Genomic DNA, 44463 nt, shown 5'->3' on the forward strand with positions numbered 1-44463 from the left:
TTTGGCGCTCGCCTCGTCGGCAGCTTCAGCACGAAGCTTGGTGACGATGCGCTCGCAGCCCGCCACGATGGCGGACCCCGAGGAGTTGGAGAGGGCAACAAGCCCGGCGAGCTCCGCGCCACCTGGGACGCTATGGAGCTCTGACCAGGCGCGCTCGGGGCTCACCCCGAGCGCCGTCAGCGCAGAGACGGTATGCCAAGGACTCGCGCGCGCGTTGCCTCCGCCGGTGTCGCCGTAAGTTTCAGCTACAGCGGCGGCGGCGCCGGCGAGCGGGAGTCCGGCCTCGCAGCATGCCGCGAAGAGCGTGATGTCGGCTGCGCTGCGGTGGGCGTCGATACCCGGCGCTTCCCCGCGGGGACCATCCCGCGGGGTCTTCGAACCCGCGCTGGGAGTAACGCGCAGCCGCTGCGCGGGCTGGACCCGAGGCAGGGCGAGCGCGGCCGCGAGGAACAGTGATGCGAGAAGCAGGATCATTGCGCCGCCCTTTCTATAATCACCCGGGACACGACGGTGCCCGCGCACACCAGGGCGGTACCGACGACGAGGAGCACCCCGCCTATGCCGCCGGAGGTCAGCAGCCCGACGGGGTTCGCCCCCATCGCGGCGCCCATGAGCATCCCGGCGAGCGGCAACGCGGCGAGCACCATAGCCGTGGTGCGCGGCCCGGCCAGCGCCGCGGTTGTCGCGGCTCGGTGCTGCTCGGCGTGGTCGAGCTCGTCGCGCGCGGCGCGCAGAAGCTGGGCGACGGGGATCCCGCGCCCGGTTGCAAGCCGCCACAGCGTGACCATGCGTGCCAGCTCCGGCTGCGCCGTAGGTACCTCGATCTGCGCTGCGGAGTGCCCGAGCCGAATATGGTGGGCCAGCCGGTGGATGTCGCGCGCGAGTGGGGCCGGCGCGTTGTCGGGCAGGCGCTCGGCGGCAGTCACGCAGGCGCGCGGCAGCGGGGCTCCAGCGTCCAGGTTGGCCACCACGTGGCCGAGAAAGTCGGCGGTCACGGCCGCGCCTTTGGCGCGTTGCTGCTGCTCCCGGCGCCGGACGATGAGGTCGACGACGGTCGCCCCGACCATGACTGCCGCGAGGACCACGCTGACCCGTTTGGCGGCGACCAGGCCGAGCGCGAGCACGATGCCGGCGATGAAGAGTGTGTGGTGGAGGCGTGGCGTCGAGAAGCGTTGCACGTTGCGCGTGAGTGCGCCGAGGCGGGCAGAGGGAGCGGGGGCGGTGAGCGCAGTGGCCGCGGCGGCGATGAGCAATGGGTTCATGATGCCAGCTCCTTGTAGCCCGCGGCGGGACCGCGCTCGCTGTCCCACACCACGCGTGCGGTGACCGGCTGGCCTTCCAGCACGCCGATCTGGTGCACGTAGCGGGTGCCATCGGTGCCGCGGCGGACCACCACCACGGCGTCCACGGCTGCGGCGAGCTGTGAGTGCAGCCCGGCGCGGTCCAGACCGCCGAGGGCCGCGAGCGCCTCCAGCCGGGCGGGGACCTCGTGGATGGAATTGGCGTGGAGGGTGCCCGCACCGCCGTCGTGGCCCGTGTTGAGCGCGGCGAGGAGATCGACGACCTCGGCACCGCGGATCTCGCCAACCACGATGCGGTCCGGCCGCATGCGCAGGGCCTGGCGGACCAGGTCCGCGATGGTGATCTCACCGGCGCCCTCGGCGTTGGCGGCACGCGTGGTCAGGTTAAGCACGTGCGGGTGGTGCGGGGTCAGCTCAAGCGTGTCCTCGATGGCGATGATGCGCTCGGTGGGGGCGGCCTCTGCAAGCAGGGCAGACAGGAGCGTCGTTTTGCCGGAGCCGGTGCCGCCCACCACCAGGATCGCCTTACGCTGCACTACCAGCGCGCGCAGCAGGTCGGCGCGCTCCTGATCAAGGGAGCCGCCCGCCACCAGGTCCGCGAGCGAGGCGGTGGCGGTGCGCAGCACGCGCAGCGACAAGCAGGTGCCCACCTGGGCCGTTGGGGCGAGGATCGCGTGGAAGCGCAAGAGCGTGCCGTCGTCGCGGGTGAGGTGCCCGTCGCAGTATGGCTGTGCGTCGTCGAGCCTGCGCCCGCAGCTCAGCGCGAGGCGCGTGGCCAGGGCGCGCACGTCCGCCTCCGAGTCGAAGGTGGTCTCCGCCAGCTCGAGGCCGCGGCCGCGGTCGATGTAGACCTCGGACGGGCCGTTGACGCAAATGTCCGTCACATCGCCGGCCGCCAGCAGCGGTTCGAGCGGGCCGGCGCCGATGGTGTCGTCGCGGAGCTTGCGCATGAGCGCGAGCACGTCGAGGTCGCTAATCACCACCGCCTCGTCGCGGATGATGTCCACCAACCGTGCTGGCGACGGGGGCGCAGGCTCGTCCGCAAGGCGACGCTGCACGCGCGCGAGTACGTCGTTGGCATCCATCACGCCACCTCCGCGAGCACCGCGTCGGCCGCCTTGCGCAGGGGCTTGGGCAGGCGCGCCGGGAGCCCAGCGCTCTCGATCGAGCGCGGCAGCCGGTGCAGCGTGGGCAGGCGGTGGCAGATCCGCGAGCGGGTCACTGCGACAACGCCGTCGTCGTCGATGCCCTGCCAGGGGGAGTCGCGGAGGACCAGCACGTGCTCCACGCCGGCGGCGTTGCACTCTAGCGCGATCGTCTGCGCCGCGCAGACGGAGCGCACCGTCGGCGTCACGACGATGACGGCCAGGTCGCACGCCGCCGGGAGCAGGTCGATGGGAACGTCGAGGACGGTCAGGCCCTCGCCGCCCACAGCGCGGCAGAGCCTCTCCAGCTCCGCCGTGGTGACCCGGAACGGGTCCGCGACGGTGCTGCGCGCAAACGTGAGGACCGCGGTGCCGGAAGCGGTGGAGGGCAGGGCGCGGCGCACGTCGGTGCGCGCTACGGCACCATCGCCCAGCACGATCTCGCCCCAGCGCGCGCCCGGCCGCTCCTCGACGCCGAGGAGGAGATCGAGTCCGCCGGAGAGCCGGTGTGCGTCGATAAGCGTGGCGTTCCCGCCCACCTCGGCGAGCGCACAGGCGAGGACGGATGCGCCGACGCCACCGCCCGCGCCGAGCACGGCGATCGTGCGCCCGCCGCCGCTGTGCTGGCTCGCCTGTGCGCAACGGCCGAGCGCGACGAGGAGGTCGCCGGCCTGCGCCGGCAGGACGAAGGCGTCCGGGGACGCGGAGGCGTCGGCGAGGCTGCCGCTGACAATGAACACGTTGTCGGCTCGGGGTGGAGGGAGGTGTGGGGCCCAGGTGGCGTCGACAAGCACTGCGAACGCACGCGCCACGTATTGCGGCAGCGTGGTGGGGTCGGCAACGTCCACGATGGCGTGGCCAGCGGCTGCGGCGAGGTGGGTGACCTCCGGGTGGAGGAGCGGGTCGTCCACCGCGACGATGATGGGGCGGCCGGCGCGAGAATTCGGTACTTTTGTTTGTGTCATGCCGCAAGCATTGCAGGCGCAACATCAACGTGCAAGGGGTTGGATACATCTGTGGATAACCCAGGCCGCGATCGCATCCAAAATAAACAATCTGTGGATAACCCAGCCCCATCACTCACACGCGCCTCAGCATTTACACGCCGGGCGCTGAGGTTGGCTCGTTAGAATGAGGCACATGGCAACTCGCGCGCCGGTGGCGGCATTCTTCGACCTGGACAAGACGATCATCGCGACCTCGTCTGCCTACGCCTTTGGCAAAGAGTTCCTCAACAACGGCCTGATCACCCGCCAGGAGGCGCTCGACCTCTACCTGTCCAAGGCCTCCTACATGCTCGTCGGCCACTCCAGCGAGCAGATGGACGCCTCGCGCGACCAACTCGCACAGCTGGTCAAGGGCTGGGATGTGGACGAAGTGCGGCGCATCACCACCGAAACGATGCACAACGTGGTCACACCCGCGATCTACCGCGAGGCGCGCGAGCTGATCGAGCAGCACCGCGCGGCGGGCCACGACGTCATCATCATCTCCGCGTCCGCGGACATCCTCGTCGAACCGATCGCCGCCGAGCTCGGCGTGGACACCGTCGTGGCCACCGAGGTGGAGGTGGAAGACGGCAAGCTCACCGGCACAATCACCCAGTACCTCAAGGGCGAGGCCAAGGCGGCGGCCGTGGAAACATTCGCCCGCGAGCACGGCTACGAACTCGCGCGCTGCTACGCCTACTCCGATTCCGCCACGGACATCCCGATGCTCGCGGCCGTGGGCAACCCCGTGGCCGTCAACCCGGACCGCGCCCTGCGCAAGCACGCCATGTCGTCTGGCTGGGAGATCCGCACGTTCAAGAACCCGGAGCCGCTCATCCAGATGCCCAACGCGCGCGAGGTGGGCATCGGCGCGGGCGTCATCGCCGGGATCACGGCGCTCGCGGTCGTCGGTACGCTGGTCACCCGCGCGATCATGCGCGACGGCCGCTCCGCCTAGCCCCCGCCCGAGGAGCTCGAGTAGCTACTGCCTCCCGTGCCACTGGTCGAGGCGCTCCAGCAACACGGCCCGCGAGTCCTCGTACGCGGCGCGGTTACCCTCCGGAGTACCCCCGAGCATGATCTGCCAGCCGTCCGGCAGCTCCTCCGCGTGCGCAAAGAAGACGTGCCCGGCGTCCGGGTACACGTGGGTCTCCACCCGCTCGCCCTGCGCCTCGAGCTCGCGCGCCGCGTCCGCGGACTGCCACATCTGGTCGTCCTCGCCGGCGAAGAGCAGGACGTTCCCGCCGAAGTGCGTAAGGTCAATGCGCGCCTCCTCCGGCGCCGCTTCCGCCGCCGACTCGTAGGTCGCGCGGTACGACACCGGGTAGCCGGTCACCATGTCCCACATCTGCTTCGCCCCGGCCGCCATGGACCCTGCGCGGAAGGACGCGAACGGCACCGCCTCACCCTTGTAGGTAAACGACGGCAACTCCCCCGCCTGCCGGAACACCAGCCCCGGGTAGGAATAGCTCGCGGGCACGAACGCGACCACGTTGTCCACCCGGAAGCCCTTTGCCGCCAGCAGCTCCACAAACTCCGCGCCCTTCGACGTCCCCACCACCGTCACCGGCCCGTCGCCGTCCACGGTGGCGTCGATAAGCGTGCTGACCTCATCAAACTGCTCCAGCGGCACCTCCGCGAGCCCCTGCTGCTGCCCCTCCTGCCCGAAGAAGTACATACTGAGCACCTCGTAACCCTCGCCGGCGAGCCACTCGGCACGAGAGCGGTCCGCCCCGCCCTCGGAGCCGCCGTACACGACCACCACGCCCGGGTGCGTCTTCCGCTCGGGCGTGATGTGGAACCCTTCGATCTGGTCCCCACGGATCGGGGCAACGCTTAACGACGCCCCACCATCCCCCTCCCCCGCAACAGAAGACGACCCCACGCTCCCGAACGGGTAGGTGTGCTGGTTGTAAGCGCGCAACCCAACAATCACCGCCGCGAGGAGCACAAGCACAACCAGGAGCGCGACCAGCGCCTTGCCAAGGATCTTAAGGACCTTCACCGCATTCCTTCCCACGCAGCGCTCACACCCGTGAAAGAATCTGCGCATTTTGGACCATTTGCAGGATGTTTTAGGCTTACATCCTAACTTGCGCGGCAGCGGTTTCGCCGACCTTCCGGCCCCAATACAGGCACGAAGGCTGGACTATAGCTAAAGTCGTGGAGGACAATGCATCACACGTGTACGTATACGCGCGAGAGCAGCAGTAGCCACACGCCTTGTAGGCGACTCGCAGGAAGGTTTGAAAAACAGTGAGCAAAGACGGTCTGTACACCAGCGGTTCCACGGCAGTGTCTGCCAAGGTGGACTCCATCCCGCTGCGCGACGCCGACACCACCCAGCCGGGTAAGGATTCCATTGGCACGCTGGTCTCCAACGCGACGGAGCAGATTTCCACCCTGGTCCGCGGCGAGATCGAGCTGGCCAAGACCGAGGTCATCGGCGAGGTCAAGAAGGGCGCCATGGGCGGCGGCCTCTTCGCCGTGGCCGGCGTCATCGCACTGTACTCCAGCTTCTTCGCCTTCTTCGCCCTGGCGGAGATGCTCGCGTCCTGGATGCACCGCGGCTGGGCATTCCTCATCGTCTTCCTCATCATGATCGCCCTCGCCGGCATCCTGGCCTTCATGGGCCTGCAGAAGGTGAAGAAGATCAAGGCGCCGGAGAAGACCATCGAGTCCGTCGGCGAGCTGAAGCACCTGCGCCCGGGCCAGGCCCAGCAGAACCTGTCCAAGGATTCCAGCGGCCTGTACTCCTCCGCCGCGCACACCACCGGCTCCACGGCAGTGACCAAGTAGTCGCTTTTCGCCTCCAGGGCCGCTCCGGGCATGCCCCGCCTGACCCCGACGTCACCCTCGGTCGTTGACCTGCCGGGGGAGTTTGCGCACCGCATGCTGCACACCCGCGGCGTGCGCCTGCACGCCGCCGTGGCCGGCGACCCCGCCGACCCCCTGGTCCTGCTCATCCACGGCGCGTACGGCGGCTGGTTCGACTTCCGCTACGCCCTCGCCCCGCTGGCCAGCCGCGGCTACCACGTTGCCGCACTGGACCAGCGGGGCTTCGGCATGTCTGACAAGCCCGCCCACCGCGGCGGCAACCTGCTGCGCATCCTGCGCGGCGACCTCGGCGGGGTGATCCACACCCTAGGACACGCGAACGCCGCCCTCGTCGCCGCCGATACCGGCGCCGTGATCGCCCGCGCCCTCGAGCAGGCCCAGCCCCAGCTCGTCCGCAGCATGCTCACGCTCCCCAACGAGCCGCATCTCCCCGCTTGGCTCAGCCGCCTCCCCGTCCCCGTCGCGGCCGCCACCGCCACACGCCTGCCCGGCGCGCTGGACCGCGCGTGGCGCAGCGCGTTTCACGCCACCCTCGCGCGAGCAGCGGCCGACAGCGCCGCCAAACACCCCGAACACCCCGAACACCCAGCGGAAACGCTCGCGACCCGGCTTGCGGCGCTGCGCATCGATAACGCGCTGCCCCACATCCTCGCCACGCATCGCCTGCGGCGGCACGCGCCAGCAGACAGCGCCAACCACGTCCTCCACGCCCTGCCCTACGCGGGGGATCCGGGGGCGTTTGTGCGGGGCGTCGAGAAGCACTTGGCGTCATAGCACTCCTGGTGCTTTAGACCGCGCAGGTTTGCGTATCCACCGGGTCGGTGAGGCGCTCGACGTCGCCAATCACCTCGCGGAGCTGCGTGCCGGTCAGGGCGTAGCCGGTGTCCGCGACGTCCACGTCCGTGCCGAAAATCATGCCCGCGACCTGCCCCTCCGGGGTGAACATGGGCCCGCCGGAGTTGCCCTGGCGGATGTCGCCGCGGATCGTGTACGCGCCGCGCTCCACCCGGCCAGTGGCGTAAATGTCCGGGCCGCTGAGCTCCAACTGGGTCCGCACGCGTACCGCGTCTGCCTCAAAGGGGCCGGATTCGGGGAAGCCCATCACCACGGCGTCATCGCCGGACTTTAGCTCGCGCGGCGCCCACGTCAGCTCCGGCAGGCCCAGCTCGGGGGCGTGAAGGACGGCGATGTCCACCTCCGGGTCGTAGAGCACGACGTCCGCGTGCTTCACGCCCAGCACGGTGTCCAGGTTGACCAGCTGGGTGCCCGCCACCACGTGGGCGTTGGTCAGCACGTAGCCGTCCGCGATGACGAAGCCGCTGCCCATCAGGCGGTGGTGGCAGGTCTCCGAGTCGCCCACGACGTGGACGACGCTCGGGCGAACGCGGTCGACCAGGTCGCCGGTCACCACCGACTCGTCCGGCGCGTCCACCTCACGCTTCGCATCGGCGCTCAACGGCGATACCAGCGGCGGCAGGCCCGTGTCGTGCAGCAATGCGGCCGCCTTGGCGGGCAGCTGCGCCCATGCGTCCGGTGTTGCGGCGTCAATCCCGCGCAGCACCCGCGAGTCCCGCAGCGCGGCGCTCTGCTGCTCCGGGAGCGCGCTGACCAGCGGGATAGACACCAGCCACAGCGCCAGGGACATGGCCAGCGCCTGCAGTAGCGCGCCCGCGACGGAATCCAGCGCGCGCATCGGGCGCCACCGCTGGGCGCCGCGCAGGGCGTCGCCAATTGCGGAGCCCGCCAAGTTCCCCAGCCCGACGAAGAACACCACGACCGCCAGGAAAATGATGACGCGCAGCCCGCGGCCGGAGAACAAGTCGAGCGTGTACGCGGCAGCAAGCAGCCCCACAATCAGGCCGGCCACGCTGCCCACCGCGATGAACACAGACGCCAGCACGCCCCGTCGCCACCCCGCCGCGAAGCTGCCCACCACCAGAATCGCCGCGACGAGGTCCACGATGGCTGATCCGGTCACTGTTTTGCTGTCTCCTGGTTCGTGTTGTGGGGCATCATCGGGGCCGGTCCGCGGGGTTACCGCGTGTACCGCGGCTCCCCGTTGGCGGAGTTGGCGAGTACCTCGTCCAAATCGCGCAAAGTGCGGTCCCAGTCGCGGGCCCACGCGGCTTGCTCCAAAAGTATTGAGAGCAGAATAGCCGTAAAGCCCCACACAACGTAGCACCCGGCGCGGAAGGCTGGTCCGGCAAAATTGGCCAGCCCCACCTGCAGCCTGTTCGCGGGGTCCACCAGGTCGCGCACGGCGATGAAGAAGACGTCGTCCGTTTCAAACGGGCTGGCCACGTAGGTCTCGCCCGGCTGCTCCGCGTACGCAATCACCGGCCGCACCCGGAGTCCGCTGCCGCCCGTGGTCACGGTGCGCAGCGTGGCCAGCGGCGTCACGCGCGAACGCTCGAGGCCGGTCTCCTCCCAGGCCTCGCGCAGCGCCGCGTCGACGGGCCCGCGGTCCCCGGCGTCGATATGCCCGCCGGGAAACGCCATCTGCCCCGAGTGGCTCCGCATCCGCGGCGTGCGGTGGGTGATAAGCACGTGCGCGTCGTCCGGGATGGTCGCCGACGCCGCGTTCCCGGTAAACAGGATCAGCACCGCGGCCTCGTCCGCCGCGTCCTCCGGCACGGTGCGCCCGTGCAGGAGGGGCCGCGCCGCCTCGCGGTAGGTGCCGCGTTGAATCCGGTCGATCAGCGGCGCGAGCCAGCGGGGCGCCTTGTGGGGCTGCAGTGGGACGTCGAGAAGCTGCCCTTCCTTGCGCTCGCTCATCGCCGGAGCACCCCGTCGATGGCGCTGGCCAGTGCCTCTTCGGACTCGAAGGCCTGCGCGAGCGTGCCCACCTGCTCGCCGTCGCGGAACACCACCGTGATGGGCACGACGCCGGGCAGACCCAGCTGCCCCGCGAAACTATTGTCGGAGTCCTGGTAGCTGGACAGTTCCACGCCGAGCTCGTTGAGCAGATCGGCCCCAGCCGCCGCCTGGCGGTCCGCGTGCACGCCCACGACCTCCACGTCCGGATGGTCTGCGGCGTAGCGCTCGAGCACGGGCAGCTCAGTGCGGCACGGCTCGCACCACCAGGCCCACACGTTGACTACCGTCACACCCGCGCGCTCTCCGGGCACATCGGCGCCGCCCAGGCACGGCAGCTCCACGCCACCGACCCCACCGGCCACGCAGTCGGGCCGCTGGGCCACGGGCGCTTCCTCGCTTATCGACGCCCCTGTCTCCCCCTCCCCACGCACCTCATCACCCGATCCGCCGCCGCGCAGCAGCGCTACGGCGCCGGCGACGACGAAGCAGGTGACCACCAGCGCGCCCACCACGCTGGCCACGACCGCGGTCTTGCCCGACCTCACTGCGCATCACCCAGCATGCCCAGGATGTGCTCGCGCTCTTCCCCGGTGACCAGAGCCGCCGCCTCCTCCGGGTCGGTTGGCCCCGCGCCGAAGTCGGGGCAATCGAACGCGATGGGGCACGCGCCGCACGCCGGCTTCTTCGCGTGGCAGACGCGCCGGCCGTGGAAGATGAGCCGGTGCGAGAACATCGTCCACTCGCTCGCGGGGATGATCTGGGCAATCTCCCGCTCGATCTTCACAGGGTCGCGCTGCACACTCAGCGCTAGGCGCGCGACGAGCCGCTGGAAGTGCGTATCCACGGTGAGCCCCGGCTTACCAAAGACGTTGCCCCGCACCACGTGCGCGGTCTTGCGCCCCACTCCAGGGAGCGTGACCAGGTCCTCGAGCGCGACCGGGACCTCGCCGCCGAAGTCCGTGACCAGCTTCTGGCCCAGCCCGATCAGGTTGGCGGCCTTGGCGCGGTAGAACCCGGTGGGGCGGATCAGCGCCTCTACCTCCGCCTGGTTTGCCGCCGCGTAATCCTGCGCCGTACGGTAGGTGGCAAACAGGGCCGGGGTGACCTGGTTGACGCGGACGTCGGTCGTCTGCGCCGAGAGCACCGTGGCAACGAGCAGCTCGAGCGGGTTGGAAAAGTCCAGCTCCGCGTGGGCGTCCGGGAACGCCGCCGCCAGGGTGCGGTTGATCCGCCGGGCGCGGCGGGTACGGCCCAGCTCCGTCTCCTTCCCCTTCGCCGCCGGGTGGGATCCCGGTGCGCGGCGCCGCGGCGGCGTAAGCTTGCCGGCCGGCGGTTTCCCGGCGTCCGGCGCAGGGGGAAGCAAGGCGTTGGACATGCTGCAATGCTATCGCACACGTACCATGACCCCTATGACGGTAATTTTAGTTGCGATCCTGCCCCTCTTCCTCGGCCTGTTCACCCTGGGCATGGAACGCCTCGAAGCAGCATCAGTTGAGGCCCATTAACACGCACTATTGTTACTAACTGAACGTTTGCTGAACCTAAAATTGCCGGTAGGGAAACTTTTCCGGGATATGGTACCCATCACAACATGAACTGGTAGCATCTGCCATTGTGACCACGCCGTAAAAGCGACACTTAGGTGACCAAAACCACGCAGAGGATAACAGTCACCGCCGTTCCGAGGAGGTTCAATGGAAGGCATTCAGGACACGCTGGCCAAGGCCGGCATTTTCCAGGGCGTCGACGCCGACGCGGTGGCCGCTCTGATCAAAGAGATGGAGACGCTGACGTTCTCCCGCGGTACCACCATTTTTGATGAGGGCGAACCGGGCGACCGGCTCTACATCATCGTAGACGGCAAGGTAAAGCTGGCTCGCCACGCCCCCGACGGACGCGAGAACCTGCTCTCCGTGATGGGCCCGTCCGACATGTTCGGTGAGTTGTCCATCTTTGACCCGGGCCCGCGCACCTCCTCCGCCGTCTGCGTCACCGAGGTGACCGCGGCGACGATGGACTCACAGATGCTCAAGCAGTGGATCACGGACCACCCGGAAATCTCCCAGCAGCTGCTGCGCGTGCTGGCCCGCCGCCTGCGCCGCACCAACGCGTCGCTGGCAGACCTCATCTTCACCGACGTGCCCGGCCGCGTGGCCAAGACGCTGCTGCAGCTGGCCAACCGCTTCGGTACCCAGGAGGGCGGCGCGCTGCGCGTCAACCACGACCTCACGCAGGAAGAGATCGCCCAGCTGGTCGGCGCCTCCCGCGAGACCGTGAACAAGGCGCTCGCTACGTTTATGCACCGCGGCTGGATCAAGCTGGAGGGCAAGTCCGTCCTCATCGTGGACACCGAGCACCTGGCTCGCCGCGCCCGCTAGCCCGCGAGCACCCCGAAAAACGAACACTGCCCCGGCACCTTGCCGGGGCAGTCACAGTTGTACGGGGCGTTACTTCTGGTTGCGCAGGTAGCGCAGGCCCACGCGGGTGGACTGCTCGGCGGCGCCGCGGAGGACCGGATCGACATCGTCATAAATCGCGTCGACGAGGGTGTTGATGTCTGCGTCCTCGCCGTGCTCCTTGAGCGCCTGCTGGATCTGCTCGAGGCGCTGGTTGCGGCGGTCAATGTACTTACGCGCGTACTTGGACAGGTCCCCGCCCTCGGGGCCGTGGCCCGGCAGCAGCATGATGTTTTCGCCGCGAGCCTCCAGCATCTCCAGGCTGTCCAGGTACTCGCCCACATCACCATCAGTCTCGGAGATCATGGTGGTGTGGCGCCCCGCAATGGTATCGCCGGTGATGATGCCCTCCAGCTGATCGTCCTCCACCTCGTGGGTGTAGACGAAGAAGCAGACGGAGTCCCGGGTGTGGCCGGGGGTGTGCGCGACCTGCAGCTTCGGCGTCACGCCGTCGATGGAAATGATCTCTCCATCCTGCAGCGCCTCCGCGTTGTGGCAGTACTGCGGGTCAAACGAACGAATCGGCGCGCCGGTGAGCTGGCGGAACCGCTCGGCACCATCCGCATGGTCGTGGTGGCGGTGGGTGATGAGGATGAGGGCGACCTTGCCTGCCTTAGCCTGCAGCACGTTGAGGTGGCCTTCATCCGCCGGGCCCGGGTCTACGACGATGCTGTACTCATCTTCCGGGTCGCGGATGACCCACGAGTTCGTGCCTTCCAGCGCCGCATAGCTCGGGTTGGGCGCCAATACGACAGCGGCGGAGGTCGTCACAGGGCGCAACTGACTGTAAGCGGGGTGCTTCATGCCTCCAACCCTACCGCGTCCTGCACCATCAGCGCAGCACGGGGCATGCGCTTATCGACGCCCCTCCGCCCCTTCTGCAACCTCAACCACGAGCTCAACTTCGACGGGTGCGTCCAGCGGCAGGACAGCAACGCCGACCGCGGAACGGGCGTGCTCACCAGCCTCGCCGAAGACCTCCTTCATCAGGTCGGAGGCGCCGTTGATCACGGCCGGCTGGCTGGTGAAGGACGGGTCCGAGGCGACGAAGCCGACGACCTTGGAGATGCGGGTGACATTGTCCAGGCCCACGAGCGCGTCCACGGCGGCGAGCGCGTTCAGCGCGGCCTGGCGGGCGTACGTGTAGGCATCCTCCGCGTTGACCTCTGCGCCGACTTTGCCGGTGGCCGGCAGTGTGCCGTCGATAAGCGGCAACTGCCCCGACGTCCAAACCTGGTTGCCGACGCGGTTCGCGGGGACGTACGCCGCGACGGGCGCGGCGACCTGCGGGAGCTCAATGCCGAGCTCGTCGAGTGCTGCGGTCCACGATCCCGCCATGGCTTACTCCACCTCTCGCTTGAGATACGCGACAACGTTATCCGGGTTGGGGCCCGGGGTGACGGAGACGAGCTCCCACCCGTCCTCGCCCCAGGTATCCAGGATCTGCTTCGTGGCGTGAGTAAGTAGCGGCACAGTGGCGTATTCCCATTTCTTCATGGCGACCACCCTACCGTGCCGCGCCACGCGACAGCGGGGCTTCTATTCTCGTGTCGGCTCAGGCACGACGAAGCGGTACCCCAGCCCCGGCTCAGTGAGGAGAAACTGCGGGTTCGTCGGGTCATCTTCCAGCTTGCGCCGCAGCTGGGAGGCATACACACGCAGGTAGTGACCCTGCCCTTCAAAACCCGGACCCCAGATCTCCTCTAGCAAATCCTCCTTGCGCACGAGTCCGCCGTGCGCGCGGAGCAGCGTGGTGAGCACACCCCACTCCGTCGGGGTCAGGTGGAGGACCTCACCGGCTTTGGTCACGCTGTGCTGCGGAATATCAATGCGCAGATCCCCCGCGCGAATGACCCCGGTGTTCTGGTGCACCGGGGACTGCTGCGGCGCACCGTGCCGCAACGCGACGCGGACACGGGCAAGCAACTCTTCCATGGAAAAGGGCTTGGTCACGTAATCATCGGCACCTTGGTCCAGCGCCGCGGCGCTTAAGAAGGGATCAGCGCGGGCCGTCAGGATCACCACGGGTACCGCGGACCAGCCGCGGATCCCGTCCAGCACCACGGAGCCGTCCATGTCGGGCAAGCCCATATCCAAGATGACCACGTCGGGCTCGTTGCGCGAGACGACCTGCAGCCCCTTTGCGCCAGTGCCCGCGACAAAGACCTCGTAGCCGCGCGCTTTAAAGTTGATCCGCAGCGCGTTGAGCAGACGCGGGTCATCGTCCACGATCGCAATACGCACTTTCCTATTCGTCATCGCTTTCTCCTTCCCGCCGCGGGAAACTTAGGGTAAACGTTGCCCCCGGGGTGGCTTCGACGGTGATCGTACCGCGCATTGCCTCGACAAACCCGCGAACTACTGACAAACCAAGACCTACGCCACTGTCGTTGTTGGTATCGCCGAGACGCTGGAACGCCACGAACATGTCCTTTTGTTTCTCGGGCGGAATCCCCGGCCCCTCGTCCGACAAAGTCAGCTCTACTCGATCGTCCACAACTGCCGCGCTCAGGAGAATCTCCCCCGTTGGCGCGTAGCGCAGCGCGTTATCGAACAGGTTCGCCAGCACCCGCTCGAGCAGGGCGGCATCGGCGCAGCAGGTCATGCCCCGCAAGCTTTCATCGAGCACAAAGCGCTGCGTCTGCGCGCGCGAATGTCCAAACGCGCAAGAAGCAATCGCGCGGTGCGCCACCTCGTAGAGCTCCACCGCTTCACGACGAGCCGTCACCGCACCGGCACTCAGACGCGAGTGGTCCAACAGGTTCGTCACCAGAAGCGTGAGCTGGTCAATACTCGCAGCGGTTTCCGCCAACAGCTCCTCCCTATCCTCCGGGCTGAATTCCACCTCCGAGTTACGCAGCGAAGAGACCGCGAGCTTCGCCGTAGCCAGTGGGGTGCGTAGATCGTGGCTCACGCTCGACAACAGCGCGCGGCGCAGCTCATCTGCCGCCGCCACCGCGTTCACGCGCGCCGCCTCCTGGCTCAGCTGTTCCTCGCGCACCACACCCGCGAGATACCCAGCGACGACTGCGACTAGGGTCCGGTCGCGCGCCGACAACGCCGGGCCTTCCAGAGCCAGCTCGACAGTCTGGTCCTCACTGTAAACGACCGTCTCGATGTTTTTACCCGGGGCCGAACGCGGAATAGGGAGACGAGTGTGTTTTCGCTCCCCGCTGCCAGTGCTCTGAGATCCCCGTGCCGCAGACGAGGAGTACCACACAGCGAGGCTGTCGCCTGAGGCGTCAACAAGTTCGGCGCGGTGGCATCCAAACGCTTCGCCGACTTTCCGCATCACCGCGTCGATTGGTGCCACGTCGGCGTTGCGGTTGAGCACTGCGCGGGAGAAGACGGTGAGGAGCTCCGCGTCGCGGGCAGCTACGAGCGCATTGTGGCGCTCCCCCTTGGTCCTCCGAACCAAGATCCCCACGGCCAACGCGGTGGCAACCATGACAGCGGCGATCACCGCGTTCGCCGGATCAGCAATGTCAAAAGTATGTATGGGAGGGGTGAAGTACCAGTTCACCGCCAGTCCCGACGCCACCGCCACCAGCACTGCGGAGAGCAAGTCTGCAGCGAGGCTGACCAGGAGGATGAGTGCAAAATAGAACGCGGCGCAGGTGCCGGTGCCCAACGCCTGGCCATCTGCCGCGACAAGAAGCGCGGTCAACGCGACGAAGGCAAGAGCCGCCACCACCAACGACACCGCGCGGCGCGGAACCGAGCGCAGTGGGCGAAAGAGCTGAGTGACCCTGCGCGTTCGTTTGGGAGGCAGGTTCACAATGTGGCAGTCAATCTTGCCGGACTGGCGCACCACCGCATCCACCACAGAGCTGGGGCCGTGCAGCTCAAACCGTCCCCTGGAGGAGACCCCCAGCACCAGCTGCGTTGCATTGACACTCCGTGCAAAATTCAGCAAGGCTTCTGGCACCGAGTCGCCGGTGACCTGGTGCAATCGCGCGCCGACGTCCTGGGCCAGCGTTTGCAGCTTTGCCAGTTGCTGCGCCGACCCCGCTACGGACGAGGTACCGGATGCGAAAGAGTCCCCAAAGACCACGTGCACCACGTGTAGCTCCGCGGAAGACTTCGTGGCAATGCGACGCCCGCGCCGGATGAGCAGCTCGGCGTGCGCAACATTCTGCACAGCCACGACAACCCGCTCCCGCGCCTCCCACGTCTCCGTGATCTCCTGCTCGGCACGGTAGGCCGCCAGGGCTTCGTCGACCTGATCTGCCAGCCAAAGCAGGGCGAGCTCGCGGAGCGCGGTGAGGTTACCGACGCGAAAGTAGTTATTTAGCGCCGGTGCGATGCGCGCCTCGTGGTAGACCTGGCCGTCGCTCAAGCGCGTGCGCAACAGTTGCGGGGAGACGTCAATCAGCTCGATCTCGTCGGCGGCACGAACCACCTCATCGGGCACCGTTTCCTGCGGCGCGATGCCTGTGATCTGCGTGATGACGTCGTTGAGGCTTTCTACGTGCTGGATGTTCAAGGTGGAAATCACGTCGATTCCCGCATCCAAGATCTCCTCTACATCCTCCCAGCGCTTCGCGTGCGTTTCGCCGCGAGGATTGGAGTGCGCGAACTCGTCGATAAGCACGATGCTCGGTCGCCTCCTAAGCACTGCCTCGGTATCCAACTCACCGGCGGCGATCGCGCCAACGTGCCGCCGCGGAATGACCTCGAGGCCCTCGCACAGCGACTTCGTGTAGGCACGGCCGTGATCTTCAACAATGCCGACGACTACATCAGTGCCACCCCGCAGCAGTGTGTGCGCCTCACTCAGCATTGCGCAGGTCTTGCCCGAGCCGGGCGCAGCGCCAAGATAGATTTTGAGCCGACCCCGCTTAGGAGTCTGGGGTGTGGAGTGCGTGGACATAAGTCAATTCTCTTATGCGCAGGGCGGTGGCGTGGGCAACGCCATGTTCAGCGTGGTCACATTGACAGCGTCCTGGCCAAGAATCCCCAGGCTAGCGAGGTCAGTGTGGGTGGCAATCAGCTCCTCGATCTCCGCGACACTCATACCCTGCTCCCGCGCGACTCGAGGTGCTTGGAGTGCGGCGTACGCGGGGCTGATCCCAGGGTCGACGCCGGAACCAGAGCCGGTCACCGCGTCGCTCGGTACCTCGCCCTCCGCGACCCCTTCCCGCTGAGCAATTGCTTGCCGACGCTTGCCTATCTCCTCCTGCAGCACCGCACTACTCGCACCGTAGTTGCTCATGCCCTCGGCGCGAGGGAAGAAGTACGGGCCTTCGCTCACGCCATCTTGAATTTTGGCTGAGCCCGCCAGACATTCACCCTGGTAGAGCAGGCTCCCCTCCGCCGAATCCACCTTGATGCGGGAAATTCCCCACACCGCCGCCGGGTACGCCAAACCGAGGGCGAAGGTACACAGCAGTACTGCCACAAAACCGGCGATGAGGTTACGCATATAGATACGCATGACTATTCCTTTCCTACTGCAATCCCGGGAGGAGTGCGACGACCTGGTCAATGAGCCAGATCCCGATGAATGGTGTGAGCACGCCGCCCAGCCCCCAGATTCCGAGGTTGCGGCGAAGTAACGAGGACGCTGAAGCGGGGGTGTACGACACACCCTTCAAGGCGAGCGGGATCAGCGCGACGATAATCAGCGCGTTAAACACCACTGCAGAAACGATGGCCGACTGCGGTGAATGCAGGTGCATCACGTTGAGCTGTTCGAGGTGCGGCAGCTGCGCGGAGAACAACGCAGGCAGAATGGCGAAGTACTTCGCCAGGTCGTTGGCCAGAGAGAAGGTGGTCAGCGCGCCGCGGGTGATAAGCAGCTGCTTGCCGATACGCACGACGTCGATGAGCTTTGTCGGGTCCGAATCCAGATCGACCATGTTCGCGGCCTCCTTGGCCGCGGAGGTGCCAGTATTCATCGCCACGCCGACATCGGCCTGCGCGAGCGCCGGTGCGTCGTTCGTGCCATCGCCGGTCATCGCGACCATGCGCCCTTGTGCCTGCTCTTCCCGAATGCGGGCGAGTTTATCCTCTGGGGTAGCCTCGGCAATGTAGTCGTCCACGCCGGCCTCTTGTGCGATCGCGGCAGCCGTGAGCGGGTTATCGCCGGTGACCATCACCGTTTTAATGCCCATTGCGCGCAGTTCCGCGAAGCGCTCCGCCATGCCCGGCTTCACGACGTCGCTCAAGCGCACCACTGCCAGCACCCGCCGAGTCTCGTCCGCCTCTTCCACGGCAACAGGCAGCGGGGTCCCGCCTTCCTGCGCGATCTGGGTGATTGCCGCCTCAATCTCTTGCGGCCACTGGCCACCGGCCTCGGTGACCCAGCGGCGCACCGCGTCTCCTGCGCCCTTGCGCAGTTTGCGCCCGGCAAGGTCCAGGCCGGACATGCGAGTCGAAGCACTGAACGGGATGACCTCGGCGGTGCGTTCTTCCTCGCCTGCCCCGGAGGACAGGTCGTAGTGCTCGATCAGCCATGCGACAATCGAGCGCCCCTCGGGCGTTTCATCTGCGACCGAAGCCACGCGCGCGACGTTCGCTGCCTCGAGTTCATCGACGCCTTGCGCCACGATCAGGTCCGTTGCCTGACGGTTTCCGTAGGTGATGGTGCCCGTCTTATCTAGCAGCAGGGTCGCCACGTCACCGGCGGCTTCCACCGCGCGGCCCGAGGTGGCGAGCACGTTGTGGCGAACCAGGCGGTTCATCCCTGCGATGCCCACCGCAGAAAGCAGTGCCGCAATCGTCGTGGGGATCAGGCACACCAGCAGCGCGATCAGTGAGAGTGGGGACAGTTCAGCGCCAGTAAAAACACCCATTGGGGCAAGGGCGGTGACGGCGATGAGGAAAAGGATCGTCAGCGTAGACAACAGGATGCTCAACGCGATCTCGTTGGGTGTTTTCCTGCGCTCAGCCCCCTCCACCAGCGCGATCATGGTATCCACGAAGGTCGAGCCGGGCTCGGAGGTGATCGTGACAACGATGGAGTCGGACAACACGACGGTGCCGCCCGTCACTGCACAGCGATCGCCGCCCGCCTCGCGCACAACCGGGGCAGACTCACCAGTGATCGCAGATTCATCGACAGTGGCCGCGCCCTCGATCACATCACCGTCGCCGGGGATGGTCTCCCCCGCTTCAACCCGGACAATCGCGCCTCTTGTTAGCTCCGACGCCGGGACGACTTCGATGCCGTTGTCGGTCACGAGGTTCGCGGTGGCGTCGTCACGCACCGAGCGCAAACTGTCAGCCTGGGCCTTGCCGCGCCCCTCAGCGTAGGCTTCCGCAAACGCCGCGAACGCGATGGTAAACCACAGCCAAATCGTGATCACCCAGCCGTAGACACTCGGCGCAGCGATGGACCACATCGTGGTCAGCGCAGCGCCGACCCAGACGACGAACATCACAGGGTTCCGGGACTGCTCCAGCGGCGACATCTTCCGGGGCAGCGCCTGCAGCGCCGGGCCCACGAGACTGCTGTTGTCGTTGCGCTGCTTCTTTTGGGGTGTCAAAGTTTGGGTAGTCATGAGAGTGCCTCCGAAATGGGACCCAGGGTAAGAACGGGGAAGAACGTCAGTGCTGCGACCAGCACGATGACGCCAACCGTGAGCAAGGCGAAGGTGATGCCAGCCGTGGGCAAGCTCCCCGCGGTGGTTGCTTGGGCACGCTGCCCCGCAAGGCTGCCGGCCAGCGACAGCGCGAACACGATGGGCAAGAACCGGCCAAGCAGCATGACCACGCCAAGCGAGATCTGCCACCACGGTTCGGTCACCGTCAGCCCTGCGAAGGCGGAGCCGTTGTTGTTTGCCGCCGAGGTGAAGGCGTACAGCACTTCAGAGAGCGCGTGGGCGTTGTCAGGCGTGCCCGGCGCGCCAAAGTTCGTCGCGGACGCTTCAACCAGCGCACGCTGCGCAACCGACGCACCGACGCCGACCAGCACCAGTACCGGCATCGTCAGGATGTACAAGCTCACCGCGGAAATCTCCTGGCGGCCAATCTTGTTGCCCATGAACTCTGGAGTGCGACCGACCAGTAGCCCGCCGATGAACACTGCGAGCACAGCGACAATCACCAGGCCGTATAGACCGGTACCGACGCCACCCGGCGCGATTTCTCCCAACAGCATGTTGAGGATGAGCAGGCCGCCGCCGAGCGGCGAGTAACTGTCATGCATCGAGTCGACTGCACCCGTGGACGTCCCTGTCGTCGAGACCGCAAAGAGCGCGGACGCATCGATGCCGAGGCGCTGCTCAATGCCCTCCATGTTGCTTCCGGCCGCAGTGGCGGCACCTCCCACCACGGTGTGCTGCGCCCACGCCACCAGCATGACCATCACTGCCCACAGACCACCGGCCACCCCAAGGAGGGTATAGGCGTGCTTGTGGGATTTGAGCATGACACCGTAGGCGCGGATGAAGCTGAAGGAGATCACGAGCAGTGCGAAGATCTCCACCATGTTGGTAAAGCCCGTGGGGTTTTCAAACGGGTGCGCAGAGTTCGCACCAAAGATACCGCCGCCGTTAGTGCCGAGAAGCTTGATTGCTTCCTGGCTTGCCACCGGCGCACGCGAAATATCGACGCCGGACGCGCTCACCAGATTGGACCCGAAGGTTTGCATCGTGCCGCCCAGGATGAGCACAGTGGAAATGACCAGTGATAGCGGCAGCAGGATGCGGACAAGGCTGCGCGTTAAATCCACCCAGAAGTTTCCGATCAGCTGCTGGCCGGACTGCTCAGCCACCGTGTCGCGGCTATACCCGAGGTGGCCAATGCCGCGGATGAGCGCGGCAGCCACAGACATGCCAACGGCTGCGGAGGCGAAGTTCTGTACCGTCAGGCCAAGCATCTGCGTTGCGTTGGTCAGCGTGTCTTCGCCGGAGTAGGACTGCCAGTTCGTGTTTGACACAAACGACGCCGCGGTGTTGAAGGCCATCCACGGCTCGACCGCCGTGTCGCGAGCGTTGCCGAAACTCGGCAGCACCGTTTGCAACCGCTGGACTAAGTAGAGCGCGAGCACGGAAGCGAGGCTGAATCCGAGGAGTGCACGCGCATAGTTTTTACTGCTGTGCCCCCGGCTGGGGTCGACGCGCAGGATTGCGTAAATACCGCGCTCTACCGCCCAATCCCGCTCGGATGTGTAGCTGCGCGCCATCCAACTGCCCAGGGGAACGTACGCGAGCACCAGCAGCGCTATAAGGACGAGGAATTGCGGCAGTACCGCCGCTATTGCGTGCATCATGCGAATCGCTCCGGATCAATGAGCGAAATGACAAGGTAGACCACGAGGAGTGCGACAACGATGAGCCCGACTGTCGCGGTTACGGTACTCATCATTTTCCTCTCCTGATCTCATTAACCAGGGAGGGGCAGCCGAGCGTAAGGAACACGACCACAATGACGAAAAGGTCCAGCATCAGGAAGAGTCCTCCATGTGAACATGTGTTGAAGCGATTGCCCGATACGTGCTGCGAATCAGGCGCCGGTGCGATTGCACCTGCCACAACTCACGTTATGGCTAGTCAGCGTCGCTTCCGCATGTTCTTTGCGCGATATTTACACCCCACCTGCCAAACTTTTACGTTTTCTTTACGCGCCCACTTCCACCCGTCGGGAGAAGCCGTGAAAAGAGTGCGGCCCCGCTCAGAAAGTTGAGCGGGGCCGCAAGACGTACGTGTGTTAGAGCCCTTCGATTTCCTTTCCGGAGGACAGGTACTCGGCCCAGTCGGTCACATCGGGGTTCTTGCGCAGCACGGCGCGACGCTGGCGCTCGGTAAGGCCGCCCCAGACGCCGAACTCCACCTTGTTGTCCAGCGCATCCGCGCAGCATTCCATCTGCACCGGGCAGCGGCGGCAGATGGCCGCAGCCTTGCGCTGTTCCGCACCGCGGACAAACAGCGCGTCCGGATCGCCGTTGCGGCAATGCGCCCTGGTCACCCATTCCCCGCGATCAAACATGAGGTTGCCGTCTGCGTCACACTTTCGCGCGGTGGTAGAGGCTGCGCGCAGTCCGGCGTGCAGTTCGTTGCGTCCGAGTGTTGTGGTCATGGCGGGCTCCTTTCGGGAGGGCGTTCGTGCATAATTCACACCTTGACGCAATTTATACTACGTCAAGCCTGTGCGGCACCCACATCGGCCTACCGTTACCTTGCTGCAGGTTCCCAATCGCGGCCCCGCAACCTGGCAAATAAGCTTCAGGAATGCTGTATGCATTTTGCGCCTGTAAGTGTATTCACATACCCCAACCCCTGTCGAATGGGTCACATTTTTGGGGGGAGATATGTATTCACCCGCGGCACGCCGATCATTTAAGGTAAAGGCGTGTCTGCACTGAGTTCCTTAGGAAAACTTCTCGCCGCGCTCCTCGCCGCCGGCGTCGCTATCGCGCTCTGCCTGGCCCCCGTCGCGGGCATCGGCGGCATGGCTATTGCCCGCACCGACGAGACGATGCAGTCAAACCTCTCCGACATGTCGGGCGGCGAGGTGCCCGGCGTGACCACGGTGACGGACGTCAACGGCACCCCCATCGCCTGGATCTACAACCAGCGCCGCTACGAGGTGCCCAGCGAGAAGATCTCGCAGTATGCAAAGGACGCCCTGGTCTCTACCGAGGATCGCCGCTTCTACCAGCACGAGGGCGTGGACATGCAGGGCTTTGCCCGCGCGATGGTCACCAACGTGCTCGCCGGCGGCGTGGAGCAGGGTGCCTCCACGATTAACCAGCAGTACGTGAAGAACTACCTCTGGCTCGTGGACGCAAAGGACGACGAGGAAGCGCAGGCCGCGACTGAGCAGTCGATCCCCCGCAAACTGCGCGAGATGCGCATGGCCTCGGACCTAGACAAGACGCTGAGCAAGGACGAGATCCTCACGCGCTACCTCAACCTCGTCTCCTTTGGTAACCACGCGTTTGGCATCGAGGCCGCCGCGCGCACCTACTTCGACACCTCGGCGAAGGAACTCACCCCGGACCAGGCCGCGCTGCTCATCGGCCTGCTCCAGTCCGTGGAATACCTCAACCCCTACACCAACCCAGACGGGGCGACCGAGCGCCGCAACGTGGTGCTGAACAACATGGCCGCGCAGGGCTTCCTGGACCAGCACGAGGCCGACGTGCTGGCGGGCAAGCCGCTGGGCATCGTGGATACGCCGCGCACCCTCCCCCAGGGCTGCCTCACCGCGGGCGACAGCGGCTTCATGTGCGACTACGCGCTGCGCTACCTCGCCGACAAGGGCCTGCCCCTGGAGGAGCTTGAGCGCGGTTCCTACACCATCACCACCACCCTGGACCCGCAGGTGCAGGAGTCCACGGTGCAGGCGGCGCGCAACAACGTCAGCCCGTACACCAACGGCGTGGCCGAGGTGGTCAACGTGATCAAGCCGGGCGCGGATTCCCGTGACATCCTGGCCATGGCCTCGTCGCGCTACTACGGCCTGGACCTGGAGCAGAGCCAGACCATCATGCCGCAGCCGACCTCCCTGGTGGGCAACGGCGCCGGCTCCGTGTTCAAGATCTTCACCGCCGCTGCCGCGCTGGAGCAGGGCTACGGCCTGGACACCATGCTGGAGACGCCCACCCGCGCCGTCGTCTACGGCATGGGCAAGGGCGGCGCCGCCAACTGCCCGCCCGACGCGTACTGCGTGGAGAACGCGGGCACCTACAAGCCGCGCCTTTCGCTTCGCGACGCCCTCGCGCAGTCCCCCAACACCACCTTCATCCAGCTCGTGCAGCAGGTCGGTGTCGCGCGCACCGTGGACATTGCCGTGCGCCTGGGGCTCCGCTCCTACCTGGACGAGGGCTCATTTGGCGACGACCGCTCCGTCGCCCAGGCCGCCAAGGACGAGAACATGGGCGCCTTCGTCCTCGGCCCCACCGCCGTGAACGCGCTGGAGCTGTCCAACGTGGGCGCCTCGCTGGCCTCCAACGGCCGCTGGTGCGAGCCGAACCCGATCAGGTCCGTGCGCGACAAGCACGGCCAGGAGGTCTTCATCGACCGCCCCGCCTGCGAGCAGGCGATCGAGCCCGACATCGCGAATGCGCTGGCGCAGGGCATGTCGGGCGACGCCGTGAACGGCACCGCGAAGGACGCCGCCGCCGCGGCCGGGTGGAACGCCCCGGTCGCCGCCAAGACCGGCACGACCGAGTCCCACCAGTCCTCCGCGTTCCTCGGGTTCACCCGCGGGATGGCGGCAGCGACCTACATCTTCAACGACGGCACCCAGACCACCCCGCTGTGCACCGGCCCGGTCCGCCAGTGCTCCTACGGCGACCTGTACGGCGGCAACGAGGCCGCCCGCACCTGGTTCCAAACCGCCTACGGCGTGCCCGGCGCGGCAGCGGCCGGCATCCCGGCCGCCAGCGGCGCCTTTGACAAGGGCACGAGGCGCGGACCGATTGATCAGGTCGTCGGCTTGGACGCGAACACCGCGCGCGCCCGGCTCCAGGGCCTGGGCTACACGGTGACCGTCAACATGGTCGCCGGCGGCGGCGCGCCGTTCAACAGCGTCGTCTCCGCCGTCCCCGCGGATCCGAACCTTGCCCCCGGCAGCCTGGTCACCATCAACGCCTCCGACGGCTCGGGCGGCTCCGGCGCCGGAGCGGGTGGCGCTGGCTCCCCCAATGCGTCGGCCCCGGCGAACCCGTCGCCGGCCGCCCCCTCCGCCCCCGCGCCGCCGGGCCCGGCGGCGCCCCAGGCGCCGGAGGCACCGGTCAACCTGGATGATATTGGCCGCCAGCTTGGCGACGCCGCCGACAACATCGGCAACATTCTCGGCGGTAACGGCCAGCAGTAGGCGCGGTCGGCGCTTACTGGGAGAGGCGCGCCTTGACTGCCTCAGAGATGCGCTTGCCGTCGGCGCGGCCAGCGGCCTTGGCGGTCGCCTCCTTCATCACCTGGCCCATCTGGGCCATGGAGGTGGCGCCGGTGGCGGACACGGCGGCGTCGACAAGCTCCTTGAGCTCCGCATCATCCAGCTGCTTCGGCTGGTAGCCCTGCAGAATCTCCGCCTCGGCGAGCTCGGAATCCGCGAGATCCTCGCGGCCGTTCTGCGAGTAGATCTCCGCCGACTCGCGGCGCTTCTTCACCTCGCGGGCGATGATCTTCTGGATGTCCTCGTCGGTGACCTCGCGCTTGGAGCCCTCGGTCTCCGCGGCCTGGATGGAGGCCAGCAGCATGCGGATCGTGCCGGTGCGCTCCTTCTCCTTCGCCTTCATGGCTTCCTTGAGGTCTGCGCGGATCTGATCTTTCAATGCACTCATAGGGCAAACGATACGCGACGCACCCCCACGACGGCGGGGGCACACTAAGGTTGGGCGGGTGAGCAAGCTGAAAACTATCGCAACGACCATCGGCGGCCTCGGCGCAGCCGGCATGGGCGCGCTGGCGTACGGCGCGAGCCAGACCTCCAACTTCCAGCTCAAGGAATACGAGCTGCCGCTGCTCGCGCCCGGCACGCTGCGCGGGAAGGACTCCTTCGACGTCCTCCACATCGCGGACCTGCACATGATCCCGGGGGCGAAGCGCAAAGTGGAGTTCGTCTCCTCCCTCGACGCGCTCGAGCCCGACCTGGTGATCAACACCGGCGACAACCTGTCGGACCTACGCGGCGTGCCGTGGGTCCTCGACGCGCTCGGGCCGCTGCTCGACCGCCCCGGGGCGTTCGTCTTTGGCACCAACGACTACTGGGCGCCGAAACCCGTGAACCCGTTCAAGTACCTGCTGGACCAGAAGCGCGAGCCGTCGTACGTGGACCTGCCGTGGGAGGGGATGCGCGCCGCGTTCATCGAGCGCGGCTGGCGCGACGCCACCCACCACCGCCTCGAGTTCAAGGTCGGCGACGTCCGACTCGCGCTCGCCGGTGTGGACGACCCGCACCACGACCTGGACCGTTACGAGGAGATCGCGGGAGCACCCAATGCGGACGCGGACCTGTCGATCGGCCTGTTGCACGCACCTTATCGACGCGTCCTCGACCAATTCGAAACAGACGGCTACGACCTCGCGCTCGCCGGACACACGCACGGCGGGCAGATCTGCTTGCCGGGCGAGCGCGCCATCGTCACGAATGCGGACATCGACCGCGAGCGCGCCTCCGGCCTGCACCGCTACGGGAAGATGTGGATGGAGGTCTCCAACGGGCTCGGCACCTCCAAGTACGCGCCGGTGCGACTGTTCTGCCCGCCGTCGGCAGCGCTGCTGCGCATCACCGAACGAGCCGAGTAGGCACTTGACCTGCCGTTTTGGCCAAACAGCGACGCTAGACTAAAGTATCCCAGGTACCGCTCAGCAGAGCAGTTACAACCGGGATATGGCGCAGCTTGGTAGCGCGCCTCGTTCGGGACGAGGAGGTCGCAGGTTCAAATCCTGTTATCCCGACAGTTACTGAAACCCCGCCCTTTCGGGCGGGGTTTTTGCTGTGCCTTGTTGGGGCCCATTTTCAAGCTCCGCGGCTCGACAGCACCACACGATCGGCCTCTTTCAGCTTCGCATGAACCCGGGTGGGATTGAAGAATCATCGTCTTCAATCTCTGCATTGATGATTTCGGCAAGCTCGGTCGGACGGGAGTACCAAGCGCTGTGGCCACTATCTAAGGTGAAGTGACGCGTCCGCTTGGGGAGCGAGTTCATGTATTCTTCTTGCGTTCGCGGTCGGATAGCTCGATCGCGGGTCGTGAGAACATAGCTGACTCCGATATTCTCTGGAATCTTGTAGTGCAGTTCAGTATCGAGTATCTTTACTGGTTCAGGAACAAGACGATCAAGCAATCGGTCTTGGTCCTCGCGCGACAAGTCATTGCAGAACACTGCTCGAGCCATCCAGCGGGGCATTATCGATGTTCTATCTCCGCTAAGAAGGAACCTGCCGAACCACCGCAGAGGCGCAGGCAGCATATCCCAGAAGCACGAGCCCGATGGCGGAACTACTGCAGAAACGAAGATGGTCTTCCTGATCTTCCCCGGAGCCCGTTCGGCGGCCGCCAATGCGACTATCCCGGCCAGTGAATGGGCAACGATAACAGCGTCTCCTGGTTCATCGTTGATGGCGTCGACGACGGTTTCGGCAAATCCGTCTAGTGTCGGTGGTTGCTTTCCGGCCCCGGGTCGGCCAGGCAAGTCGATGGCAATCGTCCGATGCCGCAGATGTGGGATCACCCTCTCCCAGCACCAAGCCCCGTGCATGCCGCCGTGAAGGAGCAGAGCGAAACTACTCGTCATGTCTGGCCGTCTTCCCTGTGAGATGGTCTAAGACGAGTCCAAATTCGTCTGGTTCGATTGGGATGTCTGCTGCGAGGGTTTGATCTCGGACCAGGAGCATTCTGGTGCAGGCCTTCCGGATGAATTCCGGGTCGTGAGTGATCACCAGGATCGTTTTATCGCGCTCGGCCTGTTCGGTGATGCAGTCGACGACGCGGCGGAGATTTCTTCCGTCGAGTCCCGAAGTCGGCTCATCGAGCATGATGAGCGGTCGGTCTTGCATGAGTGCGACAGCAATGCTCAGACGCTGCTTTTGCCCACCGGACAGCGAGCCCGGGTGACGGTCCCGGTGCGCCCACAGCCCGAGCTGGGTGAGAACGCGTTGCGCTTGGGCCATCGAGTCGGGGGTGGACTTGGTGCCGTGCGTCATTTCTCCGAGCACGCTGTCGGAGAACAACTGGCTGTCGGCGTCCTGCATGACGAACCACGTGTTCAGGGACCGTTTGGCTCGGCGCGTTGGGGCGCCGCGCAGGGAGATTGTGCCTCTGCCTGCGCGCTCGAGGCCGCACAGGGTGCGGGCGAGCGTGGTCTTCCCGGCGCCGTTAGGTCCGGCGAGTGCGACGACTTCACCCGGTTGCAAGGTGAACGCCAGGCTCGTCAACAGTGATGCGCCGCGTCGTTTCCTGCGGACAGTGAGGTTTGCGACTTCGACGGCAGGGGCGCCGCCGATTGTGGTACGGGAGGCATGTTGTGCTCCTGGTTCTATGGTGCGGAGAGCCGGGTCACGCAGGCCGAGTTCATCGAGTGTGCCCTGCGACAGGTTCTGCAGCTGTGCAGGGGTGAATTCTTGTCGGACGGCCCCGTCGTCCATGTAGACGATCCGGTCGGCGAGGTCCATGAGGTAGGTGAGGCGGTGCTCGGCGATCACGATGGTGCTGCCGGACTCCTTGAGCGTCGTCAGCACTCCTGCGAGTTCTCGGGTGGCGTCGAGATCGAGGTTGGCGGAGGGTTCGTCCATTACGTAGATGGGAGGCCTTGTGCCTGCCGCAGCGGCGACCGCGACCTTCTGCTTTTCGCCGCTTGAGAGGGTGAGGAGTGCCCGGTCGAGGAGATGGCTGACGCCCAGCCGGTGTGAGAGGTCCTCGATGCGTGTCTGGATGTCCTCGGGTGGGATGCCGTAGTTTTCACATCCGAATGCCAGTTCGTCGCGCACGACTGGTGCGAAGAACTGGGTTTTCGGATCTTGGAACACGCTGCCGACGAGCCGCCCGTACTCCCACGGTTGCAGTTCGTGGGCGTTCGTCCCGTCGATCTGCACGTTGCCTTCGAGTTCCCCACCGTAGAACCCGGGGGCGAGCCCGTTGAGGACTCGGGTGAGGGTGGTCTTGCCGCAGCCGCTGGGCCCGGTGAGGACGACGAACTCGCCGGAGTTGACTTGGAAGGACACGTGACGCAGTTGCGTTGTCCCGGCCGTGTACGAGAAGGTGACGTCGTTGAGGTGGATCATATCGCTGTGCCTGTCACGAGCTGGTCGGCCAGCACCCATCCGAGCGCCATGATCGCGCATGCCGCGGCGATCACGTCGACTGGTCGGAAGCGAAGCTGCCGCAGAGATGTTCGGGGGCCGGGGTTGTCGGCCCCGCGGGTGGCCGCGGAGACCGACAGGTCGTCGGATACCTTCATGCTCCGCATCAGCAGGGGCACGTAGATCGATTCGATGACCATCACCGGGTGTACCGCAGTCCGCCACGACAGCGCGGACAGGCCTCGCAGTTTCATCCCGTCGCGGATCGATGCGAACTCCGACCCGATGGTCGGCAGGAAGCGCAGAATGACCGCGCAGGGAAGCACGAGCGCACGAGGCGCTCGGAGTCGCTGCAACGCCGCGATGAGCTCACCTGGTGGTGTCCCGGCAAGGCATTGCACCAGCATCGCGACGGGCATGATACGTGCTGCGAAGAACACCATGAAGCCGAGCATCAGCACAGTCCCGGTCGCATACTTAACGATTGCGTACTGCACCAGATACAGCAGTAGGAACACGCAGACGCCAGTCACGGCCTGCCGCCACATGCCCGTGAGCAGTAGATAGGCCGATGCTCCGGCGACGAGACAGAGCAGGCCCGTTTGGTCTACGAGGAGCGTGAGCATGCTGCACAACGGGAGCAGGAGCATCGTTGTGCGCGGGTCGAACCGCAGCCAGCCTGGTCTCATGCGGCGGTGATGATCCCGGCCTTGACGAAGTGCTTCGACAGCAGTTTCCGCCCCATCCAGTGCCCGAGCAGGGCAAGGACGGCACCGGCGATCACGGACACTGCCACTGCACCCGGGGAGGTCGCGAAACGTAGGAACAGTTCGGCCGAGGCGCCCATGCTCTCGAACTGGTCATAGTAGGTGTCGCCGAAGAGGTAGATGGGCAGGTAGGAGCCGATCGAGAACATGATTCCGAAGATCATGTAGGTCACAGCGTTGAGCATGCCGTTGCGGTACGCTCCCGGGCGCCACAAGATCGCCTCGCAGATCAGGCCGGCGGCCAGGTAGAAGGGGATCATGTAGAAGAAGCCAGGCAGCGCGGAGATGATCGCGATGATCAGGTAGAACAGCACAGCGGTTCCGCGCTTGGCGACCCGATAGCTCATCAGCACGTACACCGGGGCTGAGAATAGCGCGCACACGCCTCCGACGACGGGGTAAGCGAAACCATAGATCGGGGTGAGGATCATGCCGATCACTGTGTTGATCACCATCGCGAGGACGCCGCAGATGCCAATGGTGACGAGGTCTTTGACCCCCAGACGCCTTCGCGACAAGGAGGGATTGTCCTGGGTTGGAGTGTTCATAGCGGTCCTTTCAAGCAGTGTTTATGTAGGAAGTCACCAGTGGGCCTTGCGCGCGAGACTGCGCCATCGAGATGGTGCGTATCCGCTCGCGGTCTTCGAGAGCCGTGAGGAGTCAGGCTCATATGGAAGGTGGAGTCGAAAGCGGTGATCTGCTCCGATCGTGCCCCCAGTGTTCCTGGTTCGGACACGCGTCGACGCAGGCTCGAGGCCCCTGGTGAGGCCGCTCACGACGTTTGTCTCAACAGTCATGGCCGGCGTCCTGCGTTGGCACGTCCGAGTTCGTCGCGTCGCCTTCGGGCGGCATCGGGATGCGTCGGAATCGGGGGTGGAGCAGAACGAACAGGGTCACGATCGCCATGATGGCCGCGCCGATGATGATCGGCAGAGGGGTCCAAGCCCCGTATAGGACGGTTCCGGCGGTGGGTGCGACAACGAAGGTGAGACCCATGTTGGCGGCGATGAGGCCGGCCAGGCCTCCTTGTTCCTCTCGGGAGACCAGCAGTGTTGGCCCGGCGGTGTAACCAGGCATGGCGGTACCCAATCCGAGGCCGATGAGGGTGATCGATCCGAAGAGGGCGACCGGCCCGGCATCGGGGATCAGCACGAGGAATCCGAGCAGCGCAACCACGCCGCCCACACGCAGCAGGGTGGCTGGGCTCCACCCGGTCTTGGGAACAACGACTGTCTGGGCGAGGATCATGCCGATACCTGCGGCCAGGAGGGCCGCGCCGGTGAGCACTCCGGCTGTCTTCGCGTCCAGGTGGAGTCGGTCTTGGACAATGAAGCCCGTGATGATCTGGATGAACCCCAGGGCGGTGAACATGCCGAACCCGGCGAGCAGGAACGGCCACACCCGCGAGTCTGTCGGCCGGACGCTCACTGGCTTCTCGATCAAGGTGGCGCGTGCCTCGGGGCGCAACCGAAGGGCGACCAGCACGAGGCCGAGGGCGAGGAGCACCGGGACGGAGAGGATCGGGGCCATCAGCCCGAACGCGGCGAGTAGACCACCGACAACGGAACCGGCGATCTGAGCCACGCCCTGGACCGCACCCACACCGGCCATGCCCTTGATCCGTGTGGTCTCATCGGTGGTGACGTCAGCGATGTAGGCCTGCGCGGTCGGTTGAATAGCGGCGATGGCGGTGCCGAACCCGATACCGCGCAGCACGACGAACAGCGCGAACAGAACGGTGCCGCTGAGAACGCCGATCATGCCGAGCTGGGAGATCAGCGCGAAAGCTGCCGTCGCGATCGCACCGAGGGTCAGCGCCGCGACGAGAACACGTTTGCGTCCCAGCGACTGCGACCGCCGCCCCCACATCTGAGCCGTGAGCACCACCATGATCGCTGCCGTGCTGATGGTCACCCCGACCTGCCATTCGGCCAGCCCGACCTCGCGTGAGAGCGGGGCAATGATCGGGTTCAGCGTCATCTGCGCCAGGTAGGCCAGGAACACCGCCGTCAGCACCAGCTTGATCTGCGCGGTGGGCGCGGGGTTGCTTGTCGTCATCCTTGGGGGCCCTTCAGTGCGTCCGGGTCGGTCACGACGGCGGCGTCGCATGTGTGCGCACACCGCGCTGTTTTCGCGTGTGGTTTCATGAGGCATCGGTGGGGTCGGTGACGCGCCAGCCCCGGGCGCGTTCGCGTTCGACCCAGAAGTCGGCGTACAGACCTGTGCCGGCGATGAGATCGGTGTGGGTGCCGTGCTCTACGATCGCGCCGTCGCCGAGGACGAGGATCTGGTCGGCTCCGGCGATCGTGGTCAGGTCGTGGCTGACGATCAGCATGGTTCGGCCTTCGGACAGTGCCGCCAGCCCGGCGTGGACGGCGATCGCGTTCTCGGGATCGAGCGATGCGGTGATCTCGTCGAGAAGCACGATGGGCGAGTCCTTGAGGAAGGCTCGTGCGATGGATACGCGCTGACGCTCACCGCCGGAGAGCGCGACTCCAGCCTCGCCGACTTGCGTGTCGAGGCCGTGGGGCATCCGGTCGATGATCTCGTCGACGCGGGACAGACGGATCGCCTCGCGCAGTTCGTCGTCGGTGGCCTCCGGGTTTCCGAAGCGGATGTTGGCCTCGATCGTGTCGTCGAGCAGATAGACGTTCTGCTGGACCACCGAGAGCTGCTCCATCACGGTCTGTACCGGCAGCAGCCTGGCATCGACACCGCCAATGCGCACAGTGCCTGCGTCGGGGTCGAAGAACCTGGCAGCCAGCTGCAGGATCGTGCTCTTGCCCGATCCTGACGGCCCTACCAGAGCGGTAGTGGTTCCCGGGTGCGCCGAGAAAGTCACCTCGTGCAGCACTTGCCGGCCCCCGGGATATGCGAAGTCGACGTGGTCGAAGGCGAGTTCTCCGGCCTGGTCGATGCTGTCTGTGCCCTCGGGCTGCGCGGGTTCGTCGAGGACATCGGCGATGCGATCCAGGTCGTGACCGGCGAGCCGGAGCGCGGAGCCGAGGTCGGCGGCGTCGATGAGCGGACCGGTGAAGCGCGCGGCGGCGAACAGCACCACGGCGGCGGTCGCCGCGCTCGCCGCGCCGGTGAGGGACTGCCACACGCCGATGACGATGACGGCGGCGAACACCAACTGCACGGCGGTCGCGAAGCCGATCAGGCCGGGCAGGCTGGTGCGCAGCGAGCGGCGGGAGGCCTCCTGTTGGGCGCGGTGTGCTCTCTCCAGCATGCCGTTGCCGGCCTGATCGGCCCGGAAGGCCCTCAGCACCGGCTGGGCGCGAGTGAACTCCACGACGCGTCCGGCCGCCTCAACCGCCGCCTGGTCGATCTGATCGGCGGAGCGCTCCGCGAGCGCAGCCGCCCACCGGTACACCAGGTACAGGAGCGGGGCGGCGATCAGCATCGTCAGCGCCACCGGCCAGTCGATGAACAGCAGTCCTATCGCGATGGTCATGGGCGTGACGACGGCGGTCACCAGCGGCTGGATCAGGGTCGAGGCGGCCGTCCACACGGCGGTCGTGCCCTGGGAGACTGATTGCGAGAGTCTTCCGGTGCGATCGGAGGAGAACCAGCCCACCGGCAGCACGCCGAGGTGGTCGATGATGCTGCGGTGCAGGCGGCGCATCAGGGCGAGCCCGATCCGGGATCCCAGCACGCTCTGGATCGAGAACGCGATGCCCGCGATGACAGCGGCACCGATCACCGAGAGGATCCACGGCCAGCTCGCAGAAGCTTCACCGGCGAGCAGGTGGCGTAGTGCGGGGATTGCCAGCAGCAGCGCGACGCCCTGGAGGATCCCGTAGGCGACGCAGACGGTGAGGAAGACGCGCATCCTCGCCCGGTCGTCCGATGCGAGGATCGGCAGCAGCTTCCGGATCATGCGGTCGCTCCTTCCTGGGCGTTCCACAGGGCGGCGTAGAGCCGGCCATGGTCCAGCAGTTCGTCATGGCGGCCGTTCTCGACGATCCGACCGCCCTCGAGAACCACGATCTGGTCCGCGTCGGTGATCGTGCGCAGCCGGTGCGCGATGACGAGGACCGTACGGCCAGCGATCAGGGTTGACAGGGCGTCCTGGACGGCTGCTTCTGATTCGGGATCTGCGAAGGCGGTGGCTTCGTCCAGCACCACGATGGGAGCGTCGGCGAGCATGGCCCGTGCGATGCACAGCCGCTGGGTCTCACCGCCGGACGGCGTCACTTGCTCGTGCACGATCGTGTCGTAGCCCTGCGGCATAGAGATGATCACATCGTGGATCTGTGCCGCTCGCGCTGCCGCCTCCACGGTCTCGTCGTCGGCGTCCGGGGCCGCTAGGCGCAGGTTGTCGCGCACGCTCATGCGCAGCAGCACGTTGTCCTGGAACACGAATGCGACTCGCCGGTAGATCTCTTCGGGAGCCGCGTGCCGCAGGTCGACTCCGCCGATCCGGATCGCACCGTCGGTGACGTCCCAGAACCGGGGCAGCAGCCGCGCCAGCGTGGACTTGCCGGAGCCCGATGGGCCCACCAGTGCTGTGACGGTGCCGGGTCGCAGTACGAGGTCGATGTCCGAGAGCACGTCGGTCTGCCCATCGTAGGAGAATCGCACGCCGTCGTACTCCACCACGGCACCCTCCGGGGTGCGTGGATGCGCGACCTGCGGTAGTACCGGGGTGCGGAGCAGGGCGCCCAGCCGCGCCGCTGCCGCGGTGGCGGTGCGCATTGCCTGCGCCCCGATCCCCATGTTCAGCACCGGTGCACCCAGTCCAACCCCGATCATCAACGCCAGCAGCACCTCGGCCGGAGCCGCCCACTCTGAATGGACGAACCAGGCCCCTGTCGCGAGCACCAGGGCGATCACCGTCGGCGGTGCCAGTACCGCACTCGCCAGCGCGTTGACGCGTAGCAGTGGTCCCATCCAGCGTTCGAAGAACACGGCCAGCTCGTCACCGACTGCGTGGTAGCGCTCCTGCGTGCTGCGTGTCCGGCCGAACGTCTTCACGACCGCGATGCCCTGCACGAACTCCACGATCCGGGAGTTCACCCGGCCCAATGCCTCGTCCCAGCGTGCCGCGTTCTCCGTATTTCCGCGCATCATCACGCTCAGTCCGACGAAGTACAGCAGTACCGGCACCAGGCACACCAGGCCCAATCGCCAGTTGACGACGAACAGCAGTACGAATCCCGCGAGCGGGGCCACTATCGCTCCCACCAGGTCGTTGATCGCGTGTGCCACCAGATGATGCACGTCGTGCACGTCATCTTGCAGGCGGCGCTTCACCTGACCAGAGGAGCGTTCTCCGAACCAGCCCAGCGGCACCCGCCACAGCCGATCGGTCAATCGCCGCCGAAGCGCCTGGCCAACCGTTCCGTCCGCTCCGTGAGTGATGGTGTATGCCGCCCCTGTCGCGGCAGTGCGCACCAACACGCCGATCACGGCGATGACCGCCCACGCCCACACCACGTTCCCGCTCGCGGCTGCCGGCTGCAACAGCTCCTCGACGATCCGATAGATCGCGACATACGGCACCAGGGACGTCAGCGCGCCAAGCGCTTGGAACGCCCCCGCCAGGATCAGCCGCCCACGCACCGGAGCGAGCAGCGAGCCGAGGCTCTTGCCACTACCAGCGGCTCTCGTCTCGGGCTCAAGCGTGTCCGGGGCCGACTCGGATTCAGCGTCGGGCAACACAGCCTGAGTAGCGGTCGCATCATCGGGCATGAGCCATCCTTTCAAGCATCCACTCATCGGCGATCTGCACGGTCCCCGATCGCGAGCCCTGTGCAGTGCACAAATCTTTGAAGTGAGTGTACCCTTACCCGGCGCGTTTGTCCAACGGACAACCACGCCGGGTATCGTGGTGGCACGACACTCCGCGGATGGGAGCCGAGCATGACAAAGCCGAAGGCAAAGAAGAGCAAACGCCAGCGCGGACCGCGCACCGCCGCGGACGAAGCCCCCTTGACTACAGAGCAGATCATCGAAGCCGGAGTCCGCCTCACAGCCGCCCGCGGCCTAGCCGGGTGGTCCACTCGGGACCTCGCGAAAGAGGTCGGCTGCTGGCCGACGGCGATCGTGCACCGCGTCGGCCCACGCCACGAGGTCGACCGCGTCATCGTCGACGCCGTCATGCGCTCAGTCGACTTACCGTCACCAGAACTCTCGTGGCGACCGTGGTATCAGCAGCTCCTCACCTCGCTGCACGACACACTGTCCGCACACCCCGGCGTCGCCCGCTGGCTCGGCATGGCCGCCACGACCGTCCCTGCGGCGGTACTGATGATCGATACCGGGGTCAGCAAGCTCGCTGAAGCCGGCTTGGGCGACGAGGCGCCCGCCGCACACATCATGCTATTGAACACCGCCGTGCACCTGATCGCCTCCGAAGACGAGCGAGATGTCGACCCCAAGCTTCAGGACGCGATCCTCGCAAGCCTCGGCGTCTTGTCCGAGGACAGTCAGCATCCAGGGGCGGCAATGTTCGCGGACACGCTCGCCCATGCCTTTGACCTCGACAGGCTCTACAACTACGCAGTCGAACGTGCACTCGACGGCGTCGCAGCCCGCATCGCGACGAGACAGCCGATGAAACCATAGGCAACATCTCATTAGGGTAGCCTCGCCTAAGAGCATCGGGTACACTGGCACCGATCGATAATTTGTGCACTGCACACCTGGCATCGGATTGTCGGTCCTTCCCGGCGCGGACACCCTTCCGAGGCGGATCTCCGGTCACCCGCGCTTGCCGAGCCCATCGGAGGTGATTGCCTTGTCCGCGACAGACAGCACTGACGCCTGGCCGCCGGACTCCGATGAGTCCCTCCGGTCAACTCGCAGAGCGTCGCCGCCAGCGCACAACGATCTCGACGTGTCACTGATGGACGCAGACCCCCAGCTGCACACCCTCGTGTCGGAGGAAATGTCACGTCAGCGGCAGACGTTGGAGATGATCGCATCGGAAAACTTCGCGCCGATCTCCGTGCTTCAGGCGCAGGGTTCGGTGCTGACAAACAAGTATTCCGAGGGATATCCGGGCCGTCGCTACTATGGCGGATGTGCCCATATCGATGAGATTGAGTGTCTCGCGATTGATCGGGCTCGGAAGCTGTTCTCCGCCGACCACGCAAATGTGCAGCCGCACTCTGGAGCTCAGGCGAACGCCGCTGCGTTCGGCGCCCTGATGGAACCTGGTGACACGGTGATGGGTTTGGCCCTTTCCCACGGCGGGCACCTCTCACACGGCACGACAATGAATGCTTCAGGAACCTTCTACAAAGCTGTCCGGTATCACCTAGATGCCGATACCGGGCTGGTGAACTTGGAGACCGTGGCCCGTCTCGCGCGCCAGCATCGACCGCGAGTCATCGTTGCAGGTTGGACAGCCTATCCGAGGACGGTTGACTGGGCCGGATTCCGACACATCGCCGACGAGGTCGGCGCCTTTCTCGTCGCGGATATGGCGCACCTTGCTGGCCTGATCGCAGCCGGTGTGTACCCCTCGCCCGTGCCGTATGCCGATGTCGTCACCAGCACGACCCACAAGACTCTCGGAGGTGCGCGCGGTGGGCTGATCCTCTGCCGGGGCTCACTGGCCGACCGAATCGACGCGGCTGTTTTCCCTGGGCACCAAGGCGGAGCGCTCAATCAGAGCATCGCCGCCAAGGCTGCCACCTTCCATCTCGCCGGCCGACCTGGGTTTGTCGAGCGCCAACGGCGAACACTCCAAGGCGCGAAGATGATCGCCGAGCGGCTCTGTCAGCCCGACATCAGATCATCGGGGATCCAGGTGGTGACCGGTGGCACTGACTGTCATCTCGTGTTGCTTGATTTGTCCGAAGCAATAGAACAAGGCCAGTTCACCGACGGTGCAGACGCAGAACGGCATCTGGAGAGTATTGGCGTGACAGTCAATCGCAATACGGTTCCGAACGAGGCACGCACATCCCGTCGACCTTCTGGGCTTCGGCTGGCCACTTCGGCCCTTGCGACTCGCGGTTTCGACGGCTCCGCCTTCGCCGAGGTCGCCGAGATCCTGGCCGACGCCCTGGCCCGAGCGGAGAACGTTCCCGGCCTGGCGAGCCGCGTCTCGGCACTGGCCAACCAGTATCCGCTCTATGCCACAACCAGCCTGCCCTGAACACCCATACGCAGCAAGGAGATCCATGTCGTCCAACGTTGATCGAGCTGTCCCCTTAGGGTCATCGTCCGACGCCGACGCGCGTCCGTCGGACATCATCGCGGAATTGATTGCCGCGCGGCTCGGCTGCGATGTCAGAGCCCTCAGCGATGACGCCGAGCCGTTGAAGCTCGGCCTCGACTCGCTCGGGATGATGTCCGTCATCAACCAAGCCCGCCGACTCGGAATATCGGCCACCTTCGAACAGCTCGCGGAACGCCCAACTTTCGGCGCCTGGCGGCGACTGCTCGATGCCCCGCGCACCGAGCCCGAGGCTGTGGACCCGGCACCACCAGTGAGTCCTGGCGAGCCGTTCGACCTCGCGCTCATGCAGCATGCATATTGGGCCGGACGAGACGCGGACATGGAGTTCGGAGGTGTGGCAACACATCTGTACAACGAGTTCGATGCCCCGGCATCGACACGGGCCAACTCGACAGAGCCGTGCGGCTGATCTTAGAACGCCATGGGATGCTCCGAGTCGCGATCGGCGACGACGGGCGGCAGCGTATTCTCCCGCAGCCGGCGTGGCCGGGCCTCACCATTCATGATCTACGTGACCTCGATGACGCGGAGCAGGCCGCCGCGTTAGAACGTGTTCGTCACGAGGCCTCACATCGACAACTCGATATCGCCTCCGGACAAGTATTCGATGTCGCGGTGTCGCTGATGAGTGAGACCAGAACGCGATTGCACATCAATCTCGACATGATTGCCGCCGATGCAGCCAGCTTCAGGGTCCTCATGGCCGATCTCGCTACCTACTATCGCGACCCGGACTCCGTGCTGCCGAGCCTGACGTACAGCTTCCCTCAGTATCTTGCTGACCGCCGTCAGGCGGAACAGTCCGAGACTCACACACGGGAGTATGCCGAAGCTCGCGACTGGTGGCAGGCACGGTTGCGCACACTGCCTGGTGCTCCTGACCTGCCGCGCCTGAGGCAGGCACCCGGGCGGACGTCGACGCGCGTGCAGCGGTTGCACCACTGGTTGAATCCAGCGGAGCGCCAACGACTGGAACACGCCGCGCGAAAGCACGGCGTGACGCCGGCAATGGCATTGGCGACTGCCTTTGCCGAGGCCATCGGCGGGTGGGCCACCGATCCGCAGTTCCTGCTCAACCTGCCACTTTTCGACCGCGCAGAGTTACACGCCCAGGTGCCACAGTTGGTCGGAGATTTCAGCAGCTCAGTGCTGTTGGCCGCGGACGTCACGGACCGTATGCCGTTTGCCGAAAGAGCTGTTCGTCTACAACAGGAGTTGCGAGCGGCGATCGATCACCGCGCCTATCCCGGCATCGAAGTGCTGCGCGATCTGTCCCGCCTCGCCGGAGGAGAACGAGTCTTGGCGCCCGTCGTGTACACGAGTGCGCTCAACCTGGGAGAACTGTTCGCACCGAACGTGCGGGAGGTCTTCGGTGATCCGGTCTGGCTCGTTTCACAGGGGCCGCAGGTATGGCTCGACGCGCAGGCCACGGAACTCGATGGTGGCTACCTGGTGAACTGGGACGTCCGTGAGGGCTTCTTCGCCCCCGGTGTGGCTGAGTCGATGTTCGGTGCGTACCGGGATGTGCTGTCCCAGCTCGTCGCAGACGACGCCGCCTGGCAACGCCCCATTGACGACCTACGGCCCCCTGCGCAGGCAGCCCGGCATTCCGCTGTCAACGACACCGGCGCACCGCAACGGGCCAACATCCTGCACGAGCCCTTCTTCCGGGTGGCCGCCGAGTGTCCTGAGGCGACTGCGCTTGCATGGGAAACCGCCGAGGGGCCAGCCTCCCTCAGCTATGGCGGTCTGTGTGAGCAGGCCCTGCGTGTGGCCGGTGCTTTGGACGCCTCCGGGATCAGAGCCGGCGACCTGGTCGCAGTGAACCTGCCGAAGGGTCCCGCACAAGTGGCAGCCGTTCTCGGTGTGCTCGCCGCCGGCGGCGCCTATGTACCGATCGGCGTCGATGAGCCGCCTGCCCGACAGACGGCGATATACCGCGCCACTCCGATGGTAGCCGTCATCACCGACGCCAACGCCCATCTTCCAGAGGATCTGCCCGGTAGCCCGGCCATCGTACGAATCGCTGATGCTCTGGAAGCCACCCCGCTGTCGGCAGCCCGTCGTTCTGATCCCGATGGGCCAGCCTATGTGCTGTTCACCTCCGGTTCTACAGGCACTCCGAAGGGAGTGGAGATCACCCATCGTGGGGCAAGCAACACCATCGAGGATCTCAATGACCGCTATGGGGTCGGCCCCACCGATGCTGTGCTTGCCGTGTCCGCGTTGAAATTCGACCTGTCTGTCGTCGACATCTTCGGATTGCTCAGCGTCCGTGGAACCGTCGTCCTCCCAGATGAGGCCCGCCGCGCCGACCCTGATGCGTGGATGCAGCTGATGACCGACACGCCGATCACCGTCTGGAACACCGTGCCCGTGCTCCTCGATATGCTGCTCACGGTCGCCGAGTCGTCCCCGCCCGCCGCCCGACTGGTCGCCCGCTTGCGGCTGGTGATGTTGGGTGGTGACTGGGTGGCGTTGGATCTTCCCCGCCGACTGGCGCGTTTGGCCCCCGGCTGTCGGTGCGTTGTGCTCGGAGGCGCGACCGAAGCATCGATCCAGTCGGTACTCTTCGACGTCAACGACATCGATCCTTTGTGGCGGTCGATTCCATATGGGCATCCGATGCGCAATCAGAAAGTGCGGGTCGTCGATGGACAGGAGCGTGATCGCCCAGACTGGGCCGCGGGCGAGCTCTGGATCGGCGGGGCGGGTGTCCACGGCCGCTACCGCGACAACGACGAGCTGACTGCGCAGAAGTTCGTTGAGCGGGACGGGCACCGCTGGTATCGGACCGGTGACCTCGTGCGCTGGCGAGACAGCGGCGAGTTGGAGATTCTCGGGCGTACAGACTTCCAAGTCAAGATCGCCGGTAATCGCATTGACCTCGGCGAGGTCGAATCCGCGGTTGAGCAGTATCCCGGCGTTCGGCGGGCAGTCGCGACCGTCATCGACGCGGAGAAGAGACCGCGGATCCGCGTGCTTGCCGTCGTCGATGACCCTGAAAACCATGCGCCGGACCTTGACGCGGCCATTCGCGAACGGGCCAGGAGGTATCTCCCTGAGGCGATGGTGCCGGAACTCATCGTGAGCGTGACCAGCCTGCCATTGAACAGCAACGGCAAAGTGGACCGTCAGCGGGTGGCCGCTCTCCTGCAGGAGGCCGCTCTTTCAGCGGACGTCGACGGCGAACCACCGCAGGGGCCGGTGGAGGAGGCAATCGCACAGGTGTGGTCCGAGCTGTTGGGTATCACTGTGTCGGGACGAGATGATGACTTCTTCCGACTCGGCGGTGACAGCCTCACCGCGACCCGTTCTGTGGCCCGACTGCGCACCTGCACGTTGCCGGGAGGCGTAGCGATCGCTGAATGCACCATATCCGGCCTGATGCGGGGCCGCACGGTGAGAGGGTTCGCATCTACTCTTCGCACGACGCAGGCCGGGCCGCGCTCTGAGAACGCGGTACTTCGCGCCCACCCTGAGGCCCGCTTCGAGCGCTTCGCGTTGACACCCGTGCAACATGCCTACCTCGTCGGGCGTGACGAGACGCTCGTCCTGGGCGGAATCGGCGCGAACTTCTATCTCGAGCTCGATGGTGACCGTCTCGATCATGAGCGCTGGGAGAACGCGTGGCGGCGCCTGGCAGAGCGCCACGACATGCTGCGAGTCACGGTTCGGGACGGACGCCAGCAAGTGGTCGAACAGATGACCGTGACCGAGCTTCCCCGACTGACCGCACCCACTCTTGAAGCCGCACGAACGCTGCTGGAACCCTTGCGGCGGCGGTCGTTCGATCTGGCCAGTGAGCCGCCCTATGCTGCCATGGCCGTCGAGTACGGACCGTCTGCACGTGTCAGGGTCGGGATCGTCGTGGATCCGATCGTGTTCGATGGGCGCAGTGTGAAGACACTTCTGTCTGAACTGGCACATCTGTACGACGATCCTGACTTCGACCTGCCGCCGTTGGGTCTCACCTTCCGTGACTATCTCACCGGAGTCGCCGTCGATCCGGATGACAAGGCCCGCGCTGAGGCGTACTGGGACCGTGTGGGTCCCGAATTGCCGCCAGCTCCTCTACTGCCGCTGGCCTCGGCCCCTGCGGCCCTCGGGCGGCCCCGCTTTGCGCGCGTCGCCCACCGGGTGCCCCGTGCACGTTATCGGCTCCTGCGGGAACGAGCGGCCTTGGTCGGGCTCACACCTTCAGCGCTCCTCCTGACGTGCTACGCACAGACGCTGTCGCGGTGGAGCGCCCGCCCGGAGCTGACGCTGAACCTCACCTTGTTCGACCGCCAGCCCGTGCACGACGATGTCGATTCCGTCATCGGCGACTTCAGTTCGCTGCTGCTGCTCGCACATCGTCCTGATGGGCAGGACGATCTCGTGAACCTCGCGCGTCAGGTGCAGGATGAACTCGCCCGGGCACTTGAGCATCGCAGTGTCTCGGCAGTGGAAGTGCAACAGCGGATCGCGCTGACTGAGGGGATCACCCAGGCCATCTTTCCGGTCGTGTTCACCAGCACCCTCGGCATTGGCGGCGGGCTCCTCGACGATGCGCCAGGCGGGTTCCCAGCGTACGCCGACGGCGCATCACAGACCTCGCAGGTGTGGCTCGATCATCAGGTAGTTGAGCAGGCTGGGGACTTGCTACTCAGCTGGGACTCGGTAGAAGGACTCTTTCCGGAGGGACTCGTCTCGGCGATGTTCGAGGCCTACCTCGGTCTCGTGGACGCGTTCATCGACTCCGCAGACGTTGACGCGATCCCCGCAGACGTCGCACTGCCAGCGGCGCAACAGGACAGCCGTGCTCGCGTCAATGCCGTGCCCAGCCTCGCGCCACAGGCGAATGCCTTGCATGTCGAGTTCTTCGCCAGGGCAGCCAAGCAACCAGCGGCTGTCGCGTTGCGCTGGGGACTGCCTGGCGCATCCGAGTCGGGATCTCTCACCTACGGTCAGCTCGCCGAGCGGGCGCTTCGCCTGGCCCGGCATCTTCAGCAGAACGGAGTGAGACGCGGCGACGCCGTTGCCGTGAGCATGCCGAAGGGCCCAGACCAGGTCATCGCGGTGCTCGGAACGCTCGCCACCGGCGCCAGCTACATACCGATCGGAGTCGATCAGCCCACCGCCAGGATCGAGCGCATCACGCGAACCGTGCAGCCTCGGTTGGTCCTCAACAGCCTGCCCGACCTGAACGACCTCGACCCGCTCCCCGAACCTGCCCCGACAGAGGCTTCGGAGACGGCATACACGATCTTCACCTCGGGCTCCACCGGCGAACCCAAAGGCGTGCAGATGAGCCATCGAGCCGCCTGGAACACGATCGCCGACATCAACGCGCGGTTCGGGATCACAAAGGCTGATCGAGTTCTGTCGATCTCTGCGCTCGAATTCGATCTGTCGGTGTATGACATCTTCGGGCTTCTCGCCGCTGGCGGGGAGGTGATCTGCGCGCTGGAGCACCAGCGGCGTGACCCTGACGAATGGCACGACCTCGTCCGTCACCACGGCGTGACCGTCTGGAACACCGTGCCCCAGCTGCTCGACATGTACGTCACCGCAGCGGCATGGCACCCAGACACCAGCTCAAGTCTGCGGATCGCTTTCGTGTCCGGGGATTGGGTGCCACTCGACCTGGCCGATCGCCTCGCACACTCTGCCCCAAGCGCACGGCTGATCGCGATGGGCGGCGCGACCGAAGCAGGTATCTGGTCGAACTTCTACCCGGTCGCCGACGGCATCGCCGGATGGGCGAGCGTGCCCTACGGAACTCCGCTCGGCGGGCAAACGTTCCGGGTGGTCGATGGTGTTGGACGGGACTGTCCGGACTGGGTGCCCGGCGAACTGTGGATCGGAGGCGACAGCCTTGCCGACGGGTACTTCGGGGATCCGCAGCGAACACGAGAACGCTTCCCTGTCGTGGGAGGCCACCGCTGGTACCGGACCGGTGACCTCGGCCGGTACCGGCCGGCGGGATTGCTCGAGTTCCTCGGACGTGACGACGGCCAGGTCAAGGTGCGCGGGCATCGTATCGAACTCGGCGAGATCGAGGCGGCCTTGCGGGACCACCCCGATGTTGTCAGCGCCGCCGCCGTGGTGCTGCGGGGCACAGCTGACCGGATTGCCGCCGCGGTTGTTGCCCCCTCGGCCGATGACGAGCGAGACGCGGATGGCGGCCTCGACCTGGACGCGATCGCTCGGCATGCTGCGGGTCTCCTCGCGCCCACCATGCGCCCAGACGTTGTCGTCGAGCTTCCGGCCATCCCGCTGACTGGCAATGGCAAACTCGACCGAGAAGCAGTTGCCACCAAGATCTTTGCGATCACGAACGCGGAACCCGAGACACCGGCATCGCCCGAGTCAAGCAGTCGGTCCGACGAGCGTGTGGACAAGGTGGCCGCGGTATGGGCGGAGGTTCTCAGCCTGCCGACCTTGCCCGCACCATCTGACAGTTTCTTCGCCCTGGGTGGCGACAGCCTCGCCGCTACCCGGGTCGTGGCTCGGCTACGAGACGCGCCGAGCACGGGCAGGGCACTCGGCGGTGTCGGAGTCGGAGCGCTCTTCGAGCATCCGGTGCTCGCCGACTTCGCCGAGCGCCTACGCCCGGCCGTCTCAGATGCTCTCCCGTTGCAGCTGGCACCGGGTCTGGCCCAGCGGCACGAACCTTTCCCGCTCACCGACGTGCAGCTGGCCTATCTGCGGGGCCGTGCTCCGGGGATGCCGCTGGGCAACATCGGCACGACCTACTATCTGGAACTGAGCGCCGAGAGCGTGGACATCGACCGCTGGCAGCAGGCCTGGCGTCGCATGATCGACCGACACGACATGCTTCGGGTGATCGTCGAGGGTGAACAGCAGCGCATCCTCCCACCAGAGGATCTACCGGCTCCACCGGTGACCATCGGCCACGCCGACGATGAGCAGTCGGCCTCGGCCAGGCTCCACGAGCTGCTTGCACGTTCCTCGTTCGATCTGTCGACGTGGCCGACGTTCGCGACCGCGCTCATCCGTCATCCCGACGGAGTGCGTGTGGGAATCGCGGTCGACTATCTGCTGCTGGACGGGTTCAGCGTCCAACTTCTCGGGCTCGGCCGGGGCGTGTTTGACGAGAACACGATGACGAACACGCGGCCCCTTGGGCCTGCGGATGTTTTGTTGGAGTGCCCCCGTGGGCTTGTGTGTTGTTGTTTAGACTCCAAGTGCTTGGCGGTGTTCGGCGATGGTGACATAGCCGTTGCCTAGCGTCGACTTCAGCCTGGTGTGG

Annotated in this window: 37 protein-coding genes and 1 tRNA gene (1 of these 38 cut by a window edge); 11 read left to right on the forward strand and 27 right to left on the reverse strand. The window is 65.9% G+C overall.

Annotated elements, in window-relative coordinates:
• The 4 genes in view from FPP74_RS07890 to ssd are tightly spaced (each overlapping or abutting the next) and all read right to left on the reverse strand, a layout consistent with a single transcriptional unit that may run on beyond the window.
• Positions 1–474 carry the 5' portion of a type II secretion system F family protein gene (locus FPP74_RS07890; protein WP_144717841.1) on the reverse strand. Its footprint begins 117 nt before the window's first position, so the window shows 474 of its 591 coding nt (coding positions 1–474); it begins with the start codon at positions 472–474; its stop codon lies off the left edge, out of view.
• A complete protein-coding gene (locus FPP74_RS07895) occupies positions 471–1262 on the reverse strand; it encodes a type II secretion system F family protein (protein ID WP_122086072.1) in 792 nt (263 codons plus the stop codon). The genes FPP74_RS07890 and FPP74_RS07895 overlap by 4 nt, the downstream gene beginning before the upstream one ends.
• Positions 1259–2386, reverse strand: a complete 1128-nt coding sequence (locus FPP74_RS07900) for a TadA family conjugal transfer-associated ATPase (RefSeq protein WP_144717843.1) — start codon at positions 2384–2386, stop codon at positions 1259–1261. Before FPP74_RS07900 ends, FPP74_RS07895 begins: the two co-directional genes overlap by 4 nt.
• A complete protein-coding gene (gene ssd / locus FPP74_RS07905; RefSeq protein ID WP_095538164.1) occupies positions 2386–3411 on the reverse strand; it encodes a septum site-determining protein Ssd in 1026 nt (341 codons plus the stop codon). The genes FPP74_RS07900 and ssd overlap by 1 nt, the downstream gene beginning before the upstream one ends.
• Before the next feature lie 175 nt (positions 3412–3586).
• On the opposite strand from ssd, the gene FPP74_RS07910 reads away from it, so the two are divergent.
• Positions 3587–4393: an HAD family phosphatase gene (locus FPP74_RS07910; protein WP_233125657.1), complete on the forward strand. Its 807-nt coding sequence runs from the start codon at positions 3587–3589 to the stop codon at positions 4391–4393.
• 24 nt (positions 4394–4417) lie between these two features.
• Here FPP74_RS07910 and FPP74_RS07915 read toward each other — a convergent pair whose 3' ends face one another.
• A complete protein-coding gene (locus tag FPP74_RS07915; protein WP_222428214.1) occupies positions 4418–5440 on the reverse strand; it encodes a dienelactone hydrolase family protein in 1023 nt (340 codons plus the stop codon).
• A 251-nt stretch (positions 5441–5691) separates the two neighbouring features.
• On the opposite strand from FPP74_RS07915, the gene FPP74_RS07920 reads away from it, so the two are divergent.
• The gene (locus FPP74_RS07920) at positions 5692–6234 is read left to right on the forward strand and encodes a phage holin family protein (protein WP_095275193.1); all 543 of its coding nucleotides are present in this window, start codon (positions 5692–5694) and stop codon (positions 6232–6234) included.
• Positions 6235–6264: 30 nt separating this feature from the next.
• Positions 6265–7047, forward strand: coding sequence for an alpha/beta hydrolase (locus tag FPP74_RS07925; RefSeq protein ID WP_144717847.1), 783 nt, complete (start codon positions 6265–6267; stop codon positions 7045–7047).
• Between the two features lie 13 nt (positions 7048–7060).
• Here FPP74_RS07925 and FPP74_RS07930 read toward each other — a convergent pair whose 3' ends face one another.
• From FPP74_RS07930 to nth, 4 genes are read right to left on the reverse strand one after another with little or no spacing between them, the layout of a single operon-like run.
• The gene (locus FPP74_RS07930; RefSeq protein ID WP_144717849.1) at positions 7061–8251 is read right to left on the reverse strand and encodes a MarP family serine protease; all 1191 of its coding nucleotides are present in this window, start codon (positions 8249–8251) and stop codon (positions 7061–7063) included.
• 56 nt (positions 8252–8307) lie between these two features.
• Positions 8308–9048, reverse strand: coding sequence for a CoA pyrophosphatase (locus FPP74_RS07935; protein ID WP_144717851.1), 741 nt, complete (start codon positions 9046–9048; stop codon positions 8308–8310).
• Positions 9045–9635: a TlpA disulfide reductase family protein gene (locus FPP74_RS07940; RefSeq protein WP_144717853.1), complete on the reverse strand. Its 591-nt coding sequence runs from the start codon at positions 9633–9635 to the stop codon at positions 9045–9047. Before FPP74_RS07940 ends, FPP74_RS07935 begins: the two co-directional genes overlap by 4 nt.
• The gene (gene nth, locus FPP74_RS07945) at positions 9632–10465 is read right to left on the reverse strand and encodes an endonuclease III (protein ID WP_144717855.1); all 834 of its coding nucleotides are present in this window, start codon (positions 10463–10465) and stop codon (positions 9632–9634) included. The genes FPP74_RS07940 and nth overlap by 4 nt, the downstream gene beginning before the upstream one ends.
• A gap of 319 nt (positions 10466–10784) precedes the next feature.
• Here nth and glxR point away from each other — a divergent pair, with 319 nt between their 5' ends.
• Positions 10785–11468: a CRP-like cAMP-activated global transcriptional regulator GlxR gene (gene glxR, locus FPP74_RS07950; protein ID WP_095535934.1), complete on the forward strand. Its 684-nt coding sequence runs from the start codon at positions 10785–10787 to the stop codon at positions 11466–11468.
• Between the two features lie 69 nt (positions 11469–11537).
• Here glxR and FPP74_RS07955 read toward each other — a convergent pair whose 3' ends face one another.
• The 10 genes from FPP74_RS07955 to FPP74_RS08000 all read right to left on the reverse strand — a co-directional run bounded on the left by FPP74_RS07955 (position 11538) and on the right by FPP74_RS08000 (position 21479).
• On the reverse strand, positions 11538–12350 hold the full coding sequence (locus FPP74_RS07955; protein ID WP_144717857.1) for an MBL fold metallo-hydrolase: 813 nt from the start codon (positions 12348–12350) through the stop codon (positions 11538–11540).
• Between the two features lie 51 nt (positions 12351–12401).
• Positions 12402–12884, reverse strand: coding sequence for a RidA family protein (locus tag FPP74_RS07960; protein WP_144717859.1), 483 nt, complete (start codon positions 12882–12884; stop codon positions 12402–12404).
• A gap of 3 nt (positions 12885–12887) precedes the next feature.
• Positions 12888–13043: a DUF4177 domain-containing protein gene (locus FPP74_RS07965; protein WP_095066741.1), complete on the reverse strand. Its 156-nt coding sequence runs from the start codon at positions 13041–13043 to the stop codon at positions 12888–12890.
• Between the two features lie 42 nt (positions 13044–13085).
• Positions 13086–13805: a response regulator gene (locus FPP74_RS07970; protein WP_095535931.1), complete on the reverse strand. Its 720-nt coding sequence runs from the start codon at positions 13803–13805 to the stop codon at positions 13086–13088.
• Positions 13795–16419 carry an ATP-binding protein gene (locus FPP74_RS07975; RefSeq protein WP_095535930.1) on the reverse strand — a complete coding sequence of 875 codons (2625 nt, stop codon included), beginning with the start codon at positions 16417–16419 and terminating at the stop codon, positions 13795–13797. Before FPP74_RS07975 ends, FPP74_RS07970 begins: the two co-directional genes overlap by 11 nt.
• A gap of 12 nt (positions 16420–16431) precedes the next feature.
• Entirely contained in the window at positions 16432–16983 is a 552-nt protein-coding gene (locus FPP74_RS07980) for a potassium-transporting ATPase subunit C (RefSeq protein ID WP_095535929.1), read from the reverse strand.
• 13 nt (positions 16984–16996) lie between these two features.
• Positions 16997–19051 carry a potassium-transporting ATPase subunit KdpB gene (gene kdpB, locus FPP74_RS07985; protein WP_095535928.1) on the reverse strand — a complete coding sequence of 685 codons (2055 nt, stop codon included), beginning with the start codon at positions 19049–19051 and terminating at the stop codon, positions 16997–16999.
• Positions 19048–20763 carry a potassium-transporting ATPase subunit KdpA gene (kdpA, locus tag FPP74_RS07990; protein ID WP_095535927.1) on the reverse strand — a complete coding sequence of 572 codons (1716 nt, stop codon included), beginning with the start codon at positions 20761–20763 and terminating at the stop codon, positions 19048–19050. Before kdpA ends, kdpB begins: the two co-directional genes overlap by 4 nt.
• Positions 20760–20858, reverse strand: coding sequence for a K(+)-transporting ATPase subunit F (gene kdpF / locus FPP74_RS07995; RefSeq protein ID WP_095275207.1), 99 nt, complete (start codon positions 20856–20858; stop codon positions 20760–20762). The genes kdpA and kdpF overlap by 4 nt, the downstream gene beginning before the upstream one ends.
• Before the next feature lie 342 nt (positions 20859–21200).
• Positions 21201–21479: a WhiB family transcriptional regulator gene (locus FPP74_RS08000; RefSeq protein WP_095275337.1), complete on the reverse strand. Its 279-nt coding sequence runs from the start codon at positions 21477–21479 to the stop codon at positions 21201–21203.
• A gap of 363 nt (positions 21480–21842) precedes the next feature.
• Between FPP74_RS08000 and FPP74_RS08005 the strand changes: the two genes are divergently transcribed.
• A complete protein-coding gene (locus FPP74_RS08005; protein ID WP_095535926.1) occupies positions 21843–24314 on the forward strand; it encodes a transglycosylase domain-containing protein in 2472 nt (823 codons plus the stop codon).
• Positions 24315–24327: 13 nt separating this feature from the next.
• On the opposite strand, the gene FPP74_RS08010 is transcribed toward FPP74_RS08005, so the two are convergent.
• On the reverse strand, positions 24328–24780 hold the full coding sequence (locus tag FPP74_RS08010) for a GatB/YqeY domain-containing protein (protein WP_144717861.1): 453 nt from the start codon (positions 24778–24780) through the stop codon (positions 24328–24330).
• A gap of 112 nt (positions 24781–24892) precedes the next feature.
• Between FPP74_RS08010 and FPP74_RS08015 the strand changes: the two genes are divergently transcribed.
• Complete coding sequence (locus FPP74_RS08015; protein ID WP_255456101.1) at positions 24893–25744, forward strand: metallophosphoesterase; 852 nt, start codon at positions 24893–24895, stop codon at positions 25742–25744.
• Positions 25745–25823: 79 nt separating this feature from the next.
• A tRNA-Pro gene (locus FPP74_RS08020) sits at positions 25824–25897 on the forward strand.
• Between the two features lie 102 nt (positions 25898–25999).
• On the opposite strand, the gene FPP74_RS08025 is transcribed toward FPP74_RS08020, so the two are convergent.
• The 7 genes from FPP74_RS08025 to FPP74_RS08055 form a co-directional block, all read right to left on the reverse strand.
• Positions 26000–26737 (reverse strand): alpha/beta fold hydrolase, encoded by a 738-nt coding sequence (locus FPP74_RS08025; protein ID WP_070574245.1) that lies wholly within the window; start codon positions 26735–26737, stop codon positions 26000–26002.
• Entirely contained in the window at positions 26727–28163 is a 1437-nt protein-coding gene (locus FPP74_RS08030; RefSeq protein ID WP_158522252.1) for an ABC transporter ATP-binding protein, read from the reverse strand. The genes FPP74_RS08025 and FPP74_RS08030 overlap by 11 nt, the downstream gene beginning before the upstream one ends.
• A gap of 56 nt (positions 28164–28219) precedes the next feature.
• The gene (locus FPP74_RS08035; RefSeq protein ID WP_070777127.1) at positions 28220–28930 is read right to left on the reverse strand and encodes an energy-coupling factor transporter transmembrane protein EcfT; all 711 of its coding nucleotides are present in this window, start codon (positions 28928–28930) and stop codon (positions 28220–28222) included.
• Positions 28927–29556, reverse strand: a complete 630-nt coding sequence (locus FPP74_RS08040) for an MptD family putative ECF transporter S component (RefSeq protein ID WP_070574239.1) — start codon at positions 29554–29556, stop codon at positions 28927–28929. Before FPP74_RS08040 ends, FPP74_RS08035 begins: the two co-directional genes overlap by 4 nt.
• Before the next feature lie 238 nt (positions 29557–29794).
• Complete coding sequence (locus tag FPP74_RS08045; protein ID WP_070524524.1) at positions 29795–31066, reverse strand: MFS transporter; 1272 nt, start codon at positions 31064–31066, stop codon at positions 29795–29797.
• Between the two features lie 85 nt (positions 31067–31151).
• Positions 31152–32891, reverse strand: a complete 1740-nt coding sequence (locus tag FPP74_RS08050; RefSeq protein WP_070524522.1) for an ABC transporter ATP-binding protein — start codon at positions 32889–32891, stop codon at positions 31152–31154.
• Entirely contained in the window at positions 32888–34705 is a 1818-nt protein-coding gene (locus tag FPP74_RS08055; RefSeq protein ID WP_070524520.1) for an ABC transporter ATP-binding protein, read from the reverse strand. Before FPP74_RS08055 ends, FPP74_RS08050 begins: the two co-directional genes overlap by 4 nt.
• Before the next feature lie 171 nt (positions 34706–34876).
• On the opposite strand from FPP74_RS08055, the gene FPP74_RS08060 reads away from it, so the two are divergent.
• From FPP74_RS08060 to FPP74_RS08075, 4 genes are all read left to right on the forward strand, one after another.
• A complete protein-coding gene (locus FPP74_RS08060; protein WP_070524518.1) occupies positions 34877–35581 on the forward strand; it encodes a TetR/AcrR family transcriptional regulator in 705 nt (234 codons plus the stop codon).
• Between the two features lie 280 nt (positions 35582–35861).
• A complete protein-coding gene (gene glyA / locus FPP74_RS08065; protein ID WP_070574443.1) occupies positions 35862–37121 on the forward strand; it encodes a serine hydroxymethyltransferase in 1260 nt (419 codons plus the stop codon).
• A 25-nt stretch (positions 37122–37146) separates the two neighbouring features.
• Positions 37147–37614 (forward strand): phosphopantetheine-binding protein, encoded by a 468-nt coding sequence (locus tag FPP74_RS08070; RefSeq protein ID WP_186439414.1) that lies wholly within the window; start codon positions 37147–37149, stop codon positions 37612–37614.
• 17 nt (positions 37615–37631) lie between these two features.
• A complete protein-coding gene (locus FPP74_RS08075; RefSeq protein ID WP_144717865.1) occupies positions 37632–44441 on the forward strand; it encodes a non-ribosomal peptide synthetase in 6810 nt (2269 codons plus the stop codon).
• Positions 44442–44463 lie beyond the last annotated feature (22 nt).

Source organism: Corynebacterium sp. NML180780 (assembly GCF_007786415.1).
Taxonomy (GTDB): Bacteria; Actinomycetota; Actinomycetes; order Mycobacteriales; family Mycobacteriaceae; genus Corynebacterium; species Corynebacterium gottingense.

Excerpts from the sequence above, each read along its gene's own strand:
- glyA (WP_070574443.1), top strand. The coding sequence starts at position 35,862 with ATGGACGCAGACCCCCAGCTGCACACCCTCGTGTCGGAGGAAATGTCA.
- FPP74_RS08070 (WP_186439414.1), top strand. The coding sequence starts at position 37,147 with ATGTCGTCCAACGTTGATCGAGCTGTCCCCTTAGGGTCATCGTCCGAC.
- FPP74_RS08025 (WP_070574245.1), bottom strand. The coding sequence starts at position 26,737 with ATGACGAGTAGTTTCGCTCTGCTCCTTCACGGCGGCATGCACGGGGCT.
- FPP74_RS07975 (WP_095535930.1), bottom strand. The coding sequence starts at position 16,419 with ATGTCCACGCACTCCACACCCCAGACTCCTAAGCGGGGTCGGCTCAAA.
- FPP74_RS07895 (WP_122086072.1), bottom strand. The coding sequence starts at position 1,262 with ATGAACCCATTGCTCATCGCCGCCGCGGCCACTGCGCTCACCGCCCCC.
- kdpF (WP_095275207.1), bottom strand. The coding sequence starts at position 20,858 with ATGATGAGTACCGTAACCGCGACAGTCGGGCTCATCGTTGTCGCACTC.
- FPP74_RS07910 (WP_233125657.1), top strand. The coding sequence starts at position 3,587 with ATGGCAACTCGCGCGCCGGTGGCGGCATTCTTCGACCTGGACAAGACG.
- kdpB (WP_095535928.1), bottom strand. The coding sequence starts at position 19,051 with ATGACTACCCAAACTTTGACACCCCAAAAGAAGCAGCGCAACGACAAC.
- glxR (WP_095535934.1), top strand. The coding sequence starts at position 10,785 with ATGGAAGGCATTCAGGACACGCTGGCCAAGGCCGGCATTTTCCAGGGC.
- ssd (WP_095538164.1), bottom strand. The coding sequence starts at position 3,411 with ATGACACAAACAAAAGTACCGAATTCTCGCGCCGGCCGCCCCATCATC.
- FPP74_RS08075 (WP_144717865.1), top strand. The coding sequence starts at position 37,632 with ATGCTCCGAGTCGCGATCGGCGACGACGGGCGGCAGCGTATTCTCCCG.
- FPP74_RS08000 (WP_095275337.1), bottom strand. The coding sequence starts at position 21,479 with ATGTTTGATCGCGGGGAATGGGTGACCAGGGCGCATTGCCGCAACGGC.
- FPP74_RS08045 (WP_070524524.1), bottom strand. The coding sequence starts at position 31,066 with ATGACGACAAGCAACCCCGCGCCCACCGCGCAGATCAAGCTGGTGCTG.
- FPP74_RS07935 (WP_144717851.1), bottom strand. The coding sequence starts at position 9,048 with ATGAGCGAGCGCAAGGAAGGGCAGCTTCTCGACGTCCCACTGCAGCCC.
- FPP74_RS07925 (WP_144717847.1), top strand. The coding sequence starts at position 6,265 with ATGCCCCGCCTGACCCCGACGTCACCCTCGGTCGTTGACCTGCCGGGG.
- FPP74_RS08035 (WP_070777127.1), bottom strand. The coding sequence starts at position 28,930 with ATGAGACCAGGCTGGCTGCGGTTCGACCCGCGCACAACGATGCTCCTG.
- FPP74_RS08050 (WP_070524522.1), bottom strand. The coding sequence starts at position 32,891 with ATGATCCGGAAGCTGCTGCCGATCCTCGCATCGGACGACCGGGCGAGG.
- FPP74_RS07960 (WP_144717859.1), bottom strand. The coding sequence starts at position 12,884 with ATGGCGGGATCGTGGACCGCAGCACTCGACGAGCTCGGCATTGAGCTC.
- FPP74_RS08060 (WP_070524518.1), top strand. The coding sequence starts at position 34,877 with ATGACAAAGCCGAAGGCAAAGAAGAGCAAACGCCAGCGCGGACCGCGC.
- FPP74_RS08015 (WP_255456101.1), top strand. The coding sequence starts at position 24,893 with ATGGGCGCGCTGGCGTACGGCGCGAGCCAGACCTCCAACTTCCAGCTC.
- FPP74_RS07955 (WP_144717857.1), bottom strand. The coding sequence starts at position 12,350 with ATGAAGCACCCCGCTTACAGTCAGTTGCGCCCTGTGACGACCTCCGCC.
- FPP74_RS07965 (WP_095066741.1), bottom strand. The coding sequence starts at position 13,043 with ATGAAGAAATGGGAATACGCCACTGTGCCGCTACTTACTCACGCCACG.
- FPP74_RS08055 (WP_070524520.1), bottom strand. The coding sequence starts at position 34,705 with ATGCCCGATGATGCGACCGCTACTCAGGCTGTGTTGCCCGACGCTGAA.
- FPP74_RS08010 (WP_144717861.1), bottom strand. The coding sequence starts at position 24,780 with ATGAGTGCATTGAAAGATCAGATCCGCGCAGACCTCAAGGAAGCCATG.
- FPP74_RS08040 (WP_070574239.1), bottom strand. The coding sequence starts at position 29,556 with ATGAACACTCCAACCCAGGACAATCCCTCCTTGTCGCGAAGGCGTCTG.
- FPP74_RS07900 (WP_144717843.1), bottom strand. The coding sequence starts at position 2,386 with ATGGATGCCAACGACGTACTCGCGCGCGTGCAGCGTCGCCTTGCGGAC.
- kdpA (WP_095535927.1), bottom strand. The coding sequence starts at position 20,763 with ATGATGCACGCAATAGCGGCGGTACTGCCGCAATTCCTCGTCCTTATA.
- FPP74_RS07980 (WP_095535929.1), bottom strand. The coding sequence starts at position 16,983 with ATGCGTATCTATATGCGTAACCTCATCGCCGGTTTTGTGGCAGTACTG.
- nth (WP_144717855.1), bottom strand. The coding sequence starts at position 10,465 with ATGTCCAACGCCTTGCTTCCCCCTGCGCCGGACGCCGGGAAACCGCCG.
- FPP74_RS07970 (WP_095535931.1), bottom strand. The coding sequence starts at position 13,805 with ATGACGAATAGGAAAGTGCGTATTGCGATCGTGGACGATGACCCGCGT.